This window comes from Inediibacterium massiliense (assembly GCF_001282725.1).
GTDB lineage: Bacteria > Bacillota > Clostridia > Peptostreptococcales > Thermotaleaceae > Anaerophilus > Anaerophilus massiliensis.
The window spans coordinates 1,268,775-1,326,445 of sequence record NZ_LN876587.1 but is presented as its reverse complement, the minus strand read 5'-3'; the positions used below and the strand labels follow the sequence as shown (position 1 = coordinate 1,326,445).

Annotated in this window: 57 protein-coding genes and 1 other annotated feature (2 of these 58 cut by a window edge); of the genes, 55 read left to right on the top strand and 2 right to left on the bottom strand. The window is 30.2% G+C overall.

Annotation, left to right across the window (positions count from 1 at the left end):
- From frr to BN2409_RS14685, 54 genes are all read left to right on the top strand, one after another.
- Positions 1-284, top strand: the 3' portion of a protein-coding gene (gene frr / locus BN2409_RS14950; RefSeq protein ID WP_053957404.1) for a ribosome recycling factor. The gene continues 274 nt to the left of window position 1, outside the view; 284 of the gene's 558 nt are visible here — the last part of the coding sequence; its start codon lies off the left edge, out of view; it ends in the stop codon at positions 282-284.
- Positions 285-287: 3 nt separating this feature from the next.
- The gene (locus BN2409_RS14945; RefSeq protein WP_053957403.1) at positions 288-473 is read left to right on the top strand and encodes a hypothetical protein; all 186 of its coding nucleotides are present in this window, start codon (positions 288-290) and stop codon (positions 471-473) included.
- Between the two features lie 65 nt (positions 474-538).
- Positions 539-1,303, top strand: coding sequence for an isoprenyl transferase (locus BN2409_RS14940; protein WP_330375482.1), 765 nt, complete (start codon positions 539-541; stop codon positions 1,301-1,303).
- A 17-nt stretch (positions 1,304-1,320) separates the two neighbouring features.
- Complete coding sequence (locus BN2409_RS14935; RefSeq protein ID WP_053957401.1) at positions 1,321-2,106, top strand: phosphatidate cytidylyltransferase; 786 nt, start codon at positions 1,321-1,323, stop codon at positions 2,104-2,106.
- 105 nt (positions 2,107-2,211) lie between these two features.
- Positions 2,212-3,357 (top strand): 1-deoxy-D-xylulose-5-phosphate reductoisomerase, encoded by a 1,146-nt coding sequence (locus BN2409_RS14930; RefSeq protein ID WP_053957400.1) that lies wholly within the window; start codon positions 2,212-2,214, stop codon positions 3,355-3,357.
- A gap of 29 nt (positions 3,358-3,386) precedes the next feature.
- Positions 3,387-4,421: an RIP metalloprotease RseP gene (gene rseP, locus BN2409_RS14925; protein WP_053957399.1), complete on the top strand. Its 1,035-nt coding sequence runs from the start codon at positions 3,387-3,389 to the stop codon at positions 4,419-4,421.
- 13 nt (positions 4,422-4,434) lie between these two features.
- Positions 4,435-5,490, top strand: a complete 1,056-nt coding sequence (gene ispG / locus BN2409_RS14920; RefSeq protein WP_053957398.1) for a flavodoxin-dependent (E)-4-hydroxy-3-methylbut-2-enyl-diphosphate synthase — start codon at positions 4,435-4,437, stop codon at positions 5,488-5,490.
- 48 nt (positions 5,491-5,538) lie between these two features.
- Positions 5,539-9,804 (top strand): PolC-type DNA polymerase III, encoded by a 4,266-nt coding sequence (locus BN2409_RS14915; RefSeq protein ID WP_330375481.1) that lies wholly within the window; start codon positions 5,539-5,541, stop codon positions 9,802-9,804.
- 272 nt (positions 9,805-10,076) lie between these two features.
- Positions 10,077-10,541, top strand: a complete 465-nt coding sequence (rimP, locus tag BN2409_RS14910; protein WP_053957396.1) for a ribosome maturation factor RimP — start codon at positions 10,077-10,079, stop codon at positions 10,539-10,541.
- 16 nt (positions 10,542-10,557) lie between these two features.
- The gene (nusA, locus tag BN2409_RS14905) at positions 10,558-11,616 is read left to right on the top strand and encodes a transcription termination factor NusA (RefSeq protein WP_053957395.1); all 1,059 of its coding nucleotides are present in this window, start codon (positions 10,558-10,560) and stop codon (positions 11,614-11,616) included.
- Between the two features lie 13 nt (positions 11,617-11,629).
- The gene (gene rnpM / locus BN2409_RS14900) at positions 11,630-11,902 is read left to right on the top strand and encodes an RNase P modulator RnpM (protein WP_053957394.1); all 273 of its coding nucleotides are present in this window, start codon (positions 11,630-11,632) and stop codon (positions 11,900-11,902) included.
- The gene (locus tag BN2409_RS14895) at positions 11,892-12,227 is read left to right on the top strand and encodes a L7Ae/L30e/S12e/Gadd45 family ribosomal protein (protein WP_053957393.1); all 336 of its coding nucleotides are present in this window, start codon (positions 11,892-11,894) and stop codon (positions 12,225-12,227) included. The genes rnpM and BN2409_RS14895 overlap by 11 nt, the downstream gene beginning before the upstream one ends.
- A 2-nt stretch (positions 12,228-12,229) precedes the next feature.
- Entirely contained in the window at positions 12,230-14,248 is a 2,019-nt protein-coding gene (infB, locus tag BN2409_RS14890) for a translation initiation factor IF-2 (RefSeq protein ID WP_110943166.1), read from the top strand.
- Positions 14,249-14,262: 14 nt separating this feature from the next.
- Positions 14,263-14,625, top strand: coding sequence for a 30S ribosome-binding factor RbfA (gene rbfA, locus BN2409_RS14885; protein WP_053957391.1), 363 nt, complete (start codon positions 14,263-14,265; stop codon positions 14,623-14,625).
- On the top strand, positions 14,618-15,583 hold the full coding sequence (locus BN2409_RS14880; RefSeq protein WP_053957390.1) for a DHH family phosphoesterase: 966 nt from the start codon (positions 14,618-14,620) through the stop codon (positions 15,581-15,583). Before rbfA ends, BN2409_RS14880 begins: the two co-directional genes overlap by 8 nt.
- Positions 15,538-16,485, top strand: coding sequence for a tRNA pseudouridine(55) synthase TruB (gene truB / locus BN2409_RS14875; RefSeq protein ID WP_242847974.1), 948 nt, complete (start codon positions 15,538-15,540; stop codon positions 16,483-16,485). Before BN2409_RS14880 ends, truB begins: the two co-directional genes overlap by 46 nt.
- 12 nt (positions 16,486-16,497) lie before the next feature.
- Positions 16,498-17,421: a bifunctional riboflavin kinase/FAD synthetase gene (locus BN2409_RS14870; protein WP_053957389.1), complete on the top strand. Its 924-nt coding sequence runs from the start codon at positions 16,498-16,500 to the stop codon at positions 17,419-17,421.
- Between the two features lie 140 nt (positions 17,422-17,561).
- The gene (gene rpsO, locus BN2409_RS14865; protein ID WP_110943216.1) at positions 17,562-17,825 is read left to right on the top strand and encodes a 30S ribosomal protein S15; all 264 of its coding nucleotides are present in this window, start codon (positions 17,562-17,564) and stop codon (positions 17,823-17,825) included.
- 267 nt (positions 17,826-18,092) lie between these two features.
- A complete protein-coding gene (locus tag BN2409_RS14860) occupies positions 18,093-20,213 on the top strand; it encodes a polyribonucleotide nucleotidyltransferase (RefSeq protein WP_053957387.1) in 2,121 nt (706 codons plus the stop codon).
- Between the two features lie 122 nt (positions 20,214-20,335).
- A complete protein-coding gene (locus BN2409_RS14855) occupies positions 20,336-21,055 on the top strand; it encodes a polysaccharide deacetylase family protein (RefSeq protein WP_053957386.1) in 720 nt (239 codons plus the stop codon).
- A gap of 79 nt (positions 21,056-21,134) precedes the next feature.
- Positions 21,135-22,391 (top strand): M16 family metallopeptidase, encoded by a 1,257-nt coding sequence (locus BN2409_RS14850; protein WP_053957385.1) that lies wholly within the window; start codon positions 21,135-21,137, stop codon positions 22,389-22,391.
- A 272-nt stretch (positions 22,392-22,663) separates the two neighbouring features.
- Positions 22,664-23,107, top strand: a complete 444-nt coding sequence (dut, locus tag BN2409_RS14845; RefSeq protein WP_053957384.1) for a dUTP diphosphatase — start codon at positions 22,664-22,666, stop codon at positions 23,105-23,107.
- A 63-nt stretch (positions 23,108-23,170) separates the two neighbouring features.
- On the top strand, positions 23,171-23,440 hold the full coding sequence (locus BN2409_RS14840) for a YlmC/YmxH family sporulation protein (protein WP_053957383.1): 270 nt from the start codon (positions 23,171-23,173) through the stop codon (positions 23,438-23,440).
- A gap of 140 nt (positions 23,441-23,580) precedes the next feature.
- Positions 23,581-24,801: an aspartate kinase gene (dapG, locus tag BN2409_RS14835; protein ID WP_053957771.1), complete on the top strand. Its 1,221-nt coding sequence runs from the start codon at positions 23,581-23,583 to the stop codon at positions 24,799-24,801.
- Positions 24,802-25,007: 206 nt separating this feature from the next.
- A complete protein-coding gene (locus tag BN2409_RS14830) occupies positions 25,008-25,778 on the top strand; it encodes a ClpP family protease (RefSeq protein ID WP_330375478.1) in 771 nt (256 codons plus the stop codon).
- A 169-nt stretch (positions 25,779-25,947) separates the two neighbouring features.
- Entirely contained in the window at positions 25,948-28,230 is a 2,283-nt protein-coding gene (locus tag BN2409_RS14825) for an FtsK/SpoIIIE family DNA translocase (RefSeq protein ID WP_053957382.1), read from the top strand.
- Between the two features lie 16 nt (positions 28,231-28,246).
- Positions 28,247-29,293, top strand: coding sequence for a tRNA 2-selenouridine(34) synthase MnmH (gene mnmH, locus BN2409_RS14820; RefSeq protein ID WP_053957381.1), 1,047 nt, complete (start codon positions 28,247-28,249; stop codon positions 29,291-29,293).
- A gap of 14 nt (positions 29,294-29,307) precedes the next feature.
- Positions 29,308-30,651 (top strand): 30S ribosomal protein S12 methylthiotransferase RimO, encoded by a 1,344-nt coding sequence (rimO, locus tag BN2409_RS14815; protein ID WP_053957380.1) that lies wholly within the window; start codon positions 29,308-29,310, stop codon positions 30,649-30,651.
- On the top strand, positions 30,635-31,171 hold the full coding sequence (gene pgsA, locus BN2409_RS14810; protein ID WP_053957379.1) for a CDP-diacylglycerol--glycerol-3-phosphate 3-phosphatidyltransferase: 537 nt from the start codon (positions 30,635-30,637) through the stop codon (positions 31,169-31,171). Before rimO ends, pgsA begins: the two co-directional genes overlap by 17 nt.
- Positions 31,172-31,218: 47 nt before the next feature.
- The gene (locus tag BN2409_RS14805) at positions 31,219-32,448 is read left to right on the top strand and encodes a competence/damage-inducible protein A (protein ID WP_053957378.1); all 1,230 of its coding nucleotides are present in this window, start codon (positions 31,219-31,221) and stop codon (positions 32,446-32,448) included.
- A 106-nt stretch (positions 32,449-32,554) separates the two neighbouring features.
- Positions 32,555-33,583, top strand: a complete 1,029-nt coding sequence (gene recA, locus BN2409_RS14800) for a recombinase RecA (RefSeq protein WP_053957769.1) — start codon at positions 32,555-32,557, stop codon at positions 33,581-33,583.
- Between the two features lie 248 nt (positions 33,584-33,831).
- Positions 33,832-35,400: a ribonuclease Y gene (gene rny, locus BN2409_RS14795; protein ID WP_110943215.1), complete on the top strand. Its 1,569-nt coding sequence runs from the start codon at positions 33,832-33,834 to the stop codon at positions 35,398-35,400.
- A 143-nt stretch (positions 35,401-35,543) separates the two neighbouring features.
- Positions 35,544-35,804 (top strand): stage V sporulation protein SpoVS, encoded by a 261-nt coding sequence (spoVS, locus tag BN2409_RS14790; protein WP_053957377.1) that lies wholly within the window; start codon positions 35,544-35,546, stop codon positions 35,802-35,804.
- A 143-nt stretch (positions 35,805-35,947) separates the two neighbouring features.
- On the top strand, positions 35,948-36,769 hold the full coding sequence (locus tag BN2409_RS14785; RefSeq protein WP_199873056.1) for a PHP domain-containing protein: 822 nt from the start codon (positions 35,948-35,950) through the stop codon (positions 36,767-36,769).
- Between the two features lie 51 nt (positions 36,770-36,820).
- Positions 36,821-38,251 carry an adenylosuccinate lyase gene (purB, locus tag BN2409_RS14780; RefSeq protein WP_110943164.1) on the top strand — a complete coding sequence of 477 codons (1,431 nt, stop codon included), beginning with the start codon at positions 36,821-36,823 and terminating at the stop codon, positions 38,249-38,251.
- Between the two features lie 52 nt (positions 38,252-38,303).
- Positions 38,304-38,499: a binding site (T-box leader), on the top strand.
- Positions 38,500-38,541: 42 nt separating this feature from the next.
- Positions 38,542-39,780: a glutamate-5-semialdehyde dehydrogenase gene (locus BN2409_RS14775; protein WP_053957375.1), complete on the top strand. Its 1,239-nt coding sequence runs from the start codon at positions 38,542-38,544 to the stop codon at positions 39,778-39,780.
- Entirely contained in the window at positions 39,761-40,582 is an 822-nt protein-coding gene (gene proB / locus BN2409_RS14770) for a glutamate 5-kinase (RefSeq protein ID WP_242847973.1), read from the top strand. The genes BN2409_RS14775 and proB overlap by 20 nt, the downstream gene beginning before the upstream one ends.
- A 179-nt stretch (positions 40,583-40,761) precedes the next feature.
- Positions 40,762-41,910, top strand: coding sequence for a putative cytokinetic ring protein SteA (gene steA / locus BN2409_RS14765; RefSeq protein ID WP_053957373.1), 1,149 nt, complete (start codon positions 40,762-40,764; stop codon positions 41,908-41,910).
- Positions 41,904-42,791: a copper transporter gene (locus BN2409_RS14760; protein ID WP_053957372.1), complete on the top strand. Its 888-nt coding sequence runs from the start codon at positions 41,904-41,906 to the stop codon at positions 42,789-42,791. The genes steA and BN2409_RS14760 overlap by 7 nt, the downstream gene beginning before the upstream one ends.
- Before the next feature lie 11 nt (positions 42,792-42,802).
- Positions 42,803-43,489: a glycosyltransferase family 2 protein gene (locus BN2409_RS14755; RefSeq protein ID WP_053957371.1), complete on the top strand. Its 687-nt coding sequence runs from the start codon at positions 42,803-42,805 to the stop codon at positions 43,487-43,489.
- A complete protein-coding gene (locus BN2409_RS14750; protein ID WP_053957370.1) occupies positions 43,489-44,298 on the top strand; it encodes an MraY family glycosyltransferase in 810 nt (269 codons plus the stop codon). Before BN2409_RS14755 ends, BN2409_RS14750 begins: the two co-directional genes overlap by 1 nt.
- Positions 44,295-45,437, top strand: coding sequence for a DUF3866 family protein (locus BN2409_RS14745; RefSeq protein ID WP_199873055.1), 1,143 nt, complete (start codon positions 44,295-44,297; stop codon positions 45,435-45,437). The genes BN2409_RS14750 and BN2409_RS14745 overlap by 4 nt, the downstream gene beginning before the upstream one ends.
- A 168-nt stretch (positions 45,438-45,605) precedes the next feature.
- Positions 45,606-46,145, top strand: a complete 540-nt coding sequence (locus BN2409_RS14740) for an NUDIX domain-containing protein (protein ID WP_053957369.1) — start codon at positions 45,606-45,608, stop codon at positions 46,143-46,145.
- An 82-nt stretch (positions 46,146-46,227) separates the two neighbouring features.
- Positions 46,228-46,866 carry a stage II sporulation protein M gene (spoIIM, locus tag BN2409_RS14735; protein WP_053957368.1) on the top strand — a complete coding sequence of 213 codons (639 nt, stop codon included), beginning with the start codon at positions 46,228-46,230 and terminating at the stop codon, positions 46,864-46,866.
- Positions 46,867-46,880: 14 nt separating this feature from the next.
- A complete protein-coding gene (locus BN2409_RS14730; RefSeq protein ID WP_053957367.1) occupies positions 46,881-47,099 on the top strand; it encodes a hypothetical protein in 219 nt (72 codons plus the stop codon).
- A gap of 50 nt (positions 47,100-47,149) precedes the next feature.
- Positions 47,150-48,031: a site-specific tyrosine recombinase XerD gene (gene xerD / locus BN2409_RS14725; protein ID WP_053957366.1), complete on the top strand. Its 882-nt coding sequence runs from the start codon at positions 47,150-47,152 to the stop codon at positions 48,029-48,031.
- A gap of 79 nt (positions 48,032-48,110) precedes the next feature.
- Positions 48,111-49,274 (top strand): D-alanyl-D-alanine carboxypeptidase family protein, encoded by a 1,164-nt coding sequence (locus tag BN2409_RS14720; protein WP_053957365.1) that lies wholly within the window; start codon positions 48,111-48,113, stop codon positions 49,272-49,274.
- 120 nt (positions 49,275-49,394) lie between these two features.
- Positions 49,395-50,147, top strand: coding sequence for a segregation/condensation protein A (locus BN2409_RS14715; RefSeq protein ID WP_053957364.1), 753 nt, complete (start codon positions 49,395-49,397; stop codon positions 50,145-50,147).
- A 1-nt stretch (position 50,148) separates the two neighbouring features.
- Positions 50,149-50,694 carry an SMC-Scp complex subunit ScpB gene (gene scpB / locus BN2409_RS14710; RefSeq protein WP_053957363.1) on the top strand — a complete coding sequence of 182 codons (546 nt, stop codon included), beginning with the start codon at positions 50,149-50,151 and terminating at the stop codon, positions 50,692-50,694.
- A gap of 214 nt (positions 50,695-50,908) precedes the next feature.
- Positions 50,909-51,424, top strand: coding sequence for a DUF2953 domain-containing protein (locus BN2409_RS14705; RefSeq protein ID WP_207642570.1), 516 nt, complete (start codon positions 50,909-50,911; stop codon positions 51,422-51,424).
- A 4-nt stretch (positions 51,425-51,428) separates the two neighbouring features.
- Entirely contained in the window at positions 51,429-51,878 is a 450-nt protein-coding gene (gene ytfJ, locus BN2409_RS14700) for a GerW family sporulation protein (RefSeq protein WP_053957361.1), read from the top strand.
- A gap of 290 nt (positions 51,879-52,168) precedes the next feature.
- Entirely contained in the window at positions 52,169-53,248 is a 1,080-nt protein-coding gene (locus tag BN2409_RS14695) for a D-alanyl-D-alanine carboxypeptidase family protein (protein ID WP_242847972.1), read from the top strand.
- 62 nt (positions 53,249-53,310) lie between these two features.
- Positions 53,311-54,261, top strand: coding sequence for a sulfide/dihydroorotate dehydrogenase-like FAD/NAD-binding protein (locus BN2409_RS14690; protein ID WP_199873053.1), 951 nt, complete (start codon positions 53,311-53,313; stop codon positions 54,259-54,261).
- Positions 54,262-55,542, top strand: coding sequence for an FAD-dependent oxidoreductase (locus tag BN2409_RS14685; RefSeq protein WP_053957359.1), 1,281 nt, complete (start codon positions 54,262-54,264; stop codon positions 55,540-55,542).
- A gap of 119 nt (positions 55,543-55,661) precedes the next feature.
- Here the strand turns inward: BN2409_RS14685 and BN2409_RS14680 are convergent, their stop codons facing one another.
- The gene (locus tag BN2409_RS14680) at positions 55,662-56,915 is read right to left on the bottom strand and encodes a hypothetical protein (protein ID WP_053957358.1); all 1,254 of its coding nucleotides are present in this window, start codon (positions 56,913-56,915) and stop codon (positions 55,662-55,664) included.
- A 308-nt stretch (positions 56,916-57,223) separates the two neighbouring features.
- On the bottom strand, positions 57,224-57,475 hold the full coding sequence (locus BN2409_RS14675) for a hypothetical protein (protein ID WP_053957357.1): 252 nt from the start codon (positions 57,473-57,475) through the stop codon (positions 57,224-57,226).
- A gap of 116 nt (positions 57,476-57,591) precedes the next feature.
- Between BN2409_RS14675 and BN2409_RS14670 the strand changes: the two genes are divergently transcribed.
- Positions 57,592-57,671 carry the 5' portion of a GNAT family N-acetyltransferase gene (locus tag BN2409_RS14670; protein ID WP_053957356.1) on the top strand. Its footprint extends 454 nt past the window's final position, so only the first 80 of its 534 coding nucleotides appear in the window; the start codon lies at positions 57,592-57,594; its stop codon lies off the right edge, out of view.

Below are 57,671 nucleotides of genomic sequence, written 5' to 3'. Positions count from 1 at the left end.
CTAATGACGGAAAGATTATTAGATTGCCCATTCCACAGTTAACAGAAGAAAGAAGAAAAGACATGATTAAGGTTGTCAAAAAAACTGGAGAAGCAGCAAAAGTTGCTATTAGAAATCAAAGAAGAGATGCAAATGATCATTTAAAGAAAATGGAGAAAAATGCTGAGATTTCAGAGGATGATTTAAAAAAAGCTGAAGCTGAAGTGCAAAAGATTACAGACAAAGCAATTAAATCAATAGATGAAATGGTAAATAATAAAGAAAAGGAATTAATGGAGGTATAAACTTTGGATAAGGTATCTGATGTAGTAGGATTTCCATTGCAAGAGGCTATTGATATCCTTGGATCGGAATTTGAAATATCCATCGTAAAAACCAATTCCCCTAAAGCAAAAGAAGAAATAGGAGAATGTAGAGTGATTAGACAAAAATACATTCATAAATATTTAGAATTAACCGTGAGTTATTTTTAAGCCCCCAGTCACTAGGGGGTTTAAAAATATTTTCTTGGGTTTAATTTAATTGGAGGAATTGCATGATGAAATGGATTAAAAAAGTTTTTTTAAAGGATAAACCACAAAATGAAGTAGTAAAAGTAGATATGGATCATTTGCCAAAGCATATTGCAATTATAATGGATGGGAATGGAAGATGGGCTAAAAAAAGAGGATTACCAAGAAGTGCTGGACATAAAGCAGGTGTAGAAGCATTAAGAGAAATTATTAAAACTTGTTCTAATTTGCACATTCAGCATCTTACTTTATATGCCTTTTCCACAGAAAATTGGAAAAGACCTAAAGAAGAAGTATCTGCCCTTATGCAATTATTAATTTATTATTTAAAGCAAGAAGTAAGTGAGTTACATAAAAACAATGTAAAAATTAGAACCATAGGAGATATCCAAAAACTTCCTAAAGCTGCTATAGAAGAAATAGAAGCTTCTGTAGAGCTTACGAAAAATAATACAGGATTAGTTGTAAATATTGCTCTAAATTATGGAGGCAGGGACGAAATTATTCATGCTGTGAAAAAGATTTGTAAAGAAGTAAAAGAAAATAGGATTAAAATTGAAGAGATTGATGAACATATGATAGAAGAATTCTTATATACAAAAGGCTTACCAGATCCAGATCTTTTAATTCGTCCTAGTGGAGAATTAAGAATAAGTAATTTTTTATTATGGCAAATTGCTTATAGTGAGTTTTGGTTTTCAAATATTTTTTGGCCTGATTTTAACAAAGATGCTTTGATGAAGGCTATTTTAGATTATCAAAAAAGAGATAGAAGATTTGGAGGAATTTAATAAGGATGGTGAGATAAATGGGTATAAGAATTATATCTGCATTAGTGGCAATCCCTTTATTCCTATTTATAGTGATAAACAAAGGAATGATTCTTGATTTTTCTGTACTCATATTAAGTTTGATTGCAATTCATGAATTTTTTAATGCTTTTGAAAAAATTCAGATTTTCCCGTATAAGAAAATTGGATTTTTCAGTATTATTTTCATGAGTATGATTACTTTTTATGGATTGAGTTTAAAATGGATTATGTTGTGGTTTTTTATATGTACTTTAATGATTTTAATGAAAATATTATTTAGCAAACCAATAGACATAACAGCTTCCTCTATTACGGCTATTGGAATGTTTTATATTGTTTTTTTTATGTATCATATTGTATTTGTAGCACATTTATCTCAGTATAATGATCTGATATGGCTAGTTTTTATTGTAGCATTTGCTACGGATACCTTTGCATATTTTAGCGGATATTTACTTGGATCTAAAAAGCTTTGTCCAACTATAAGTCCTAAAAAGACAATAGAAGGGGCAGTGGGAGGAGTGCTAGGAAGTGTAATGATCAGTGCTTTGTTTGGTTATTATGTTCTTCCTCAAATTTTTATTCATTGTATTATGATAGGGTTTGTAGGAAGTGTTTTAGGACAAATTGGAGATTTAACAGCTTCCATATTTAAAAGATATACAGGGATCAAAGATTATGGAAAACTCATGCCAGGACATGGAGGAGTGTTAGATAGATTTGATAGCATACTTTTTACTGCTCCAGTAGTATATTATTATATGATGTTTTTTCTTTTATAAGTGTAAGAGATTGACATATAAGTTTACTAAAATAAATTTCAAGAATACTTAACTTATCAATATAATCGTTTAGGATACAGTCATAGACGAAGAAAGGATGATTCAATGAAAAATATTAGTATACTAGGATCTACAGGTTCAATAGGAACACAAACCTTAGATGTAGTAAGAAATAACAAAGAAAAGTTTAATATTTTAGGATTAAGTGCAAATAATAACATTGATTTATTGGAAAAACAGATCGAAGAATTTCATCCTATAGCCGTAGCTGTTATGAATGAAGAAAAAGCAATAGAATTAAAAAAAAGACTTGGGGGTAAAAAAACTGAAGTTTTACATGGTATAAAAGGACTTATTTCCATAGCTACCTTAAGTCAGGTTCATTTAGTTGTGACTTCTGTGGTAGGAATGATAGGATTGATTCCTACCCTAGAGGCCATAAAAAATAAAAAAGATATTGCACTTGCTAATAAAGAAACATTAGTAACAGCAGGAAAGATCGTGATGGAAGAAGCGAAAAAAAATAATGTAGCAATCCTTCCAGTAGATAGTGAACATAGTGCAATCTTTCAATGTTTAAAAGGATACAATTTAAAAGATATAAAGAGAATTATTCTCACAGCATCAGGGGGGCCTTTTAGAGGACTTCATAGAAGTGATTTAGAAAATGTTTCAGTAAAAGAGGCACTAAAACATCCTAAATGGAATATGGGAAGAAAGATTAGTATTGATTCGGCCACACTTATGAATAAAGGCTTAGAAGTCATTGAAGCGAAATGGTTATTTGATGTGGATTTAGAACAAATTGATGTAGTGGTTCATCCACAAAGTATCATTCATTCTATGGTAGAATATAAAGATAGCTCTATATTGGCTCAAATGGGGCATCCTGATATGCGTGTACCTATTCAATTTGCACTAACCTATCCAGATCGAGTAAAACGAGATGAAAAAAAGCTTGATTTTTTTGAACTTGGAAGCTTGACTTTTGAAAAACCAGATTTAGATACATTTCCATGTTTAAATCTTGCTTATGAAGCCTTGAAAATAGGGGGAAGTCTTCCCACAGTTTTAAATGCAGCAAATGAGGTATTGGTAGAATTATTTTTACAAGAAAAAATAGGATTTTATCATATTCCTAAAGGAATACAAAAGGCCATGGAAAAGCATGATGTAATACATAATTTAGATGTTCATAAAATTATAGAGATCGATCATGCTACAAGAGAATTTGTAAAAAATCTTTTGTAAGGATTCAAATTTCGTAAGGTGGTGAGATGATGGAAACAATACTCAGTTTAATTACAGAAAAAATATTTATAGGATTTGTAGCCATTGTTGTATTTGGAGTGCTTGTAGTTTTTCATGAGTTTGGACATTTTTCTGTGGCAAAACTTGTAGGGATCAAGGTACATGAATTCTCTATTGGAATGGGACCTAGAATATTTAAAAAGAAAGGACAGGAAACAGAATATTCTATAAGAATTCTTCCTCTAGGAGGATATGTGAAAATGGAAGGGGAAGATGAAAAATCAAATGATGCAAGGAGTTTTAATAATAAACCTTTATGGGCAAGAATATCAGTAATTTTAGCAGGTCCGTTTATGAATTTTGTATTGGCAATTTTATTGTTTACAACTATATTTTATATGATAGGTTTTCCTACGACTACCATACAAAATGTAATGAATAATTCTCCTGCACAAAAGTCAGGAATACAAGCAGGAGACAAGATTTTATCTATTAATGAAGAAGAAATGAATAATTGGCAAGAAATACAAAAAACCATTCAAAATAATAAAAATCCTTCTATAGATATGAAAATCCTAAGACAAGGAAATGAAAAAAGTATTTCTATTATTCCTAGAATAGATGAAAAAACTAAAAAAGGAGCTATTGGGATTGCACCAAAGGCTCAAAAGTCTTTTTTACTATCTATAAAAGCAGGATGGAATACAATGTTTTTAGTGATTGATGAGATGATAGGATTCTTTGGTAATTTGTTTAAAGGAAAAGTTTCTTCTCAAGACGTAGTAGGACCAGTAGGAATCATTTATTTAGTAGGAGAAGCAGCAAAAACAAATATATATAATGTTCTACGTCTAGCAGCCCTGATTAGTGTCAATTTAGGAATTGTTAACTTATTGCCAATTCCTGCTTTAGATGGAGGAAGAATCGTATTTTTATTAGCAGAGGGAATTGTGGGAAGGCCTTTAGACCCTGAAAAAGAAGGTTTTATTCATTTTACAGCATTTGTTCTTTTAATGGGACTAATGGTATTTATGATTTATAAAGATATTATGAGATTTTATTAGGTTGGTGGGAAAAATGAATATAAATAGAAAAAAAACAAAAAAAGTGAATTGTGGGAATATAGAAATAGGAGGAGAGGCTCCTATTTCTATTCAATCTATGACAAATACAGATACAAGAGATATTAAAAAGACAATAGATCAAATCAAAAGATTAGAAGAAGCAGGCTGTGAAATTATAAGGGTTGCAATACTCGATTTAGAAGCTGCGGATGCAGTAGAGAAAATCAAAAAAAATATCCATATTCCTATTGTTGCAGATATTCACTTTGATTATCGATTAGCTCTTGAATGTATAAAAAATGGTGTAGACAAATTAAGAATTAATCCAGGGAATATTGGAGATATAGAAAGAGTCAAAAAAGTTACACAAGCTGCAAAAGAAAGGAACATTCCTATTCGAATTGGAGTCAATGCAGGATCTATTGATAAAAAGATTATTGAAAAATATGGGAAAATAACACCAAAGGCTATGGTAGAAAGTGCACTAGAACATATTCAGATATTGGAAAAATTGAAATTTTATGATACGGTAGTTTCTTTAAAAGCTTCTGATTTAAAATTAACACTAGAGGCGTATCGTTTAATATCACAAGAGATAGATTATCCTCTACATATAGGAGTAACAGAATCAGGAACAATAAAAAGTGGAACCATAAAATCATCTATTGGAGTAGGGGCATTGTTATTAGATGGAATTGGAGATACATTAAGAATTTCGCTAACAGGAGATCCTACAGAAGAAATAAAGGTAGGAAGAGAAATTCTAAAGACAATAGGATTAAGAGACTTCGGAGTTAAAATCATATCTTGTCCTACTTGTGGAAGATGTCAAATTGATTTAATTTCTTTAGCTAATCAAATAGAAAAAAGATTAGAAGGTATCAATAAAAATATAACAGTTGCTATTATGGGATGTGCTGTTAATGGACCAGGAGAAGCAAAAGATGCAGATATAGGAATTGCAGGAGGAAAGTCATCTGCTCTTTTATTTAAAAAAGGACAAATCATCAAAAAAATTGAAGAAAGTGAAATTGAAAAAGTGCTTATGGAAGAAATTATGAAAATGTAATTCCTCTTTTAGTTAAATGAAACATAGATTTAGGAAAGGGGGATGAAAGTGAATAAGCTTTTAAGTGAAGCAATTAGTCATATTGCTTCTCATGTTATATTAAAGGAGAATCCATATGTAGAGAAAATACTTTATCATAAAGAAGAGAAGATTCTTAGTTTTTCACTATATTCAGATCATTTAGTGGATCAATCTTTATTAGAAAATGTTATAAAAAACATCAAGCAAAATATTCCTTTTGTAAAAGATATTCAATTGAATATGTCCTATAGAAATATGAAAATAGATGAAAGCAATATAAATACTTATTGGAAAAATATTATTTATTATATTAAGAAAATCAATCCATGTGCACTAGGTTGGTTAAAAGAAGCAGTCTTTCATTGGAATCAAGAAGTATTGTCTATAGATATATATGATGAGATGGGAATAGAGACTTTAAAAGAAAAAAAGATAGATGATTTGATTGAGCATTTGATTGAATCAGAATTTCACCAAAAAATTCAGGTAATCTTTAAACAAAATAATAAATGCCAAAATGAAAATTTAGATGAGTATATAAAAGAAAAAGAAGAGGAAACTAAAGTTTTAATTGAAAATATTATGAATGAGGTAGAATTAGCTCCTACAAAAGAAACAAAAAAATCTATATCTAATGAATCTGTGATTTTAGGTAAAAAATTTAATGATTCTATTGTATACATACCTACTGTTAATGAAGAATCAGGTGTTGTTTCTATAGAAGGAGAAATATTTGATGTAGAGTGGAGAGAATTAAAGAATGGAAAAAGTTTAGGTGTAATTAGTATTACAGATTATAAAGGTTCTATTGCAGTAAAATTATTTGTTAAAAAAGAAGCATTAGAAGGACTTGTAACAGGACTAGGAAAAGGTAACTATGTAAAAGTAAGAGGAGAAGCTAGATATGACACTTTTTCAAGAGAAATTGTGATTATGGCAAAGGATATTTTAAAATCACAAGCCAAGATAAGAAAAGACTATGGAGAGCAAAAAAGAGTAGAACTTCATGTTCATACACAAATGAGTGCTATGGATGGAGTATCTTCTACTTCAAGCATTGTAAAGAGAGCAAAAGAATGGGGACACAAAGCTATTGCCATTACAGATCATGGTGTTGTACAAGCTTTTCCTGAAGCTATGGAAGCTGCAAAAAAGAATGATATAAAAGTCATTTATGGAGTAGAAGGCTATCTTGTAAATGATGGAGAACCTATAGTGATTGGAGGAAATCAAAAAACATTAGACCAATCTTATGTAGTATTTGATATTGAAACGACAGGGCTTTCTAGCAAAAATGATAAAATTACTGAAATAGGAGCTGTAAGAATAAAAAATGGAGAGATTATTGAAAAGTTTAATGCTCTTGTCAATCCACAAATTCCAATACCCCCTAAAATAGTAGAACTAACAGGAATTACAGATAATATGGTGAAAAATGAACCTACGATTGAGGGAATTTTACCAAAATTTTTAGATTTTATAAAAGATGACCCTGTAGTGGCTCACAATGCAGGTTTTGATACGGGTTTTATAAAAGAAAATTGTAGAAGAATGAATTTAGAATTTTATAATCCTATTATTGATACATTAAGACTTTCTAAAATTTTACTTCCTCATTTAAAAAGATATAAATTAAATATACTTGCAAAAGAATTAAATGTAAGTTTAGAGAATCATCATAGAGCAGTAGATGATGCACAAGCTACAGCAGAAATTTTTATAAAGTTTTTAGATTTATTAAAAGAAAAAGGAATAGAAAAATTAAATGAAGTAAATGAGTTGTATCAAAAATCAGTAGACGTAAAAAAATTAGATACTTTTCACATTATTATACTTGTGAAAGATTATATAGGACTGAAAAATCTATATAAGATTATTTCTTCATCTCATATTGATTATTTTTATAAAAGGCCGAGAATCCCAAAATCTCTTTTGTCGAAATATAGAGAGGGACTCATTATAGGAACAGCTTGTGAAGCAGGAGAGTTATACAAAAGCTTAGTTGGAAATAAATCACAAAAAGAAATAGATGATATTGCAAAATACTATGATTATTTAGAAATTCAACCTATAGAGAATAATCATTTTTTGATTGAAAAAGGACTTGTTAAAAATACAGATGAGTTAAAGGAAATGAATAAAAAGATTGTTTCTTTAGGGAAGAAATATAAAAAACCAGTTGTTGCAACGGGAGATGTTCATTTTCTAGATCCACATGATGAAGTTTACAGAAGAATTTTAATGGGAGGGCAAGGCTTTAGTGATGCAGACAATCAAGCTCCTCTATATTTTAAAACCACTGATGAAATGTTAGAAGAATTTAAATATTTAGGAGAGGAAGTAGCTAAAGAAGTAGTAATCAATGGACCAAATTATATTGCTGATTTAGTAGAAAATATTATTCCTATTCCAGATGATACGTATCCACCTATTATAGAAGGTTCGGAAGAAGATTTAAGAAATATGTGTTACGAAAAAGCCGTTCGTATTTATGGAGATCCAATTCCTGAAATTGTAAAAAAGAGACTAGATAGAGAATTAAATTCTATTATTAGTAATGGATATGCTGTGATGTATATAATTGCTCAAAAGCTTGTAACCAAATCTTTAAGTGATGGATATTTAGTAGGATCTAGAGGTTCTGTAGGATCTTCTTTTGTGGCTACTATGAGTGATATTACAGAAGTGAATCCCCTTCCCCCTCATTATATATGTAAAAAATGTAAGCATTCAGAATTTATTACAGATGGGTCAATTGGAAGTGGAGCAGATTTACCAGATAAAAAATGTCCAGTATGCGGTGAAGACTATTTAAAAGATGGACATGATATCCCCTTTGAAGTATTTTTAGGATTTGAAGGAGATAAAGAACCGGATATAGACTTAAACTTTGCAGGGGAGTATCAACCTAATGCTCATAAGTATACAGAAGAGTTATTTGGAAAAGGATATGTATTTCGTGCGGGAACCATTGGAACTATTGCAGAGAAAACAGCTTATGGATTTGTGAAAAAATATTTTGAAGAAAGAGAAATTTCTATCAATAACAGAGAAATAGAAAGACTGTCTAGTGGCTGTACAGGAGTAAAAAGGACTACAGGACAACATCCAGGAGGAGTTATGGTAGTTCCTAATTATAAGGAAATTTTCGATTTTACACCTATCCAATATCCTGCCAATGATGGGTCGTCAGGAGTGATTACCACTCATTTTGATTATCATTCTATTAGTGGTAGATTATTAAAGCTAGATATATTAGGTCATGATGTACCTACGATCATTAGAATGCTTCAAGATATTACAGGAGTAGACCCACAAGATATTCCTCTAGGTGATGCAGAGACCGTTAAAATATTTGTAAGTTCAGAGCCTTTAAAAATTATAGATGATACTTTTAAATGTGAGGTAGGAAGCTTGGGAATTCCTGAGTTTGGAACAAAGTTTGTAAGACAAATGCTTGTGGATACAAAGCCCACAACCTTTGCGGAGCTAGTACGCATCAGTGGATTATCCCATGGAACAGATGTATGGGTAAACAATGCACAAGATCTAGTAAGGCAAAATATTGCAACATTAAAAGATGTAATTTCAACTCGCGATGACATTATGAATTATTTGATTTTAAAGGGGTTACCTCCTAAAGCATCTTTTAAAATTATGGAAAAAGTAAGAAAAGGAAAAGGACTTACTCCTGAAGATGAGGCTTTGATGAAAGAAAATAATGTACCAAAGTGGTATATTGATTCTTGTAATAAAATAAAGTATATGTTTCCAAAGGCACATGCTGTAGCTTATGTAATGATGTCTTTTAGGATTGCTTATTTTAAAGTTCATTATCCTCTGGCATTTTATGCTACATACTTTACTACAAAAGCTGCAGATTTTGATGCAGAATTAGTAATAAAGGGAAAAGAAATTGTCAAAGATAAGATTAAGGAATTAGAAGATCCGAATAATCAATTAACACAAAAAGAAAAGGATCTACTCACAGTCCTTGAAGTAGTTTATGAAATGTATTGTAGAGGTTTTGAGTTTTTACCAGTAGATCTATACAAGTCTGATTCAGATCAATTCAAAATTATAGATGGCAAATTACTTCCTCCTCTTCGTGGACTTCAAGGAGTTGGAGAAAATGCAGCAAAAAGCATTTGTGAAGCCAGAAAAAATGGTGAATTTATTTCTATTGAGGACATAAGAGAAAGAACGAAAGTTACAAAAACAGTTATTGAGACTCTTAAAAATCATGGTTGCCTATTCAATCTACCTGATACCAACCAGCTTTCCCTATTTTAGAGTTGCATATTAATTAGGGTTATGCTATAATCTGAATGATAGATAAATAGGTGATTACCATAAAGAGTGGGAAGTTACCCCACTCTTTCGTGTTATTTCATTTATTTTTTATGCATTAGGAAATCTTGGATGAAATGAAAGATTTCCCTTAGACCATAAGCAGTTCCAAGAGGAATATGCGAGTTTTTTAATTAAAGAATAATATATATACATTTTCGAAAAAATATGTATATATAATAATATATAAAATTTTAGTCACGAGGAGGGATAAAATGGCTAAAAAACGTGTTGTGGAAATTGTAGAAGAATTAATTTTGCCTTTTACAAATGAAAAACAACTAGAGTTAGTAGATGTTGAGTTTGTAAAAGAAGGTCAAAATTGGTTTTTAAGAGTATACATAGATAAAGCAGATGGAGTAAATTTGGATGATTGTCAAATGGTGAGTGAGTTCTTAAGTGAAAAACTAGATGAAATAGATCCTATTGAACAAAATTATTATTTAGAAGTATCTTCTCCAGGGTTAGATCGACCACTTAAAAAAGATACAGATTTTGAAAAATATAAAGGAAGAATGATTGAAATTTATTTATATGAACCTATAGAGGGACAAAAACTTATAGAAGCCGAGTTAGTATCATTAGAGAATGAACATATTCATGTAAAAACAAGTAAAGATCAAATCATCTCTATACCAAAAGAGAAAACAGCTAAAGTAAAATTGTCTGTTATGATTTGATAAGGAGGTGTAAAAGATGAATGGAGATTTTATTGAAGCATTAGATCAAATTGAAAAAGAAAAAGGGGTTTCAAAGGATATATTAATTGAAGCCATTGAAGCGGCTCTTATTTCTGGATACAAAAGAAATTATGGAACATCCCAAAATGTAAAGGTGTATATTGACAGAGAAAGTGGAGACGTACGTGTATTTTCTCTTAAAGATGTAGTGGAAGAAGTGGAGGATGAATTACTTGAAATAAGTGTTGAAGAAGCAAAAGAAGTAGATAAAAATTATGAAGTCGGAGATGTACTAGAAAGAGAAGTTACTCCTAGAAACTTTGGAAGAATTGCTGCACAAACTGCAAAACAAGTAGTAGTGCAAAGAATTCGAGAGGCTGAGAGAGGTATTATCTACAATGAGTTTGTGAATAGAGAAAGTGAAATTGTAACAGGGACTGTCGAAAGAATTAGTAAAGGAAATACATTTATTAATCTAGGGAAGACAGAAGCAGTGCTTACACCTACAGAACAGATTCCAGGAGAAGTATACAATCAAAATGATAGAATCAAAGCGTATATTGTTGAGGTAAAAAAGACAACAAAAGGACCTCAAATTTTAGTGTCTAGAACTCATCCAGGTCTTGTAAAAAGACTTTTTGAATTAGAAGTACCTGAGATTCATGATGGAATAGTAGAAATTAAAAGTATTTCAAGAGAAGCAGGGTCTAGAACAAAAATTGCTGTGTACTCTGTAGATGAAAATGTGGATCCTGTAGGAGCTTGTGTTGGGCACAAGGGAGTAAGAGTTCAGACTATTGTAGATGAGCTAAAAGGAGAAAAAATAGATATTATCAAATGGAGCGATGATCCAGAAGAATTAATTGCAAGTGCTCTTAGTCCATCAAAAGTGTTAAAGGTTATACCTAGAGAAAACGAAAAAACTGCTTTAGTGGTAGTGCCTGATTATCAATTGTCATTGGCTATAGGAAAAGAAGGACAAAATGCAAGACTAGCGGCTAAATTAACTGGATGGAAAATTGATATTAAAAGCGAATCTCAGTATAAAGAAATGGGAAATACAATAGAAGAATAGGAGGTACTTTAAGATGAAAGTAAAGAAGATACCCCTAAGACAATGTATTGGTTGCATGATATCTAAGCCAAAAAAGGAGTTAATTCGTGTAGTAAAGTCTAAAGATGGAGAAATAAACTTAGATAAAACAGGGAAAGCTGCTGGAAGAGGTGCTTATGTCTGTAATGATATAGAGTGTCTAAAAAAAATGCATAAGAAAAAAGCATTAAACAAAGCCTTTGAGCAAGAAGTCGATAATGAAATCTATGAAAGATTATACGAGGAGTTATCTACGGATGGAAAATAAAATTTTTTCTTTTTTAGGTCTAGCTCAGCGTTCAGGCCAGCTAGTGACTGGGGAAGATACTTGTACATTGTATGCAAAAAAAAAAGCTATACAATTAATTATTATTCCACAAGATGCATCAGAGAATACAAAAAAGAAGTTTAAAGATATGGCAAACCATAGAAACATTCCATTTCTCATCTATGCAAATAGAGAAAGCCTATCAAAAGCTGTTGGAAAATCAAACAGGACCGTATATGGTATAAAAGATAAAGGATTTGCTACTAAGATTCTTTCCCTTGTTCAAGACGAAAAGGAATGTCCAAATCACTTGGGGGGTGAATAGATATGTCAAAAATGAGAGTATATCAATTGGCTAAAGAACTAGGAATTACAAGTAAAGAATTAATTCACAAATTGGAGGAACTCGATATTACAATTACAAATCATATGAGTACATTAGAGGAAGATATAGTAGATGTTATGAAAGAACTTTATGACAATTCAGAACAAGAAAGTGAAAAGGTAAAACCTACTGTGAAAAATAAAACAACTGAAAAACCAAAAAAAGAAAAAGAAGTGCAAAAAGAAGAAATAGAAAAAGTAGAAAAAGTAGAAGAAAAGAAGATTCAGATTCCAGAAACTATTATAGTAAAGGAATTTGCAGATCAAATAGGAAAAAATGTTTCAGAAGTTATTACGAAGTTAATTGGTATGGGAGTTTTTGCTTCTGCCAATCAACAAATTGATTTTGATGCTGCAGCTTCTATTGCGCTAGAATTTGGAATAGAAGTTCAAAAAGAAGAAAAAGAAGAGGTAGAATTTGAATTTGAAGAAACGCCAGATCGACCAGAAGATTTAAAAGAAAGACCACCAGTGATTACTGTAATGGGTCATGTCGACCATGGTAAAACTTCTCTTTTAGATGCTATTAGAAATACTCATGTGACAGATAGAGAAGCAGGTGGAATTACACAACATATAGGAGCTTCAGAGGTAGAGGTAAATGGCAAAAAAATAGTCTTTTTAGATACACCAGGACATGAGGCATTTACATCTATGAGAGCTAGAGGAGCGAGTATTACAGATATTGCAATTTTAGTAGTTGCAGCAGATGATGGAGTGATGCCTCAAACCATAGAAGCTATCAGCCATGCGAAAGCTGCTGACGTTCCGATTATTGTAGCCATTAATAAAATGGATAAGCCAGGAGCAAATCCAGATCGAGTGAAACAAGAATTATCTGAAAATGGTATTTTAATTGAAGAATGGGGTGGAGATGTAATCTCTGTACCTGTTTCTGCTAAAACTGGAGAAGGTATTGAAAATGTATTAGAAATGATTCTTCTTGTAGCAGAAATGTTAGAATTAAAGGCAAATCCAAAAAAATTAGCATTGGGTACAGTTATTGAAGCAAAACTAGATAAAAGTCGTGGTCCTGTAGCTACTATTCTTGTACAAAATGGAACATTGAAGGTTGGAGATTCCCTAGTTGCAGGAGCTTCTTATGGAAGAATTAGAGCCATGATTAATGATAAAGGAAAAAATATTAAAAAAGTAGGTCCTGCAACTGCTGTAGAGATTTTAGGACTTTCAGATGTACCACAAGCAGGAGATTTATTTCATGCAGTGAAAGAAGATAAAATCGCACGTCAAATTGTAGAAAAAAGACGCGCAAAGATAAGAGAAGAAAATTTAAATGCTACTGCAAAAGTTTCCTTAGAAGATTTATTCAAACAAATCCAAGAAGGAAATGTAAAAGAATTAAATGTTATTGTAAAAGCTGATGTACAAGGATCTGTTGAGGCTGTAAAGCAATCATTATTAAAATTAAGCAATGATGAAGTAAAAGTAAAAATGATTCATGGTGGAGTAGGAACTATTACAGAATCAGATATTATGCTTGCATCAGCTTCTAATGCTATTATTATTGGATTTAATGTAAGACCATCTTCAATGGTAGAGCATTTAGCAAAAAATGAGAATGTAGATCTAAGAACATATAGAATTATCTATGAAGCTATTGAAGATATAGAAGCAGCTATGAAAGGTATGCTTGATCCTGAATATAAAGAAGTAGTTTTAGGAAAAGTAGAAGTAAGAGCTACATTTAAAGTTCCTGGAGTAGGTACTATTGCAGGAGCATACGTACAAGAAGGAAAAATTGCAAGAAATGCAAAAGTAAGACTTTTAAGAGATGGTATTATTATCTTTGAAGGTGCAATTAGCTCCTTAAAACGTTTTAAAGACGATGCAAAAGAAGTAGCAACAGGATATGAATGTGGAGTAGGTCTTGAAAATTATAATGACCTTAAAGAAGGAGATATCATCGAACCATATATAATAGAAGAAGTAAAAAGAGGATAGAAGGTGGTTCATATATGGGATATAAAAGAGTGAGTAGAGTAAATGAAGAAGTAAAAAAAATAGTAAGCAGTATGTTACTTCATGAATTAAAAGATCCTCGTATATCAAAATTAACTAGTGTAGTAGAAGTAGATGTAACTAGAGATTTAAGATACGCAAATATTTTTATTAGTGTCTATGGTTCAGAGGAAGAAAAACAAGACACTATAACAGCCCTTAAAAGTGCTGCAGGCTTTGTACGCAAAGAGATTGGAAGAAGCTTAAAATTAAGATATACGCCAGAACCTGTATTTCAGTTAGATGAATCTATACAAAAAGGACTTTATATATCAGATTTAATTCATAAAATCAATAAAAAGGAAGAAGAAAATGAATAAAAATGATGCCCTTAATTGTATATTAGAGGTGATTGACAAATCTAATAAGATTATAATCCTTCCGCATATTCTTCCTGATGGAGATACAATAGGTGCTTCTATGGCTCTTTGCCTAGCGTTAAAAGAAATGAAAAAAGATCCATATATTTTATTAGATGAAGAAATCCCATCTAATATTCAATTTTTAAATTATGTAAAAATTTACAAAAATTTACCCGAGTATTTTGAATATGATCTTGTAATTAGTGTAGATTGTAGTGATGTAGATCGGCTAGGAGAACGAGTGAAGTGGATCAAAAATGATATAAACAGTTTAAATATAGATCATCATATCACCAACACCTATTTTGCTAGGTATAATATGGTATATTCAGATGCGGCAGCAACTGCAGAAGTAATTTATGATTTAATAAAAGATTTTAAAATTTCTATGACAAAAGAAATTGCCACATGTCTATATACTGGATTATCTACAGATACAGGAAGCTTTAAGTATGATAATACTTCTTCTCAAACCCATCGCATAGCAGCTTCATTGCTAGAGAATCATATTGATTTAAATTTTATCAATACACAACTTTATCAAAATAAACCTTTATATAAAGTAAAGCTTTTAGGAGATGTTTTAAATACTTTATCTTTTTATTTCAATGATCGAGTAGCTGTCTTGTCTATTACACAAGATATTCTTAAAAAGCATAACGCAAGAGTAGAGGATATAGACGGGTTTATTGAATATGCAAGGGATATTCAAGGAGTAGAAGTAGGCATTTTACTCAAAGAAATGAATGAATGTGAAATAAAAGTTGGATTTCGATCAAAATATAATGTGGATGTAAGTAAAATTGCACAAAACTTTCATGGGGGCGGCCATAAAAAAGCTTCAGGGTGTACTATTTATGATCACATAGATTGTGCAAAACAACAAGTGATAGAAGTAGTCAAAAACTATTTGTAGGTGATAAATTGAAGGGAATTATCAATGTTTTAAAACCACCTCATATGACATCTCATGATGTTGTATATTTTATAAAAAAAAGATTAAATGTGAAAAAAGTAGGTCATACGGGGACATTAGATCCTATGGCAGCAGGAGTTTTGCCTATTTGTATAGGAGAAGCTACTAAAATTAGTCAATATCTTTTAAATGATACGAAAAAATACAGATGTGAAATGACATTAGGAAAAAATACAGATACCCAAGATCGATGGGGAGAAGTCATTCATCAAAGACCAGTAGAAGTTTCAAAGGAAGAGATTATAAAAGCATTTTCATCTTTTAAAGGAGAGATCAATCAAATCCCTCCTATGTATTCTGCTCTAAAACATAAAGGTAAAAAATTATACGAACTTGCAAGAGAAGGAAAAGAAGTAGAAAGAAAAGCAAGAAAAGTAATGATTTATGAACTGGATATTTTGAATATAGGTGAAAATGTTATTTTATTTGATGTATTATGCTCTAAAGGAACATATGTAAGGTCTTTGTGTGAAGATATTGGAAATCTACTAGGATGTGGAGCATATATGTCTTTTCTTCTTAGAACACAAAGTGGAAAGTTTCATTTAAATCAGTCTATTTCATTAGAAGAGTTAGAGAATATGTCTTTAGAGGAAATAAAGTCTAAAGTTTTAATTCCCTTAGATGAACCCCTAAAATATCTCCCAAGGATTGATATTCGGGAAGAATCTAAAAAATATTTAATGAATGGAAATGATATGTATATGAAAAATATACTTTCGTATGATTCCCTAGCTAGTGATGAAATGGTAAGATTATATGTTGAAAATAAATTTGTAGGATTAGGAGAAATTAAAAACGAATCTAATTTTTATATTCGTGTTCATAGAGTTTTTAACTAAAGGGGAAATATTATGGAAATAATTGATTCACTAAAGAATTTTCATATAGATTTTCATACTGGAGTGGCACTAGGAAGTTTTGATGGGGTACACATAGGGCATCAAGCTTTGATTGTGAATTTGGTGGATATTTGCAAAAAAAATGGATTGAAAAGTGTTGTGTATACTTTTCAAAATCATCCACGAAATTTAACACAAGAAGCAGGTTCGCCCAAAAGAATTATGCCAGATGATAAAAAATTTATGATTTTATCGGAACTTGGTGTGGACTATACAGTTTGTGTAAAATTTGATGAATATCAAAGAAGTTTACTACCAGAGAGTTTTATTAAAGAGATATTAAAAGATGAACTTAAAATGTCTTATGCAGTTGTAGGATTTGATTATCATTTTGGATATAAAGCTCAAGGAGACGCAAAACTTCTTCAACAGTTAAAAGATCAATATGAGTATGATCTAATGGTTGTAAATGCTGTAGAAATACAAAATGAAGTACTAAGTAGTACAAAAATTAGAGAATATATAAAAGATGGAAATATAGGAAGAGCAAATTTATTTTTAGGAAGAAATTATTCTATTTTAGGAAAAGTGATTCATGGAAAGAATAATGGAAAGAAATTTGGTTTTCCAACAGCCAATATAGCTCCTGAGAAAGAATTTGTCATTCCTAGTCCTGGTGTTTATTTTACAAAGACTATTGTAGATGACAAAATTTATAATAGTATTACAAATGTAGGTTCTAAACCTACACTAGGAGAAAATCCTATTGGAGTAGAAACTCATATTATAAATTTTGAAGGAAATCTATATGAAAAGAAAATAGAAATTTTATTCTTTCAAAAGGCTAGAAACGAAGTGCGTCATACAAGTATTGATGATTTAATTATTCAGGTGAATAAAGATATAAAAGAAGCTAAAAACTTTTTTAATATATAGAAATACTTTGTTCTTTACAAGAAAGTAGTAGTGTGATACAATTTTAAGTTGTAAGAACCGTATGCTATGTAGTACGATTCTCCTACGTAGTACTTGGCTTATGGGGATGTAAAAATAATGGAGGTGTAAAACTTATGACAATGAACAAAGATCAAAAACAAACCATCATTGGGGAATACAAAGTACATGAATCTGATACAGGTTCTCCAGAGGTACAAATTGCTTTACTTACTAACAGAATTAATGAATTAAATGAGCACTTAAAAATTCACAAAAAAGATCACCATTCACGTCGTGGACTTTTAAAAATGGTAGGTAAAAGAAGAAATTTATTAAACTATCTTAAAGACAGAGATATTGAAAGATATAGAAGTATCATTCAAAAACTAGGTCTAAGAAAGTAATCATTATTGAGCGGGTTTTCCCGCTCTATTGTTTTATTATTTAAGAAATTATATAAATGAATAAATGTTGTATAATTTAAGAAAATTAGATTTTCATTAAATTTTAAGCAACGGAAATCTTAAATGAAATGAAAAGATTTCGTTGGCGCCATGAGCAGTTCCGATAGGAACATGCGAATTTTTATGTACCCATAAAAGAATTTTTCTTTAATGTGTAGGGAATAATATGAATGTGGAGAATTATAATAAATAAAGAGGAGGGATAATATGGAAAGAAAATTTCAAACTACCATAGGAAATCGTACTTTAACCGTAGAAGTTGGAAAAGTTGCACAACTAGCAAATGGTTCAGCACTACTTAGATATGGAGATACAGTATTGTTAGTAACAGCAGTTGCTTCATCTGAGCCAAAGACAGGGATAGACTTTTTCCCACTAAGTGTAGATTATGAAGAAAGATTATATTCTGTTGGAAAGATCCCAGGAGGATTTATTAAAAGAGAAGGAAGACCTACAGAAAAAGCTATTTTAACATCTAGACTAATAGATAGACCGATTCGTCCATTATTTCCTAAAGGATTTAGAAATGATGTACAGGTTGTAGCTACAGTCTTATCTGTAGACCAAGATTCTACTCCAGATGTTGTAGCAATGATTGGATCTTCTGTTGCTTTATCTATATCTGATATTCCTTTTGATGGACCTACAGGATCTGTAATAGTAGGATTAATAGATGGAGAATTTATCATCAATCCTACTTTAGAACAAAGAGAAAAAAGCCAAATGCATTTAGTAGTTTCAGGAACAAAAGATGCAATTATGATGGTAGAAGCAGGAGCAGATATTATTCCAGAAGAAACTATGCTAGAGGGAATTTTATTTGCCCATGAAGAGATTAAAAAGATTGTAGCGTTTATTGAAGATATTGTAAAAGAAGTTGGAAAAGAAAAAATAGAAGTTGAGTTATATAAAGTAAATGAAGAAATAGAAAAAGAAGTAAGAGAATTTGCTACACAAAAAATGCTTTCTGCTATTAAAACAGTAGATAAATTAGAGAGAAATGAAAATATGGATGCAGTAAAAGCAGAGACAATAGAATATTTTGCAGAAAAGTATCCAGATGATTTAAAGGATGTATCAGAAACTTTATATCAAATTACAAAAGAACAAGTAAGAGCAATGATTACGAAAGATGGAATCAGACCAGATAATCGTAGTGCAGAAGAAATAAGACCTATATCTTCTGAAGTTTCTATTCTTCCGAGAACTCATGGAACAGGACTTTTCACAAGAGGACAAACACAAGTTTTAACAGTGGCAACACTTGGTGCTATAGGAGATGCTCAAGTAATAGATGGTCTTGGAGTAGAAGAATCTAAAAGATATATGCATCATTATAATTTCCCACCTTATAGTGTAGGAGAAGCAAGATTCTTAAGAGGACCAGGAAGAAGAGAAATTGGTCATGGTGCATTAGCTGAAAGAGCGTTAGAACCTGTTATTCCATCAGAGGAAAAGTTCCCTTATACAATCAGACTAGTATCTGAAGTATTAAGTTCTAACGGAAGTACATCTCAAGCATCTGTATGCGGAAGTACGTTAGCTTTATTAGATGCAGGAGTACCTATTTCAGCACCTGTAGCAGGAATTGCAATGGGACTTATTAAAGAAGAGAATAATGTAGCTATTTTAAGTGATATTCAAGGAATGGAAGACTTTTTAGGAGATATGGATTTTAAAGTAGCAGGAACAAAAGATGGTGTAACTGCTATCCAAATGGATATAAAAATTCATGGAATCGATAAAGAAATCCTTCAAAGAGCACTAGAACAAGCTAGAAAAGGAAGATTACATATTTTAGATAAAATGAGTGAAGCAATTACTACACCAAGAGAAGAACTTTCTCCTTATGCTCCAAGAATTATTCATATTCATATTGATCCTGATAAAATAAGAGATGTCATTGGAGCAGGTGGAAAAGTAATTAGTAAAATTATAGAAGAAACAAATGTAAAAATTGATATTGAAGATGATGGAAGAGTATTTATTACAGCATCTAATATGGAAGATGGAAACAAAGCTGTACAAATTATTGAGGGAATTGTAAAAGAAGCACAAGTTGGAGAAATTTATCTAGGAAAAGTAATCAAAATTTTAAATTTTGGTGCTTTTGTAGAGATCCTTCCAGGAAAAGAAGGGTTATTACATATTTCTCAAATTGCTAAAGAAAAAATTCCTAAAGTTGAAGATGTTTTAAAAGTAGGAGATGAAGTACAAGTTAAAGTAATAGAAATTGATAAACAAGGAAGAATTAATTTATCTAGGAAAGTTCTATTACAAGATGAAGAAGCTAAAGAAGAAGAAAACCAAGAACAAAAACAAGACTAGAAAGCATAAACCAAATGGGTTTATGTTTTTTTAATTAGGAAAAATTTCATTTTAAATAGAAAATGGTTGAATAAATTTTGAAAAGCTGAATATGCTTCTATTGGAAAAGGGGGTAGTGGCATATGAAGATATACATATTGTCTAGAAAAAAATGTATGATTTTTCTTTTTAGTTTATTCATATTTATTATTTTTTCATTCTTTTATTTATATAATAATACAGATACATTTGTTATGAGTAATGTAGAAGAACCTATTCGAAGTGGACATGAAGACAGTACAAAGATGGCATTTACTTGTAATGTGGACTGGGGAACAGAAGAGATTGGTAAAATGCTAGAGATCTTTGAAAAAGAACAAATGCATATTACTTTTTTTGTATCTGGTAGATGGGCACATAATAATCCTCAAATGCTTAAATTGATTCATGAAAAAGGACACGAAATTGGCAGTCATGCGTATAGCCATAAAATGCATAGTAAGATAAGCAAAGAAGAAAATTATAGAGAAATAAAAAAGACAGAAGATGTGATCATGAATATATTAGGGAAAAAACCTATCTATTTTGCACCTCCATCAGGAGATTATAATGAAACTACTTTAAAAGTAGCAAAGGAACTTGGATATCAAACAATTTTATGGAGTGTAGATACAATTGACTGGAAAGAGGGATCTACAAAAGATGTAATTATTAATAGGGTTATGAAAAAACCTCATAAAGGAGCTATTTTACTCATGCATCCAAAACCAGCAACGGTAGAAGCACTGCCTTCTTTGATCGAACAGATTAAAAATGAAGGAATCAAAATAGGAACCATATCAGAACTCTTAAATGAAAAGTAAATTGGGTTATTCTTGATTATTCCTTCTTACTACATTATAATAACTATATGTCATTCACTAATGTAAACAGGAGGATAAGATGTATCAAAAATATAAATTAAGCAATGGCGTAAGGGTTGTTTTAGAAAAAATTTCCCATGTGCGTTCTGTATCTATAGGATTTTGGGTAAAGACAGGATCTATAGATGAAAATATTGAGAATAATGGCATTACTCATTTTATTGAGCATATGCTTTTTAAAGGAACAAAAAATAAAACAGCGAAAGATATTGCCAAGGCTATTGATGATATAGGAGGACAACTCAATGCATTTACAAGTAAAGAATGTACTTGTTATTATGCAAAAGTTTTAGATACACATATGGATATTGCTATAGATGTATTAACAGATATGTTGTTTCATTCTGTATTTGATCCTGAAGAAATTAAAAAGGAACAAAGTGTAGTTTTAGAGGAAATCAATATGTATGAAGATTCTCCAGAAGATGATGTACATGATTTATTAGCTAAAACAATATTTCAAGGACATTCTTTGGGGTTCCCAGTTTTAGGAACTAAAGAAACGGTTAATGGTTTTCATAGGGATCTGCTTATAAAATATATGAATGATCATTATATACCTGAAAACATAGTAATTTCTATTGTAGGAAACTTCAATGAAGAAGAAATTTTAAGTTTATTAGAAGAAAAATGCAAGAATTTTAAAAATACCAGTCGTTCATCTTGTATAACAAATCCTCCTAGGATTATAAAAACTAAATCCATCAAGCATAAAGATATTGAACAAATCCATATATGTATGGGTGTAGAGGGAGTACCTATAAATAATAGGGATCATTATCCTCTTCTTTTGGTTAATACAGTTTTTGGAGGAAGCATGAGTTCTAGACTTTTTCAAAATATTAGAGAAGATAAGGGACTGGCCTATTCTGTGTATTCTTATCTTTCATCTTATGAGGATGTAGGGCTATTTACTATTTATGCAGGAGTGAATCCATCTCAATTTAATGAAGTTTTAAGACTCATTCAAGAAGAAGGGAAAAATATGAAAAGAATGGGTTTAACAGAGGAAGAACTTCAAAAGTCTAAAGAGCAATTAAAAGGAAATTATATTTTAGGACTAGAAAGTACCAGTAGTAGAATGTTATCTATAGGAAAATCTGAATTGTTTTTAAATAAAATTTATTCTCCTAAAGAAATTATGAAAAAAATAGATGATGTGACTATTGAAGATGTAAAAAGGGTGATTGATCATATTTTTTCATTTGATGAAGTTGCAGTTTCGATGATTGGGAATACAGATAAAAATATAAATTTTGAAAATTTAAGATGTTAGTATGATGCTAATGTTGGATTTTACAGATAAAGTTATAAAAAATGTCACTAAATTTTCAAATTTGGAAAATATATAGAAATAATCGAAAATAGCATTATAAACTCGCTATGCTCAAACAGTATAATGCTAATAATTTTCTTCCTTATTCTATATTTTCACAAATTCTCAATAATTGTTCCTTATTTTTATAACTTTGCTGAAATGCAACTTATCAACATTTTAAGATGTTAGCATTATGCTAATGTCTTTTCATTTATAGAGGAGGAAAAAGAATGTATAAAGTTAAAATAAAACTTGAAGATAAAAATTTATTACCTAAATATGAAACGCAGGGGTCAGCTGGGATGGATTTACGTGCAGATCTAAAAGAGTCGATTACTATAAAACCAGGACAACGAATGCTTATTCCAACAGGTATAGCTATACAACTTCCTAAAGGATTAGAAGCTCAAGTTCGTGCAAGAAGTGGACTAGCTGTAAAATATGGAATTGGTTTAGTCAATGGAGTAGGAACTATAGATAGTGATTATAGAGGAGAAATTAAAGTTTTACTGATCAATTGGGGAGAGGAAGATTTTTATATTCATCCTAAGGATCGAATTGCTCAATTAGTGATTTGTAAATATGAACAAATTTCATGGGAAGAAGTAGATGTGCTAGAGAATACAAAAAGAGGAACAGGAGGATTTGGACATACAGGGGTTTCAGAGGAATAATATATGCTTTTATAAAATAATATAAACTAAGACTCACAAAACTAAAGGGAAAGGGGAATAAAAATGAGGCTTAGTAAATTAGGAGGAAAAGAGATTGTCAACTTAAATGATGGGGGAAGATTAGGGATTTTAGCAGAATCAGATTTGTTAATTGATGAAAGAAATGGAAAAATTAAAGCTGTATTGGTACCAGATTTTAAAAATCAATTCTCCATTTTTCATGATAAAAATTTTTTGGAAATTCCATGGGATTGTGTAAGAAAAATAGGAAGCGATATGGTTATTATTGAAATGGAGGAGGATCATTTATCAAAGAGAAGATTTCCTCTTTAGTATTTTTATAACTTTTGATAAAATCATTCCCAAAAGACCATTTATATCATAATATAAAATAGAATAGTTGATCAAAATGTGTAGAATATGTTATCAATTTGTGCTAATATATAGGTGGATATATGGTTGGAGGGAAAAATATGGACATTATTATACAAAAATTTGGAGGCACTTCTGTAGCAACAAAAGAATTAAGAGAAACTGTAGCAAAGAAAGTGATAGAAACAAAAAATAGAGGAAAATATCCGATTGTTGTGGTATCTGCTATAGGAAGGAATAAAGATCCTTATGCAACAGATACGTTACTTGAGTTTGCAAGGAATACCTATTATGAAGAAGAGAGCAGAGAGTTAGATCTTTTAATGGCTTGTGGAGAGATTATATCTTCTGTTATGATGGCAAATACTATCAAATCCATGGGATATAAAGGGATTGCCCTTACTGGATATCAAGCTGGTATTATTACAGACAACCATTATGGAGATGCACAGGTATTAAAAGTAGATACAAATCCTATCTATGAATTGTTAAAAAATGATTATATTCCTGTTGTAACAGGCTTTCAGGGGGCCACAGAGAAGGGAGATATTACTACCCTAGGAAGAGGGGGCAGTGATACAACAGCTGCTATTTTAGGCGAAGCTTTTCATGCTAAATTTGTAGAAATCTATACAGATGTAGATGGTGTTATGACGGCTGATCCAAGACTTGTAGCAGAAGCCAAAGTTATTGAAGAAATAGGATATGATGAAATTTATCAAATGGCTGAATATGGTGCAAAGGTAGTTCACCCCAAAGCTGTAATGATTGCAAAGAGAGGAAATATTCCACTTAAAATTAAAAGTACATTGTCTAATGAACCAGGAACTATGATTTTTCATAATGAAACCTATACCAATCCATACAATAAAAATATTTTAGAAGATAAGATTTTGACTGCTATCGCACATAAAAATAATATTGCACAAGTGAATGTATATGTAGAGGATTGTATGGAAAAAAATGAAATACTTATGAATGAATTGACAAGGAATCATATTAGTATAGATTTGATTAATTTTTTTATTGATAAAAAAGTATTTACCATTGAAGAAAAAAATCTTGTAAAAATAGAGAAAGTTCTTAGAGAAAATCATTTTGATTTTCATATTGAAAAAAATTGTAGCAAAATTACAGCTGTAGGTCATAAAATGAGAGGTGTACCAGGAGTGATGGCTAAAATTGTAAAAGCTTTATCTTCTCATCATATAAAAATTTTACAAACCTCAGACTCTCATACGACCATATCTTGTTTAGTAAAAGATATAGATACGCAACGAGCTGTAAATGCTTTGCATAAAGAGTTTCATCTTTTTAAATAAATAATTTTTAATATTCTAAACTACTATATCAAAGGTATAGTAGTTTTTTTGTTCACTAGAAAATTATGTTCTATTGATAAATTTTATTTTCATAATTTCCTAAATGTATTTTAGCAAAGTTTACTTAATAAATCTTTCGAATAAAGACTTTGTTATTGGAAAAAATAATATAAGAAAACAACTATCATTAAGAAAGGCGTGAAAAAATGAAAAATATATATAGTGGAACTGAAATGCCTTCTATTCAGACGGAGCCCAATATACTACCTGATATGAGTCCAAAACTTACTATGGATCCTAAACTTGAGAATATAAAAAATGTAGGGACTCATGAAATTCCTAGTATCCCAAATAATATTCATTATTTAACTATTATTGGTCAAATTGAAGGACATGCTGTAGCACCACCTCAAACCAAATCAACAAAATATGAGCACATTATTCCCCAACTCATAGCAGTAGAAGAAAATCCAAACATTGAAGGCATGATTACAGTTTTAAATACAGTAGGAGGAGATGTAGAAGCAGGGCTTGCTATTGCAGAGATGATTTCTACCATGTCAAAGCCTACAGTATCATTAGTATTAGGAGGTGGACATAGTATAGGAGTGCCATTAGCTACCGCAAGCAATTATTCATTTATTGCTCAAACTGCTACCATGACTATACATCCTATTCGAATGAATGGCCTTGTGATTGGAGTTCCTCAAACTTTTAAGTATTTTCAAAAGATGCAAGAAAGAATTATTCAATTTATTACTAGAACATCTAAAGTGCCTAGAGAAAAAGTTCTGGATTTAATGAATGAGACAGATGAGATTGCAAATGATGTAGGTACGATTCTCATTGGAAAAGAAGCAGTAGAGGTAGGATTGATTGATGAAATAGGGGGATTATATGATGCAATGGAAAAATTAAAAGAATTGATACAAATCAATAAAGCACAAAGAGAAGGGATCCAAAAGAAATTGCAATAGAATAATTTATAAGCATATGTTATAATAGCAATGTTAAAGTGTTAATCATAAGTATTAACACTTTTTATTTTCATTCTATTGGAAGAGTTGTCTTTATTACATGTATTGCTTTAAGGCACAGTTCATCTGTGCTTTTTCTAATCATATATGAATGGGGGAGGGAAAATAAATGGGAAGAAGGAAAAGAACAAGTAAGAAAACTGTTGAGAAGTCTATTTTAAAAAATGAAATTATATCCTTGTTTACTATTTCTATAGGAATACTCATGATGATTAGTTTACAGACAGAGTCAGCAGGAAAATTAGGCAAGTGGATACAATCTATTTTAAAGGGCTTATTATCTTTTCCTGCCTATATATTACCTTATTTTATTGTGTTTTTAGGTGTATTTTCTATGGTTGGAAAATCTATTCATTTTGATCAAAGATCAAAATGTTCTGCACTTGTTCTATACTTAAGCTATGTAATTCTTTATGGAATTTATGGACTCAATGAAGTACCCTCTCAAATGGGACTTGAAAGTATAAAGCTTTTTTATGAGAGGGGAGTTATAGGAAGTGGAGGAGGAGTGATTGGAAGCATATTTGCATCTATAGGGATTAAACTTTTAGGAGTGAATGGAAGTTATGTAGTGGTGGTTACAATCATGATGATTGCCTTTATGATTATGACAAAAATGTCTTTAGTACATTTGCTTAAGAATATAAAACAAATATTTGTGAAGGTGATTTCTTTCATAGGAAAAACTATTTTGGAATTTATTCAAGTGCCAAATGGAGAGAAAAAGCCATCTAAGAAAAAAGATAAATCTACAAAAAAAGTACAAGATGATATAAAATCCGTTGTGAAAGAAAATACAAATTTAGATGAAAAAATAAAAATATTAGATTTTACAAGAGAAGCACAAGATCACATAGATACAAAAAAAGAAGATTTACCTGTAATAGATTTACCTAAAAAAGAATGTGAAAATGAGGAACAAGAAATGGACATTCATATTCAAAATAGTGAAAAAACAGATATTGAATATGAAATACCTTCCTTTGACTTGTTAAAGGATCCTGTTATTACAAATAATAAAAATGATAAAAAAGATATTCTTCATAAAGCAAAAATACTAGAAGAAACTCTTGAAAACTTTGGAGTAGAAGCAAAGGTGGTGCAGGTTAGTAAAGGGCCTACTATTACTAGATATGAAATACAACCAAGTCCAGGTGTAAAGGTAAGTAGAATTGTAAATTTATCTGATGACATTGCCTTAAATCTTGCAGCATCTAATATTCGAATTGAAGCTCCTATTCCAGGAAAAGCTGCTGTAGGAATAGAAATTCCAAATGAAGAAGTATCACCTGTAACCATAAGAGAAGTATTAGAAAGTGAAAAATTTCAAAATAGTTCTTCTAAGTTAACTTTTGTTTTGGGTAAGGATATTGCAGGAAATCCTATTACAGCGGATTTGTCTAAAATGCCCCATATGCTTATAGCGGGAGCAACAGGTTCTGGAAAAAGTGTTTGTATTAATACTTTAATTACAAGTATACTTTATAAAGCTACTCCTGATGAAGTAAAACTTTTGTTAGTAGATCCGAAAGTAGTAGAATTAAATAATTACAATGGAATTCCTCATCTTCTAATTCCCGTTGTTACAGATCCTAAAAAGGCATCTAGTGCATTAAACTGGGCAGTTTCTGAGATGACAAATAGATACAAACAATTTGCAGAAAATAATGTACGAGATATTAATAGCTATAATGAGAAAATGAAAAATGAATGTAAAGATTTATTTCCTAAAGTAGTAATTATCATTGATGAATTAGCAGATCTTATGATGGTAGCCCCAGGTCAAGTAGAGGATTCTATCTGTAGGTTGGCTCAAATGGCTAGGGCTGCTGGAATTCATTTGATTGTCGCAACTCAAAGACCTTCTGTAGATGTAATTACAGGTGTCATTAAAGCAAATATTCCATCTCGTATTGCCTTTGCCGTTTCTTCACAAGCAGATTCTAGAACTATATTAGATATGGGAGGAGCAGAAAAGCTTTTAGGAAAAGGAGATATGCTCTTTTATCCAGTAGGAGAAGCTAAACCTGTAAGAGTACAAGGAGCCTTCATTTCAGACAATGAAGTAGAAAGAATAGTAGAATTTGTAAAAGGCCAGACAAAGGTTCCTGAATACGAAAATGATATTATTGAGAAACTAGAAAATAACATGGTGAGTGAAGAAGAGGTAGATGAATTATTAAAAGATGCAATAGAATTAATCATAGATACTCAACAAGCTTCCATATCCATGCTTCAAAGAAGATTTAGAATAGGATATAATCGAGCGGCAAGATTAATTGATGCTATGGAGGAGAGGGGTATTGTAGGAGAACACGTAGGAAGTAAGCCTAGAGATGTTTTAGTATCTAAAGAAGAATTTGAAGAAATAAAAAATCAATCCATATCATAGAAATAGAGGGATAAAATTGTTTACAGTAATAGACATAAAAGAAGCACTAGCATTAGAAAAAACACTATTTATCGATGTTCGTTCTCCATCTGAATATGAAGATGGAACCATTTTAGGAGCCATAAATATTCCTATATTAGATGACTCAGAAAGAGCTATTATAGGAACCATTTACAAAAAAGAAAGCAAAGACAAAGCAACAGTTACAGGGCTTAATTTAGTATCCCATAAGCTTCCTAACCTTTATGAAACCATAAGAGCATATAGTAAAGAATATGATTATATTATTATATTTTGCTGGAGAGGTGGAATGAGAAGCAGATCTGTATGTAATTTATTAAGTATGTTAGATATTCCTAATATTTATCAATTAAAAGATGGATATAAAGGGTATAGAAGACATGTAATCAATTATTTAGAAAATGATATTTTAAAATATCATTTTATTGTACTTCATGGAGTGACAGGTGTGGGAAAAACCCATATTCTTGAGGAATTAAAAAAAGAAGATATTCCTATATTAAATCTTGAGGAGATGGCTCAAAATAGTGGTTCTGTTTTTGGAGATCTAGTTTTTGAAAAAAAACCTCCATCACAAAAAAACTTTGAATCTTTATTGTTTCATAAGATGCATTCTTTCAAAGAATCTTATATTTTTATTGAAAGTGAAAGTAAGAGAATAGGGAATGTACAAATACCTGATCATTTATATCATCATATGATGCAAAAGTATCATATTCTTATTGAAACCAATCTAGAAAATAGAGTGAATGTGATTTTAAAAGATTATATCCATCATCTAGATCAAAATCATGAAAAAATAAAAAAATCTTTGGATCACTTAAGAAAGAGATTGGGAAATAAATGGGTAGACACGTTGATACAAAAAGTGGATGAAAAAAATTATTCTTATGTGATTGAATATTTAATGAAGCATTATTATGATCCACTTTATAAGTATTCTATTGAACAATATGAATATGATTTAGTTATAGAATATAAATATATAAAAGAAGCAGTAACGAAATTAAAAGAATTTATAAAAAATACATTGAACCATTAGAAGGGAGTACAAAAATGGATTTGAAGGTGTTTATAGAGTCATTAGGATGTTCTAAAAATTTAGTAGATTCAGAAGTAATGATGGGATTATTAAAAGAATATAATTTTATATTAACAAGTGATGCGTACGAGGCAGATGTGATTATTGTCAATACTTGTGGATTTATTGATGCAGCAAAGAAAGAATCTATTGATACAATTATAGAATTAGGAACTCTAAAAAAAGAAGGAAATTGCAAAGTATTAGTAGTTGCAGGATGTTTAGCAGAAAGATATGCAAAAGATTTATTAAAAGAAATTCCAGAAGCAGATGCTGTCATAGGAACAGGAAATTATCCAGAGATTATAAAAGTAATTCATGAAGCTTTACAAGGAGAAAGAATTTTAAAATCAGGAAATATAAATATTGCTATTTCAGAAGACCTTCCTAGGATTTTAAGTACGCCTCATTATACTGGGTATTTAAAAATAGCAGAAGGCTGTGACAATTTATGTACTTATTGTATTATTCCAAAATTAAGAGGGAAATATAGAAGTAGAAAAATTGAGGACATTGTAAATGAAGCAAAAAATATGGTTCAAAATGGTGTAAAAGAGATTATTTTAATTGCTCAAGATACATCTTATTATGGAATAGATTTATATAAAGAATGTAGATTGCCTCAATTATTAAAAGAATTGTGTAAAATAGAAAATTTAAAATGGGTTAGAGTACTATATTGTTATCCTGATAAAATTACAGATGAATTAATAGATGTAATTGCAAAAGAAGATAAAATATGCAAATACTTAGACATTCCTATACAACATTGTAATGATGATATTTTAAAGAAAATGAATAGAAAAACAAATAAAGAACATATTTTAAAAGTTATAAGAAATTTAAGAGAAAATATAAAAGATATCCATATACGTACTTCTTTAATTGTAGGTTTTCCAGGAGAAACAAAGGAACAATTTGAAGAATTAAAGGAATTTGTACAAAATATAGAGTTTGATAGATTAGGGGTATTTACTTATTCTCAAGAGGAGGATACATCAGCAGCAAAATTAAATGATCAAATAGATGAACGTATAAAAGAGCAAAGAAGAGATGAAATTATGAATATACAAAAAGATATTTCATTTCAGAAAAATAGTCATAAAACAGGAAATATTTATGATATACTTGTAGAAGAAAGGGTAGAAGATGAGAATGTATATATTGGAAGAACAGCATATGATGTACCAGAAGTAGATGGTGTTGTTTATTTTTCATCCAATAGAGAGTTAGAAATAGGAGATTTTGTGAAAGTAAGAATAACAGATATATTAGAATATGATTTATTAGGAGAGATCATCAATGAATCTTGCGAATAAATTAACGATTGCTAGAATTTTTCTAGTTCCTTTATTCATGCTTGTACTTTTGAATAAAATTCCTTATGGAATGTATATCGCTGCGGGGATTTTTACTATCGCTGCTCTTACAGATACATTAGATGGTTATATTGCTAGAAGCAGAAATCAAGTCACAAAGTTTGGAAAATTTATGGATCCTTTAGCAGATAAACTATTGGTTACAGCAGCCTTAGTATGTCTCGTACAAATGCATAAGTTACCTGCATGGATTGTGGTTGTGATTATTTCCAGAGAATATACTATTAGTATATTGAGAGCTGTAGCGGCATCAGAAGGAATTGTCATTGCAGCAAGCTGGTGGGGGAAAGCCAAGACTCTTACTCAAATTATTGCAATTGTTGCTATATTATTAAACAATTATCCTTTTAGCCTGATTCATTTTCCGTTTAGTACCATTATGCTATGGGTTGCAGTGATTCTTACTATTGTATCAGGAATAGACTATTTATATCTTAATAGACATGTATTAAAACAATAAAAGCAGCATAGCTGCTTTTATTGTTTATTTAAGAAGGGGGAGATTATATGAGAGCATCTATTATTAGTGTAGGGACAGAAATTTTATTTGGACAAATATTAAATACCAACACACAATATTTAACAAAAAAATTAAATGGGTTGGGAATAGATGTATATTATCATTTTACGGTTGGAGATAACGAAAAAAGATTGGGGGAAATATTAAATTATGCATTAGAGAAGTCCGATCTAATTATTGCTACTGGAGGTCTTGGACCTACTCAAGATGATTTAACAAAAGAAACCATTTCAAAAGTTATGAAAACAAACCTTGTGATCCATGAACCTTCTTATGAAAGACTCATAGATTATTTTAAAAAATCTAATAGATTCATGAATGAAAATAATTTAAAACAGGTATACTTACCAAATGAAAGCATTGTTTTAGAGAATGGTTGTGGAACAGCTCCAGGATTCATTTTATCTAAAGATGAAAAGATGATCACATGTCTACCGGGACCTCCTAAGGAAATGAAGTGTATGTTTGAGAATTATGTCATTCCTTATTTGAAAGAAAGATCTTCTCAAGTGATTCATTCTAGAATATTAAGATTTTTTGGAATTGGAGAATCAGCATTAGAAACTGAATTGTTAGATTTGATATCCAATCAAACCAATCCAACCTTAGCCACTTATGCAAAATCTGGAGAAGTAAGTCTTAGAGTGACAGCAAAAGCAAAGCATATTGAAGAAGCGATTGAAAAAATCAATCCTATTATTACTATGATTCAAAATAAATTAGGAGAATATTTATATAGTTGTAATGATGAAGAATTAGTAGAGGTAGTTGCAAAAAAATTGATGAAAGAAAATCTAACTATTTCTTTTGCGGAATCTTGTACAGGAGGTTTACTTGCAGCTAAACTTACAGATATTCCAGGAATTTCAAGTTCCCTAGAAAGAAGTGTAGTTACTTATAGCAATCAAGCAAAGATAGATGAGTTAGGAGTAAAAAAGGAAACACTAGAAAAATATGGAGCAGTTAGTGAACAGACAGCAAAAGAAATGGCCATAGGATTAAAACAAAGAACGGGTAGTGATTTATGCTTATCTGTAACAGGAATTGCAGGACCTAGTGGAGGAAGTGAAGACAAACCTGTAGGACTTGTATATATTGGACTTTGTTATAAAGATTTAGTTCTTTGTGAAAAACATAATATTTCTGGAGATAGAAATAGAGTAAGAAATTATACAAGTATGCTTGCTTTTAATAAAATTAGAAAAACTATTTCTTAAAAATATACTATTGACCATACAAGAATCATCGTATATAATGAACACAGAACATAAGTTCGACAAAGCGGAAAGGTAGGTGAAACCAGATTTTAAAATCTGGATATATATGGATGAGAAGAAAAAAGCATTAGAGATTGCTATGGGACAAATAGAAAAACAATTTGGTAAAGGATCTATCATGAAGCTAGGGGAAGATACAACTCATTTAAATATAGAATCTATTTCTACTGGATCACTAGATTTAGATATTGCAATAGGAATAGGAGGGATTCCTAGAGGTAGAATTATAGAAATATATGGACCGGAATCTTCAGGAAAAACTACTGTGGCCCTTCATATTATTGCAGAAGCTCAAAAAGCTGGAGGAGTGGCTGCTTTTATAGATGCAGAGCATGCTCTTGATCCTGTTTATGCAAAAAATTTAGGAGTGAATATAGATGAACTTGTTGTGTCTCAGCCAGATACAGGAGAACAAGCATTAGAAATTTGTGAGGCTTTAGTAAGAAGTGGTGCCATTGATGTTATTGTAGTAGATTCTGTTGCTGCATTAGTTCCTAAAGCTGAGATCCAAGGAGAAATGGGGGATTCTCATGTAGGGCTTCAGGCAAGACTTATGTCTCAAGCTTTAAGAAAATTAGCAGGAGTTATTAATAAATCTAATACTTCAGCTATATTTATCAATCAATTGAGAGAAAAAGTAGGAGTGATGTTTGGAAATCCAGAAACTACAACAGGAGGAAGAGCACTTAAGTTTTATGCATCTGTAAGATTAGATGTAAGAAGAATTGAAACCTTAAAACAAGGGGATGAAATGATTGGAAATAGAACAAGAGTAAAAGTGGTAAAAAATAAAGTAGCTCCTCCATTTAAAGTAGCAGAATTTGATATTATGTATGGAACAGGAATATCAAGAGAAGGTAGTGTGCTCGATTGTGCTGTAAAAATAGATATTGTTAAAAAGGCAGGTTCTTGGTATAGCTATGAAGAACACCGCCTCGGACAAGGAAGAGAAAATGCAAAGCAATTTTTGATAGATAACAAAGACATCTGTTTAGAAATTGAAAATCAAATTAGAGAAGCTAATAATTTACCCATTATAAAAAGTAAAGAAGTAGCAGTAGAAAGTGAAGAATAAAACTCCTCTTTGAGGAGTTTTATTCTTTTGTATAATTAGGTAAACTTGGTATGAACATGAAGTTAATTACAACATCAAGGACAAGAATCAGCTTGACAGTGCTTAAAAAAAGATATACAATTATAACAGATATTGGTGTATCTGTACATGAATAAAAAAGAGGCCTAACTAGTATTTTAAATTTTTTGCCCTATAATCACATAGTGGAAGATTTAAAAGCCGAGGTTTCTCGGTTTTGTTATTTGTTTATGTTTAAGCAGGGGAGGTGTTTCAATATTAATCCAATATATACGTTTATTTTTATTGTAGTAGCTTTAGCGGCAGGGATAGGAGCAGGATATTTCGTTCGTAAAAATATTGCAGAAGGTAAATTAAATAATGCAGAAGAAAAAGCAAAAGAAATTGTTGTAGAAGCAGAAAAACAAGCTGAAACTTCTAAAAAAGAGATTTTACTAGAAGCAAAAGAAGAAGTTCATAGATTAAGAAATGAGCTTGAAAGGGAAAGTAGAGAAAGAAGAAATGAAATTCAAAGGCTTGAAAGAAGATTATTGCAAAAAGAAGAAACATTAGATAGAAAATCTGATAATTTAGAGAAAAAAGATGAGACATTAAATAAAAAAATAAGAGAAGCAGCAGAAAAACAAGAGCAAATAGAACAAACCTATCAAAAGCAGCTTGAAGAATTAGAAAGAATCTCAGGGCTTACAAGAGAACAAGCTAGAGAATTGCTTTTAAGTGATACTCAAAAAGAAGTAAAGCATGAAGCTGCTATGATGATTAAAGATATTGAACAAAGAGCAAAAGAAGATGGAGAAAAGAAAGCAAAAGAAATTATAGCATATGCAATACAAAAATGTGCAGCAGACCATGTAGCAGAGACTACTGTTTCTGTAGTAAGTCTTCCAAACGATGAGATGAAAGGAAGAATTATTGGTCGAGAAGGAAGAAATATAAGAACTTTAGAGACACTAACAGGAATTGATCTTATCATTGATGATACACCAGAAGCAGTTATTTTATCAGGATTTGATCCTATTAGAAGAGAAGTAGCTAGAATTGCACTAGAAAAATTAATTGTAGATGGAAGAATCCATCCTGCTAGAATTGAAGAGATGGTTGAAAAAGCTAAAAAAGAAGTGAATAATATTATAAAAGAAGAGGGCGAACAAGCTACTTTTGAAACTGGTGTCCATAGCCTTCATCCAGAATTGGTTAAATTACTAGGCAGATTAAAATATAGGACTAGTTATGGCCAAAATGTATTAAAACATTCTATAGAGGTAGCTCATTTAGCAGGAGTAATGGCTTCTGAGCTAGGAGTAGATGTGAAATTAGCGAAAAGAGCAGGACTTCTTCATGATATTGGAAAGGCAGTAGATCATGAAATAGAAGGAACTCATGTAGATATAGGAATGGAATTACTTAAAAAATATAAAGAGTCTAATGAAGTGATTCATGCCATGTCTACTCATCATGGCGATTATGAACCAGAAACTATTGAAGCTGTTTTAGTAACAGCAGCAGATGCTGTTTCAGCAGCAAGACCAGGAGCAAGAAGAGAGACATTAGAGACATATATTAAACGTCTACAAAAACTTGAAGAAATTGCGAATAATTATGATGGAGTAGAAAAATCCTTTGCAATTCAAGCAGGTAGAGAAATTCGAATTATGGTAAAACCAGAAGAAATGATAGATGAGGATATTATTTATCTTGCAAGAGATATTACTAAAAAAATAGAAGATGAATTAGAGTATCCTGGTCAAATTAAAGTAAATGTAATTAGAGAAACAAGAGCTATTGAATATGCAAAATAAAAGAAGCGAAAGCTTCTTTTTATTTTGTATAAAATTTTTGAAAAAATTTAAAATTTATTGAATAAAAAAAAGGGTTTCATTAACAAATGTAGAATATATTAAGAGAAATATGTTAAATATAACCAAATAAGGGGGCTATAATCATGGAAGTATTAAAAGTGTCAGCAAAATCCAGTCCAAACTCTGTTGCAGGAGCATTAGCTGGGGTCTTAAGAGAACGTGGGGGAGCCGAAATTCAAGCTATTGGTGCAGGTGCTCTAAATCAAGCAGTGAAGGCAGTAGCTATCGCTAGAGGATTCGTTGCTCCTAGTGGTGTTGATTTAATTTGTGTTCCTGCTTTTACAGATATTTTAATTGATGGAGAAGAAAGGACAGCAATCAAGTTGATTGTAGAACCAAGATAGTATAAACAAAAAAAACCTGCTTACGAGCAGGTTTTTTGTAATATAAAAGATAATATGTTTTTGAAAATGATAGATATAATGATAAACTTTTATTCCTTGAGGTATACTATTTCATAGATAGGATAAAAAGGAGAATGTATTTTATGATAGATATGCATGTTCATACAAATGCTTCAGATGGAATTTTTTCGCCTACTCAGATTGTAGATTGGGCTTATAAAAAAGGATTAAGAGGAGTGGCTATTACGGACCATGATACAGTAGGTGGAATTTTAGAAGCGGTAGCTGCATCTAAAAAATATGATAATTTTTTACTTATTCCAGGAATAGAATTTAGTTGTATATATGATGAAAAAGAAGTACATGTTTTAGGTCATTTTATGGATTATACTCATAAAGATCTTGTAGAAATTACAAGTCAAATTAAAGAGTATCGCTTTACAAGAATAAAAAAAATGATTCAAAAATTAAAAGATATGAATATCTCTATTGAATTTGAAGAAGTAAAAAAAACAGTACAAGATGGTTCTTTTGGAAGACCTCATATTGCTAGAATACTCGTTCAAAAAGGATATGCAGATTCCATTTCAGATGCTTTTGAGAAGTTTTTAGTCAAGGGAAGACCAGCTTTTGTAGAAAGATTTAAATTATCTGTCAAAGAAGCTATTCATATTATAAAAAAATCAAGAGGAATTCCTACCTTGGCACATCCAGGTTTGTTAGATCCATCTATTTCGATAGATGATTTAATTCAAAAAGGGTTTTTAGGAATAGAAGTATATCATAGAGAACATGACAAACAAGATGAAAAAAGATTCTTAAAAAAAGCAAAAGAATATAATCTTTTTATAACAGGAGGTTCTGATTATCATGATGATCAAAATATGGGAATTCCTACTATAGGAAGTGTAGGTGTTTCTGATGAATTGGTCATGAATATGAAAAATAGTGTTGAATCATTGTAAAAAAAAATATAGAATAAAGATAGTCTAGGATATGAGAAAGGGGAAACAAAATTGACGCAAATTTACGAAAATCCATTAATTACAAGATATGCAAGTAAAGAAATGGCACAAATCTTTTCTTCAGATGAAAAATTTAGTACATGGAGAAAGCTATGGATCGCTCTTGCAGAATCAGAAAAAGAATTAGGAATTCAAATCTCAGATGAACAAATAGAAGAAATGAAAAAATATGAAAATCAAATCAATTATGATGTAGCCATCCAAAGGGAAAAGGAAACAAGACATGATGTAATGGCTCATGTATATGCTTTTGGAGAACAATGTCCCAAAGCAAAACCTATTATTCATTTAGGAGCAACCAGTGCTTTTGTTGGGGATAATACGGATATTATTAATATGAAAGAAGCAATGATTTTAATTCGAAAGAAACTCATCAATTTGATACATAAATTATCAAAATTTGCATTGAATCAAAAAGATATGCCTACTTTAGGCTTTACCCATTTCCAACCTGCCCAGCTCACTACAGTAGGGAAAAGAGCTACTCTATGGCTTATGGATTTATTGATGGACTATGAAGATATGGAACATATTATAGATGATATAAAATTAAGAGGTGTAAAAGGAACAACTGGAACACAAGCAAGCTTTTTAAAATTATTTGATGGAGATCATGAAAAAGTAAAAAAATTAGATAAATTAGTAGCAAAAAAACTTGGATTTTCAGATATGTTTCCTGTAACTGGACAAACTTATTCGAGAAAATTAGATTACAAAATATTATCTATTTTAAGTGGAATTGCTCAAAGTACACATAAAATGACAAATGATATCAGATTATTACAACATTTAAAGGAGATTGAAGAACCTTTTGAATCTACACAAATAGGATCTTCTGCTATGGCATACAAAAGAAATCCTATGAGAAGTGAAAGAGTTGCATCTTTATCTAGATATGTAATGGCAAATGTAATGAATCCAGCTATGACTGCATCAACTCAATGGTTTGAAAGAACATTAGATGATTCTGCAAACAGAAGAATTTCTATTCCAGAGAGCTTCTTAGCTGTAGATGCAATCCTTGAAATTTGTATCAATATTTGTTCAGGACTTGTCGTTTATGAAAAAGTGATTCATCAGCATATTATGAATGAACTTCCATTTATGGCTACAGAAAATATTTTAATGGAGGCTGTAAAAAAAGGCGGAGACAGACAAGAACTTCATGAAAAAATAAGAATGCATTCTATGGATGCAGGAAGAGAAGTAAAAGAAAAAGGAAAAGCAAATGATTTATTAGTCAGAATTGCAGAGGATCAAGCATTTAATTTATCTCATGAAGATATGAAAAAATTGATGGATCCCAAATTATTTATAGGAAGAGCGCCAGAACAAGTATGTGAGTTTATAGAAGAAAATATCAAACCTATTTTGGAAAAATACAAAGACTTGTTAGGAATAGAAGTAGATTTAAAAGTATAATCTATTGACATGAATTGTATTATTGTATATAATTATTTTTAAATATAAATACTTTGATGCATTGAAGGAGAATAGTAAAAGAAAGCAGTTTCACAGAGAGTAAGACGGTGGTGAGAGTCTTATAGCTAAATTCTTTGAACCCGCTCTGGAGCATATGGAAAAACCATTACGAGTAGGTCACGTTAAGACCTAAAAGATGAGCCATTGGCTAATTAGGGTGGTACCGCGGGTAAACTCTCGTCCCTTTTGGGATGAGGGTTTTTTTATATAGAAAAAAAGGAGTGTATGAAATGTCTTTTTTAGAAAAGTGTAAAATATTAAAAAAAGAATCAGAAAATTTAGGGATTGTAGATACAAAAGTGAAGAATGAAGCATTAAAAGAAGTAGCAAAGAGCTTAAAAGAATATCAAGATTACATTTTAAAAGAAAATGCAAAAGATGTAGAGAATGCTGTAAAAAAGAATACAAAAGAAAGCTTAATTGATAGACTTCGTTTGAATGAAGATAGAATAGATGGAATGATTGAAGGAATTCACCAAATTATAGAATTAAAAGATCCAGTATGGAGAAGTAATGAGGTATGGACATTAGAAAATGGGCTTACAATTAGCAAGATGTCTGTTCCATTAGGTGTAATAGGGATTATTTATGAGTCAAGGCCTAATGTAACAGTAGATGCTTTTTCTTTAGCACTTAAAAGTGGAAATTGCATTTTATTAAGAGGGAGCTCTACATCTCTACATTCTAATAAAGCTTTAGTTTATGCTATACAAGAAGGACTTAAGAAAAGTAAAATTTCTCCTAATGCAGTAGCTTTAGTAGATGATCCAGATCGCGCTTTAGTAAAGAAAATGTTAACTTTAAATGAATACATTGATTTGATTATTCCTAGAGGAGGAAAATCTCTTATTGACATGGTTGTAAAAAATGCTACTGTACCAACCATTGAAACAGGAGTTGGAAATTGTCATATTTTTGTAGATGAAAGTGCAAATTTAGAAAAAGCTCTAGATATTATTGAAAATGCAAAAGTACAAAGACCTGGAGTATGTAACGCTTGTGAGAGTATTTTAATCCATCAAAATATTGCACAAACTTTTTTACCAAAGCTTTATGATAGATTACATGAAAGAGTGGAATTAAGAGGATGTGAAAATACTCAAAGAATTATTTCTGTAAAGGCTGCAAGTGATGAAGATTGGGCAGAGGAGTATTTAGATTATATATTAGCAGTAAAGGTAGTAGAGGATATAAATGAAGCCATTGATCATATTAGAAAATATGGAACAAAGCATTCAGAATCTATTTTAACAGAAAAATTAAAAAATGCTAATGATTTCTTAAGAAAAGTAGATGCTGCAGCTGTATATGTAAATGCTTCTACAAGATTTACAGATGGAGGAGAATTTGGATTTGGAGCAGAAATGGGTATTAGTACTCAAAAAATGCATGCGCGCGGACCTATGGGACTGAATGAGTTGGTAACTGTAAAGTATACCATTTTAGGAAATGGACAAATTAGAGGATAGAGGGATAGTTATGATCAATGAAATTATGAAAGAAGCTAGAAAAATTGTTATTAAAATTGGAAGCAATACTATATCTAATGTAGATGGAACCATTAATAAGAATTTTTTAAAAAAATTATGTGAACAAATCCACTATTTAAGAAGTCTTGGAAAGCAAATTGTGATTGTATCATCAGGAGCAAGAATTGCAGGAGTTGCAACTATAGGCAAATGGAAAAGAAAAGGAGATATCCATTACAAACAAGCCCTATGTGCTATTGGGCAAGTAGAGCTTATGGATTCTTATCGAAAAGCTTTTGTAGAATATGATATTCATATTGGACAGATGCTTCTTACAAAAGGAGATTTAACAGATAAACATAGAACACTGAATATAAGAAATACCCTTTTTACATTAGTAGATGAGGGAGTTGTTCCAATTATTAATGAAAATGATACAGTGAGTGTAGATGAAATTAAAATAGGAGACAATGATACTTTATCTGCACTAACTGCAAATCTTTGGGATGCAGACTTACTCATTATGTTTAGTGATATAGATGGAGTATATGATAAAAATCCAAAGGAATATAAAAATGCAGTTCTTTTAGAGAAGGTCACAAATATTGATCACTTAGTAAAAAATATTCAAATGGGAGAGGTAAATTCCTTTGGAACAGGAGGAATTGCTACTAAAATTGAAGCGGCTCGAAAAGTGAATCAATATGGCATTCCTATGGTGTTGACAAATGGACAACATGAAGATGTACTTAAAAAATTATTAGAAGGAAAACAAAAGGCAACACTATTTATTACCAAATAGATAAGAATATATGCTGTCCCTCTATCTTAAAATTTAAATAGAGGAACGGCATTAATTTTGTAAAACTATATATTCTATGTGCTCATTATGATATAATATGCTTTGTGTAGAAAATATATTTATTGGTATTATTTATGATAATAGAGTAATACTAATGAAAAAGCAATCGGAGGAAATATATGTTAACTACATCCATTGCAAGGATAGATAAAAGAACAAAAGAACTTGTAAATAGATTAAATTCAGGTGAAATCGCAGTGATCAATCATAAAGATTTAGATGAAGTAGCAGCAAACTCTTTAGTTATGTGTAAGCCTCGTATGGTTATTAATGCGGCAGAATCTATTAGTGGAAGATATCCTAATTTAGGACCTGAAATTTTAGAAAAAGCGGGTATTCCTATACTAGATCATGTAGGAGAAGAGGCTTTTGACAAAATTAATGAGGGAGATCTTTTAGGTATTAAAGATAATGAAATTTATTTAAATGATCAATGGATTGGAAAGGGCACCTTACTTACAAGGGAGCTCATAAAAAAAAGATTAGAAGAAACAAATGAAAATTTTGAAAATGAATTAGATAAATTTATAGAAAATACATTAGAGTATGCAAAAAAAGAAAAAGATATTTTACTTGGAAATTTAAAAATTCCAAAAGTAAAGACAAAATTTAAAGAAAGACATACTTTAGTGGTAGTAAGAGGTCAAAACTATAAAGAGGATCTACATGCCATTCGTTCTTATATTGAAGAATTTAACCCTATTTTAATTGGAGTAGATGGGGGCGGAGATGCTTTATTAGAGTTTGGATATGTGCCAGATATGATTGTAGGAGATATGGATAGTGTATCGGATGAATGTCTAAAAGCATGTAAAGAAATTGTAGTACATGCTTATACCAATGGAAAAGCTCCAGGCCTTCAGAGAGTAACAGAGTTAGGTCTTGATGCGGTAGTTTTTCCAGCACCAGGAACTAGTGAAGATATTGCCATGCTTCTTGCATTTGAGAATCAAACAGAACTTATTGTAGCTGTAGGATCTCATTCCAATATGATAGATTTTTTAGACAAAGGTAGAAGAGGAATGGCCAGTACATTTTTAGTTCGATTAAAAGTAGGTTCTAAGCTTATTGATGCAAAAGGGGTCAATAAGTTATATAGAGAAAGTGTTAAAATAAAACATTTTGTTGGACTAGCTTTTGGAGCGATGATTCCTGTATTTATTGTAGCAGCTTTATCTCCAGCAGTACAGCAGCTCTTTAAGTTACTTATTATTAAGTTAAAATTTGTTTTTCCAATGGAATTTTTAGGGAGGTATCACATTTGGTAATCAATTTAAAATATTATGTCATTACGATTGTGGCAATATTTTTAGCCCTAGGAATAGGATTATTTATAGGAATTATGTTAGATGGTCAAGATTTAATTGTACAGCAGCAACAACAAATGGTGTCTCAGCTTGAGAAGAAGTTTGATGAATTCAAAGTGAAACAAGATGCCTTGCAAGAAAAGATTGATATTTTAAATAAAAATAAAGAAAACAATGAAAAATTTTTAAATAATATATATCCTGTCATTGTAAAAGATCAATTACAAGGATTAAATGTTGTGATTGTAGAGACAACAGAACATTATGATTATTCTACTTTGACAGATGCTTTTTATAAAGCAGGAGCAAATAATGTCACAAATGTTTTGATTAATGATTCTTTTATGTTAGGAGAAACAAAAGATTCATCTAATTTAATAAAAGAATTTAATCTTACAACAGATTCAGACGAATCTTTACAAGTTCAATTGACAAAAAGATTGTGCAGTGCTGTTACTTTAGGAAATGATATGGAATTTATAAACAAACTCAAAGAGAAAAAAATGATTGATTATACAGGAGAAATTATTCCTCATCCAGGATATGTTGTAATTGGGGGAGGAAGTGTAGATGAACAAAGAAATGTTTTAAAAGATATAGATACTCCAATGATCAATTTTTTAAAAAGTTCAGACATTCCTACCATAGCGGTAGAAAGACTTGATGTAGCATATTCAAATATTGCAGAATATAAAAAATTAAGAATTTCTACTGTAGATAATGTAGATACTTTGATTGGAAAGATTTCTATGCTTATGGTAGTGGGTGGACAAGAAGGCCATTTTGGGGAAAAAGAAACAGCAGAAGGTTTTATTCCGCAAGGATTTAAAACAAAGGAATAGGAGATGATTAAGTGTCTCAGTGGATTACTGCTTTAGTACCAACATACAACGAAGAAGATAAAATTAAAGAAACCATTGAAGGAATTCAAAAGTGTCAATATATAGATAAAATTGTAATTGTAGATGATGGATCGATAGATCAAACAGTGAATGTAGTAAAGGATACAAAAGCAGAAGTTTATAGTCTCCATAAAAACCAAGGAAAAGGAGCTGCCCTTACCTATGGAATACAAAAGGTAATAGATGAAAGTAAGATTATCATCTTCTTAGATGGAGATTTAGGAGCAAGTTCTATGGAAGCAGATAAATTGGTGCTACCTATTTTAGAAGGAACAGCAGATGTAACCATTGCAAGATTTCCATCGGCTAAGAAAAAAGGTGGATTTGGACTTGTGAAAAATCTTGCTAGATATGGAGTAAAACATTATACAGGCCATACGATCTATACTTCTTTATCTGGTCAGCGTGCATTTAAAAGTGAAGTTTTAAAAAAATTAGGACCTATTCCTTCCGATTATGGAGTAGAAGTAGGAATGACTATTGATATATTAAATATGGGTTATAAGATTAAAGAAGTAGATGTAACTATGACTCATAGAGAAACAGGTAGAGATTTAAAAGGATTTATTCATAGAGGAAAGCAATTTCACCAAATACTATCTACGTTACTCAAAAAAAATAAAGAGGTGAAGAAGTAATGTGGATGAATATTATTTTTATGATTTTAGGTTTTTTAATTACTCTATTTTTAACTCCTATGTGTCTACATTTACTTTGTGAAGGAGAATGTATTCGAAAAAACTATAAAGGAGAAGATATACCTGTAAGTGCAGGAATTGTATTTATACCTGTCATTGTAATTTTGATTATATTTTCTTTACTTTTTCAATCAAAAGAGATATTATTTTCATTTTTATTTTTATCAGGGGCTTTAGGAATGGGATTGGCAGGACTTATGGATGATCTTTTAGGAAATAGAAATGTTACAGGACTTAAAGGACATATCAAAATGATGTTTAAAGGGAAATTAACGACAGGAGGCTTTAAAGCAGCTTTTGGAGGTTTAATTGCCCTTACCATTAGTATGATTCTTTCAAAAGATTATACGAATATAATCATCAATACCATTCTTATTGCTTTATTTACAAATTTTATAAACCTATTAGATTTGCGCCCGGGAAGAGCAGCAAAAGGTTTTTTGCTAAGTGCAGTTGTATTACTTATACAACCTATGGCTCAAATTTTTAGAATGCTTTTGTTAGGAGTTATGGGAGCGTCTTGTGCATATATTCCTTATGATTTAAAAGCCAAAACTATGATGGGCGATGTAGGATCAAATATCCTAGGAATTTCTTTAGGAATTACATGTGCTACTTTAAGCTTTAAAATAAGAGTGATAGCATTGATATTTTTAATTGGTATTCATATTTATACAGAAAAATATTCCTTAACCAAAACCATTGAAAAAGTAAAAATATTAAAGTTTTTAGATGAATTAGGTAGATGATCCAGTCTGCCTTTTTTAATATAAGGAAAGAAGGGAAAAAATTGATTGGAATCAAAATAGGAAAGGTTATTCAAATTTTGAAAGAGAATGAAAATAAAACGGAAGTATTGGTAAAAATAAAAGATAAAGAATATAAAGCCATCAATTATAATCGATTAACAGGAAAAATTGATTTGGAAGATGAGCTTATTTTAAATACTACTGCACTAGATTTAAGTCTAGGAACAGGAGGATATCATTTTGTCATTGCTAATTTAAGTCATCCAACCAAAGATTTAAGTGAAGGAGGACATATTATGAAACTTAGATATTCTCCTTATCAGTTAAAGGTTTTTGCATCAGAAGAGCAAGATAGTGAAGATCATGATATTTTTAACCAATTTGAATCTTTAGAAGGTATGCCTGTTATTGTAGGTACATTACATAGTATGCTTCCAGCTATTGTGGAAGTTTTAAAAACATTAAAAGAAGACATAAAAATTACTTATATTATGACAGATGGCGCAGCATTACCTATTGACTTAAGCAATATGGTGACAAATTTAAAAGAAAATAAAATCATTCATAAAGCTATTACCATAGGCAATGCCTTTGGTGGAGATTTAGATTGTGTAAATATTTATAATGGTTTGATTGCTGCAAAGGAAATTACAAAATGTCATATAGCAGTAGTCACAATGGGTCCTGGAATTGTAGGTACAGGAACAAAATTCGGTTTTACTGGAGTTGAACAAGGCAATATTATTGATGCAGTCAATGATTTAGGAGGAATACCTATTGCAGTTCCTAGAATGAGCTTTGCAGATCAAAGAAAAAGACATCAAGGGATTAGTCATCATACTCTGACAGTTTTAAATACAATTGCTAAAACAAAAGCTATTGTAGGCCTTCCTAAGCTAGAAAAAGAAAAAAGTGAATACATAAAAGACCAATTAAAACATACAACTATTTTATCCAAGCATAAAATAGTTTATGAAGATTGTGAAGAAATATACAGTATTTTAAAGCATTCCAACTTAAACATGAGAACTATGGGAAGAAGTTTTGAAGAAGAAAAAGAATATTTTATCACTTGTGGACTTTGTGCAAAGATTGCTTTGAAAATTTTAGATGATCCTCAATCAAATTTTCTAGAGTAGTATATTGATTCGATAGATCTTCTAACAATTCTAGTAATTCGTAAACTTTACCTACACAAAAAAGATGATTATGAAAAACCATTTTATACATTTTATCAAATCCTTTACAATAAAGTTTAATTCAATATATGAAAAGTTGTCCTAAAATATTCCTAAAGGAGGATCAAAATGATACCAAAAGAGGAAACTATAAAGACAGACATGATTTATAAAGGAAAAATAATCAATTTAAGAGTAGATACTGTAAAATTACCAGATGAAAAGTCAGGAACAAGAGAGATCATAGAACATCCTGGAGCAAGCTGTATTGTGCCTATTACAGAGAACAAAAAAATTATTATGGTAAAACAATTTAGGAAACCTATAGAAGAGATTTTAATAGAGATTCCTGCTGGAAAATTAGATGAAGGAGAAGATCCTTATGATTGTGCCATAAGAGAATTAAAAGAAGAAACTGGATATACAGCTCAAAATGTAGAATATTTATTTAGCTTTTATACATCAGCAGGATTTTCTAATGAAATGATTTATTTATATGTGGCAAAAGATCTAATTTTAGGAGAAGCAAATCCTGATGAGGGAGAGTACATAGAAGTAGAGGAATATTCTATAGAAGAGCTTTTAGAAATGATTTATAATGGACAAATTAAAGATTCAAAAACAATTATGGGGATTTTGGCTGTAAAAGACAGTCTTTTAAAAAAATAGGACAAATTTAAATAGACAAGTCATATTCTCTCTTTCTTATGCATAATATTTTATATACATTGCTGAGGAAGGGGGTTTTTCTTTGTTTAAGAAATTTAATAATATTGCTTTAAAGCATATACAGGGAAATGCCATGATCTATTTTTTTGTATGTATGTTTTTTATTATAGGGATTTCATCTGGAGCTTTTACTGTGAAAGCATTAACAGATCCTCAAAAACAAGAATTGATTCAATACATGAAGGGATTTTTTCAAATTTTAAATAAAGATTCTATTGAATCACTTGCAATACTTAATCAATCTTTAAGTAACAATTTACAAACAGTCATTCTGATTTGGATTTTAGGAGTTACAGTAATTGGGATGCCTCTTATATTGATTTTGGTAGGAATAAGAGGTTTGATTATTGGGTTTACGGTAGGATTTTTTATAGAGCAACTTGGACTTAAGGGAATAGCTTTTGCACTGGCTTCTGTATTTCCTCAAAATTTATTTATTATTCCTAGCATCATTGCCATATCTGTGATCGCTATTAGTTTTTCAAAGATGCTACTTAGACTAAAATTCAATAAGTCTCATTCATTGCATAATAATACATTTAAGCAGTTTATTCTTTATAGTACTATTAATGGAGCTATATTTATAGTTGTCATTTTAGGGTGTGTGGTCGAAGCTTATATTACACCTGTATTTATGAAGGTAATTGCAGGATATATGTAATGAGGAGGAGGAATATGAATAAATCTATAGGGCTTTTTGTAAAAATATTATTGATTTTAATTATATTTTCATTATTACTACCCCAACTTATAGATCAATTGGCAAGACTATGGACTATAGAAAAAAGGGGAGGACCTCCTAGTGGAAACAGTACATTTGTATCAGGTTCATATATTGAAGAAAAAAATTTTAAAGAAAATCTATATTTTATGATAAAATATTTATTGAAGTAAAAATTTATTTACCATCAGATAAAAAGCATAGAACAAAGGAGATAAAGCTTATGGATACTTACTTAGATGGTTTTACTCGATATTTACAATATGAAAGAGAACTGTCTAACAACACTTTAGAATCCTATAAAAGGGATATTCATCAATTTGTAGATTTTTTAAAGGGAAAAGAAATTATAAAAATGGATCAAGTGAATAAAACAATGGTCATCACATATTTACTGTATTTGAAAAAAAAAGGAAAAGCTACTTCTACCATAGCTAGAAATTTAGCTTCTATTCGGTCTTTTTGTCAATATCTTGTGTATGAAAAATACATGGATAAAGATCCTACCTTTCAGCTTGAGTCTCCTAAAGCACAAAAAAGACTTCCAGAAGTACTCACACTAAAGGAGGTAGAGCTTTTATTATCTCAACCTGACCATACTGAGAAAGGAATAAGAGACAAAGCTATGTTAGAACTTTTATATGCAACAGGCATAAGAGTTTCTGAATTAGTAGCTTTAAATATTTTGGATATAAACATTGAAATGGATTATATAAAATGCTGTCATACACAAACTAAGGAAAGAATTATTCCTATAGGAACCATTGCAAAAAAAACTTTAGAAGAATATATAATGCATGTTCGGAACAATCTTATAAAAGAAAAAGAAGAGGCTTTATTTGTAAATTATCAAGGAAAGAGATTGACTAGACAAGGTTTTTGGAAGATCATAAAGAAATATACTCAAAAGGCTGAAATTAATAAAAAAATTACACCTCATACATTAAGACATTCTTTTGCTACACACTTGATTCAGAATGGAGCGGATTTAAAATCTGTTCAAGAGATGCTTGGACATTCAGATATATCTACTACACAAGTTTATACTCTTCTTACAAAAAATAAAATAAAAGAAGTTTATGAAAAAACACATCCTAGAGCCTAAATCGGCTCTTTTTTTTGTGCATAACAAAAGTTATAGATGGAAAAGATAAGATTAAATATAAAGTTAAGGAGGGCAATAGATGAAAGTGAAAAATAGAAGTATTATTTTTTTCATATGCTTTATTTTAATCTTAAATAACGGACTATTTATATCAAAGGCAGAGGAATTTCATGTAGATGCTAAATCGGCTATTCTAATAGATGCAGGAAGCGGAAAAGTCATTTATGAGAAAAACTCTCATGATAAACTTCCACCTGCTAGCGTAACAAAAATAATGACTATGTTACTTGCAATGGAAGCCATAGATCAAGGAAAAATTTCACTTAAAGATCAAGTGACAATTAGTGAAAGAGCTTCTTCAATGGGAGGAAGTCAGCTTTATTTAGAACCAGGAGAGTCAAAAAGTGTAGATCAGCTATTAAAAGGAATTGCAGTAGCTTCTGCAAATGATGCTTGTATAGGACTGGCTGAATATATCAGTGGAACAGAAGAGACTTTTGTTCAGAAAATGAATAAAAGAGCAAAAGAATTAGGAATGAATGATACACAATTTATGAATACAAATGGATTGCCTCAAGAAGGGCACTATACAAGTGCTTATGATATTTCTATTATGTCAAGGGAATTGTTAAAATATCCTAAAATACATGAGTATTTGACTATTTGGATGTCTACTATGAAAGTAGGTTTACCAAACAAAAAAGAAACAAATCTTCAACTCACAAATACTAATAAATTAATTAGAACATATCCAGGGGCTAATGGAATCAAAACAGGCTTTACATCTGATGCAAAATATTGTTTATCAGGTTCTGCTACTAAAAATGGATTAACCTTAATTGCTGTAGTGCTTGGATGTGAAACTTCATCTATACGATTTGAAGAAGCTAAGAAACTTTTAAACTATGGATTTGCTTCTTATAGTAGTGTATCCATAGCTAAAAAAAATCAGATTATGGATGAAGTAAAGGTCGAGAAAGGAAATAAAGAAAAAGTAATGGTTATGACAAAAGAGTCAGTCAATACGTTAGTGAAAAAAGGAGAAGAAAATAAGGTGCAAAAAGAAATTATAGTACCTAAAAGTATAAAAGCTCCTGTGAAAAAAAATCAGAAAATTGGAGAAATCATTCTTACGAAAGATGGAACTGAAATAGGTAGAGTAGATTTAGTTGCAAAAGAAGAAATCAAACCAGCTTCTTTTAGAAATATATTTAAAAAGATTCTATTAAAAACTGTACAATAATAAAAAATTGTTATATTCCTAAGAAAAAAGTAGTTACATAAATTTATGTAATTACTTTTTTCTTTTGTCCCTATACTTGTGATATAATAATGTAGAAATTCCCGTAAAGCAGGTGAAAGCATGTCTTATAATATAAAATTAAAAGAATTTGAAGGACCTTTTGATTTATTATTTCATTTAATTGAAAAGGCAAAAGTAGATATTTATAATATTCCTATTGCTAAGATTACAGAGCAATATATGGACTATATAGAAAATATGAAAAAATTTGATTTAGAAATTGCCAGTGAATTTTTAGTTATGGCTGCTACATTAATAGAAATAAAATCTAAGATGCTTCTTCCAAATGAAGAAGAAAGCCAGATTGCAATGGATATAGAGGAAGAAGATCCTCGTAAAGAATTAGTAAAAAGATTGATTGAATATAAAAAATATAAATATGTGGCTACAGAATTCAAAAATAGAGAGGAATTGCATACTAAAATTTTTTATAAAGATCCAGAACAATTTGATGAATATATTCAGACAGATTCAAAAGAAATAGAGAATATGGATATGAAAGACTTAATAGATGCTTTTGAAAAGTTATTGAAAAAAAGAAAAAAATTATCACAAGACAATATAAATTTTCATTCTATTCAAAGGGATGAATATAGCTTAGAAGATAAGATAGAGTCTATTAAAGAGATCATTACACTTGAACATAGTGTAGAATTTGAAGATCTATTTCATGCTCCTTGGAGTAAAAGTGAAATGGTAGTAACTTTTTTAGCGCTATTAGAACTTATAAAATTAAAATTTATTTTGGTACAACAAGATAGAGTATTTGGAAGGATTATGATTCAAAGAAAAGTGATAAATGAGGTGCATTAAAATGGAAGAAAAAGAAGTAAAATCAATTATAGAAGCTATGTTATTTGTATGGGGAGAGCCACTTCCTATTAAAAATATATCAGATACATTAGATTTATCCCAAGAATATGTAAGAAAATGTTTGATAGATTTGAAAAAAACATATGAAGAAGAAAATAGAGGGATTCAGATCATAGAAGTGAATAACAATTTTCAATTATGTACAAATAGTGAACATTTTGATTATATTCAAAAACTTTGTACTCCTTCGCAAAGTAAAGGACTCACTCAAGCTGCATTAGAGGTTTTAGCGATCATTGCATATAATCAACCTATCACAAGACCAGAAATAGAAGGAATTCGTGGAGTAAAAAGTGATAAAGCCATCAATACCCTATTAGAAAAAGACTTAATAGAAGAAGGTGGAAGATTAGAAAAAACAGGAAGACCTATTCTTTATAAAACTACAGATATATTTTTAAAAGCCTTTGGATTTAATCATTTAAATGATTTACCAAAACTTGAGGAATTTGAAGGGTTAAATATGACAGATTTATCTGATGAATAATACTTTGAATAGTGAACCTCCAATCATTTTTATGATTGGAGGTTTTTTATGTGTATTTTTTATAATTTATGGAAAAAATAGACGATAAGTGGAGAGGTGGTGCTTCAAAATTTATGTACTAATCATTATATTAATAATTTTATTTATAATTTCTTTTATTCCTATAGTTTTGGAAGCCAAAGTTTTAAAGGACAATGAAAATGATAAAATTATATTGAATTTTAAAACGTTTTTTGGATTGTTTAGATACAATATGGAGATTCCTTTTTTGGATGTGGATATGAAAAAGAATGTGAAACCTTTTTTAAAAGTAAGAAAAGAAACCAATGAAGATATGAGAGTATCACAAGAGGAAAAATCAATTTTAACCATAGAAGAGATGAAAAAAATTCACAGAAAAATAAAATATTTGAATCGTTTGTATAATCATGTCATTGAATATTTGCGTACAAAAATTGTAATGGATGATTTTTTTTTGAAAATTGAATTTGGAATAGGAGATGCAGCAGTCACTGGAATCATATCAGGATTTTTTTGGATGATAGAAGGGCAAATTTTTACATTTATAAAAGAGAATATAAATTGTAAAGAAATGAATATAAAAGTATGTCCTAATTTTAATCAACAAATTTTTAAAATGAACCTTAATTGCATAATAAGTATGAAAATAGGCTATATTATTATTGCGACTATAAAGATTTTATATACATTTTTGATAAAAAGGCGGTGAAAAGATGGGTAGTCATCCTATAGAAGCATTAATGAAAACTACAATGGAAAGTTTAAAAGACATGGTAGATGTCAATACCATTGTAGGAGATCCAGTGGAGTCTCCAGATGGTACAGTGATTATTCCCATATCTAGAGTATCTTTTGGTTTTGCATCTGGAGGTGGGGAATATACTAAAAATAATTCTTCACAAGGAAATAATTCGGATGAGGAAGATAATAAAAAATTACCTTTTGCTGGAGGAACTGGAGCAGGAGTTTCTGTTCAACCAGTAGCTTTTATGGTAGTAGGAAATGGAGAAATGAAATTATTACCAGTTGATCAAAATGCAAATATGGTAGATAATGTGATCAATTTTATTCCTAAATTATTAGATAAAGTCCAAGGAATGTCTAGCAAAAAAAGTAAAAGTAAAATACAAAAAAATACACAAGAAGAGGATACAGAAGAATAAGGAGTGGAAATTTCAACTCCTTATTTTATTCTATAGGAATTTATATAAATGAATAAATTGTAGATAATTTCAGAAAGTTAAAATTTCTAGTAATTTTAAGCAACGGAAATTCCGAATGAAATGAAAGAATTTCGTTGGCGCTATGAGCAATTTCGAAAGGAATATGCAAATTTTTTTATCATAAAAATGAATGATTTTTTTATGATCTGAAAATAATAGACATAGGCAAGAAAATAAATGGAGTGATGAGTTTGAGAAAAAAGATATCAATATACTTCCTAGTAGTAATAATGATATTCCAATTTACTACTTTAACCTTTGCAAAAGAGATGTTTCCAAATTCTGCAAGTAGTGCTATAGTAATGGATGTAAAAAGTGGTAGAGTTCTTTATCAGAAAAACATATATGCAAAAAAACCTATGGCAAGCACTACTAAAATTATGACTGCTCTTTTAGGAATAGAAAAAGTAAAGCTAGATCAAAAAGTAAAAATTTCTAAGAAAGCAGTAGGGGTGGAAGGCTCATCTATTTATTTAGGTTATGATGAAAGAGTAAAAATGAAAGATTTACTTTATGGCTTAATGCTTCGCTCTGGAAATGATGCAGCTACTGCAATTGCCATAGAGGTAGCAGGTTCTGTAGAGAAATTTGCAGAGTTGATGAATCAAAAGGCTAAAGAAATTGGTGCAAAGAATACAAATTTTGTGAATCCTCATGGGTTACATGATGAGAATCATTATACTACAGCTTATGATTTAGCTTTAATTAGTAGAGAAGCTTTAAGAAATAAACATTTTAAAGAAATTGTAAAAACAAAACTTTGGATAGCAGATCGAGAAGGATATAAACATTTTTATAATAAAAACAAAACCCTTAGCCAATACAAAGGTGGAGATGGAGTAAAAACTGGATATACGAGGGCAGCAGGAAGATGTCTTGTGACTTCAGCCACAAGAGGTGGTATGCAGCTTGTATGTGTAGTTTTAAATGATTACAATTGGTTTGAAGATTCATATAGTTTATTAGACGAGGCATTTGATCATTATGAACCATTTCGTATGATCAAAAAAGATGGTGTGGTTAAAACCATATCTATAGAAAATGGGAAAAAGAAAAATACAAAAATTGTAGGAAAAGAAGAGGTTATATTACCCCTGACAAAAGAAGAACAAAATCAAACTATGATGATTTTAAAAGTAAATGAAAAAGTAAAAGCTCCAATAAAAAGAGGGCAAAAAATAGGAAAAGCAAAAATTTATCTAAAACATCAACTTATTTATACTACAGATTTAGTATGTAGAGAAGATATAGAATGTAAAACTATAAAAGATAAAATCATAGATTATTTTTCAAATAGTAACCAATTTTAAAGAAAAAAAATACCCTATTATATAGGGCGTTTTTTTTATCCTTAAAATTGGGGGGAGTAAATTTGAGCGATAAAGATCACATATGTGTAGATATGGGAAGTGAATATTGCCCATGTTACCTAGCGGAAATGAAAGAGTGTATCATGTGTAATCATTTACAAGGAAAAGAGCTATGCGATTGCAATTGGCAGGGGATATGTATCTATCAAGAATTTTATTGGAATGGTCAAAAAAGAAAAGATATTAGAAAAACGGTAGAAGGAAAGATTATTGAGAAAAAAGTAATAAAAGATGAATATATTCTTTTTAAAGTAAAAGTGGATGTAGAGTTAGCCTTAAAATTAAAGCATCCGGGGTCCTATATTTTTATTAGACATATAGAAAAACCATATTTTTTTGATACACCTATGTCTATTATGGATGTAGATGAGAAGAATGGAGAAATACAATTTGTAGTACAAATTTTAGGACCTAAGACGAAGGATATTTTGTCTTGCGAAGAAAAAATATTGGTAAGAGGCCCTTATTGGAATGGCGTAATAGGGATGAAAAAATTAAAAGAAACAAAGGAGAAAAAAGTTTTATTCATTGGAAAAGGAGTAGGATTAGCACCTTCTATTCTTGCTATCAAACATCTTCTTAAAAATAAAAATCATATTACCTTTGTCATGGATCCTGGAAAAATAGGAGTGGATTTTATAAAAGAGTATATGAAAGAATTTAAAATAGACCCTATAGAAATTTCTCTAAGAAATCAAAAAGGAGTGGATCTATTAACATCTTTATTAAAAGAAAATTATGATTTAATTTATAGTTCGGGATCTGATAAACTTCATAATATAGTGAAAGATGAAATTGAAGATACGTCAAAGCTTGTTTTTACAAACAATTCATCTATGTGTTGTGGAGAAGGAATTTGTGGTGCTTGTACTTGTAAAACAAAGAGCGGACAATTGGTGAGAATGTGTAAAATGCAAGTAAAAGCTGAAGAAATTTTAGAGGAGGGAAAATAAATGGCAAAGGTAGTAATCATTGGGGGAGGATGGGCAGGTGTAGCAGCAGCTATAACTGCAAAGAAAGCAGGAGCAGATGTAACAATACTTGAGAGAATGGATATTTTGCTAGGACTTGGAAATGTAGGGGGAATCATGAGAAACAATGGTAGATATACGGCAGCAGAAGAAAATATATTATTAGGGGCCAAAGAATTATTTGAAGTGACTGATCAAGCTTCAAGACATGTAAATATTGAATTTCCTGGTCATAAACATGCAAATCTTTATGATGTTTGTAAAGTTGAACCTATGGTAAGAAAGTTGCTTCAAGAAATGGGTATTGATCTACAATTTAAGTCAAGAGTTGTAGATGTAGAAGTAAAAGATCAAAGAATTGCATCCATTGTTTTGCAAGATGAAAGGAAAATAAAAGCAGATGTATATATTGAAACAACAGGTTCTACAGGACCTATGGGAAATTGCCTGAAATATGGAAATGGATGTTCTATGTGTATATTAAGATGTCCTTCCTTTGGTCCTAGAGTAAGTATTACGAGTAAAGCAGGAATCAAAGATGACATAGGAAAAAGAAAAGATGGAACTTATGGAGCATTTAGTGGATCATGTAAATTAAATAAAGATTCTTTAAGTGAAGAAATAGTGCAAAAGCTAAATGATACAGGGGTAGTACTTCTTCCTGTTCCAAAAGAAGAAATCAACATGAAAAAATTAGATATGAAGGTTTGTCAGCAATATGCACTCAAAGAGTTTGCAGAAAATATTGTTTTATTAGATACGGGTCATGCAAAGCTTATGGCACCTTTTTATCCACTAGAAAAGCTAAGAAAATTTAAAGGGTTAGAAAATGCAAGATATGAAGATCCTTATTCAGGAGGAGTAGGAAATTCTATAAGATATTTATCTATTGCACCAAGAAATAATAAAATGCAAGTAAATGGACTTAAAAACCTATTTTGTGCAGGAGAAAAATCAGGATTATTTGTAGGTCATACAGAAGCTATTGTTACAGGAAGTTTAGCAGGACACAATAGTGTAAGACTGATAAAAGGTATATCACTTTTAGAACTGCCTCGTAGCATTGCCATAGGAGATTTGATTTCTTATGAAAGCGAACAAAGAAAGACAGAAGAAGGATTAAGAACAAGATATACCTTTGCAGGAGCAGATTATTTTCAAAGAATGAAAGAATTAGATCTTTATACGACAGACATAGAAAAAATTAAAAAGAGAATTGAAAAAATGAATTTACTCAATATTTATGAAGAAAATCTTATATAAACTATATATAATTTTATAAAAAGTTGCTATTAAGCAACTTTTTATTTATGAAATACATATAGATTTTTTTATTTTTTAAGCAATAATATCTTTTATAAGTTTATACTTGACATAAATTTTTAGCGGAATATAGTTACTTTTTCATCTTCATCAGATATAGATATTCTTTCAATATATGAATCATCTTCATCTCTATCCTTATAATAATTAATGAAAAGATAAATACTTTTTCCATTGAATAAGTCATATTTTAGTTTTTTATACAGATTCATTATTTCCTCTTTTTCTTTTAAAAGTTCTTTATCTGAGTAATTTTTTATGTTCTTATATTTTTTTATGGTTATAGTTATAACTTTAAACACATCATCACCATTGTCTAGAGCACTCATAAAATCTGGAATATCTTCTCTTTTAAAATCATAGTCCAAATAAATATGAAATTTATCTTCAAGTAAAGCTCTTTCTTCATAATAGGAATTTGTAAAATTACACCCATTTGTCACTAAAATATTCTCTGTACATTCTTCTAAGTTATTTTCTATGAACTTAGTTACAGATTTTTTTATATCATCCTCCCAATATTGAACGATTTTAGGATATATGATTTCTTTATAAAATATTTTTTCATACTTTCCTTCTCTTAATTGCATGATTTCATCAGTATAAATATCTGATGTTGATTTGATTTTACTTATCTTATCTTCATATTCTATACAAAAGTTTAGAGTTGTATTATTATGATTATATATATTTAATGTTTTATCAATATCATTATATAATTGTATAATATCATCTTCTTCATCCACCATATGATCTAAATCTATTTTTTTTTCACCATATATAGTTATATCAAGTGTAGATAAACTATTTTTTTTACAACTTTCATGTTTATTCAGATATTCACTAAATTTAGGTAAATGATATATATCTATTCCTTTTTTTATATTTATATTATGATACTTTTTTAAATCTGAAGCAAAATGCTTAAAGGCAAATGGTTTAATGGTAAAGTGATATGTGTCAAAATATTGTTTTAATTGATCATTAAGCAAGCATTTTAATTCTGCTTTCCAACTTTGTTCTATGATCTCGAATAAGGTCTCTTCATCAAAATTACTAGATACCATGCCTTGAGTTACAATGAATGTCATACTTTTATTATCTTTAGGGCTTATATTAAAAGCCCATTCATTAACTGTCCACCAAGCACCTGTAGGAGTATATCCAGTATTTTCTATTGAATTCACAATAAACTCTTGACCAGTTTTCTTTTTTAAAAATACCAATAATTCATCTGTCTTAGGTTCATTATTGCATGCGGTACAAATAAATACTATGATAAAACAGATAATTATTAAACATATTTTTTTCAACAAATCACCCTCTATCATTCAAATATTTTATGTAGATTTTAGCATCTTAGCATATAATATATAGACTAAAGAAAAATTTATCTCATAGGACTTTAAAAAATCTTCCCAATTTGTAGATTTAAATTTTATATAGAATAATCTAATATGCTACTTCTTTAAAAATCATACCATATGATAAAAGAGTATCAAGAAAATAACTTGTATTTTAGTTCTAAATTCCTATATTTTACAAATTAATTTTAGTCAAATTTAACTATTCGTGAACTGTTAAAATAGAAAAAGTATTTTTGCAATGCTGTTGTGAAATTTTAACTCATATAAGCAATAATGGTAGCAATAAGTAAAATTATTCCAAATACAATATATATAATTCGCCATGTCTCTATTTTAACAAAAAATAAAGTATGTTTTCGTTTTAATATAACTTGTTCTCCAGTTTCTTGATCAATATATGTTTTTTGTGGCTTATTATTCAAAGATTTACCTAATTTGATACATATAAGTCCTGCTGATCCAAAACAAATTATTATACCAAAAAGATCTAATAATAAATTACTCAAAACATTAGTTGAAAAAAATAAAGATGCCATCCTTTCATTTTTTAATTTTTACGTATTGCCATTTCAAAATATTTTCTGAATCAAATTTTAGTTTAGAATAAAAGGGGGAGGATATTATGAAGATCCTTATAAATACAAAGAGATTAAATATTTGCTTGGCACAAAAGGAGAATATTCCTACAATTATTGAACTAGA

What these genes read in the sequence shown, in the direction of transcription:
- BN2409_RS14730 (WP_053957367.1), top strand. Translation starts at nt 46,881, where the DNA reads ATGAATAAATCTATAGGGCTTTTTGTAAAAATATTATTGATTTTAATT.
- dapG (WP_053957771.1), top strand. Translation starts at nt 23,581, where the DNA reads ATGGACATTATTATACAAAAATTTGGAGGCACTTCTGTAGCAACAAAA.
- scpB (WP_053957363.1), top strand. Translation starts at nt 50,149, where the DNA reads ATGGAAGAAAAAGAAGTAAAATCAATTATAGAAGCTATGTTATTTGTA.
- nusA (WP_053957395.1), top strand. Translation starts at nt 10,558, where the DNA reads ATGAATGGAGATTTTATTGAAGCATTAGATCAAATTGAAAAAGAAAAA.
- pgsA (WP_053957379.1), top strand. Translation starts at nt 30,635, where the DNA reads ATGAATCTTGCGAATAAATTAACGATTGCTAGAATTTTTCTAGTTCCT.
- rseP (WP_053957399.1), top strand. Translation starts at nt 3,387, where the DNA reads ATGGAAACAATACTCAGTTTAATTACAGAAAAAATATTTATAGGATTT.
- BN2409_RS14785 (WP_199873056.1), top strand. Translation starts at nt 35,948, where the DNA reads ATGATAGATATGCATGTTCATACAAATGCTTCAGATGGAATTTTTTCG.
- BN2409_RS14935 (WP_053957401.1), top strand. Translation starts at nt 1,321, where the DNA reads ATGGGTATAAGAATTATATCTGCATTAGTGGCAATCCCTTTATTCCTA.
- recA (WP_053957769.1), top strand. Translation starts at nt 32,555, where the DNA reads ATGGATGAGAAGAAAAAAGCATTAGAGATTGCTATGGGACAAATAGAA.
- rimO (WP_053957380.1), top strand. Translation starts at nt 29,308, where the DNA reads ATGGATTTGAAGGTGTTTATAGAGTCATTAGGATGTTCTAAAAATTTA.
- BN2409_RS14870 (WP_053957389.1), top strand. Translation starts at nt 16,498, where the DNA reads ATGGAAATAATTGATTCACTAAAGAATTTTCATATAGATTTTCATACT.
- BN2409_RS14850 (WP_053957385.1), top strand. Translation starts at nt 21,135, where the DNA reads ATGTATCAAAAATATAAATTAAGCAATGGCGTAAGGGTTGTTTTAGAA.
- BN2409_RS14745 (WP_199873055.1), top strand. Translation starts at nt 44,295, where the DNA reads ATGATCCAGTCTGCCTTTTTTAATATAAGGAAAGAAGGGAAAAAATTG.
- spoVS (WP_053957377.1), top strand. Translation starts at nt 35,544, where the DNA reads ATGGAAGTATTAAAAGTGTCAGCAAAATCCAGTCCAAACTCTGTTGCA.
- BN2409_RS14695 (WP_242847972.1), top strand. Translation starts at nt 52,169, where the DNA reads ATGATATTCCAATTTACTACTTTAACCTTTGCAAAAGAGATGTTTCCA.
- ispG (WP_053957398.1), top strand. Translation starts at nt 4,435, where the DNA reads ATGAATATAAATAGAAAAAAAACAAAAAAAGTGAATTGTGGGAATATA.
- rnpM (WP_053957394.1), top strand. Translation starts at nt 11,630, where the DNA reads ATGAAAGTAAAGAAGATACCCCTAAGACAATGTATTGGTTGCATGATA.
- BN2409_RS14715 (WP_053957364.1), top strand. Translation starts at nt 49,395, where the DNA reads ATGTCTTATAATATAAAATTAAAAGAATTTGAAGGACCTTTTGATTTA.
- dut (WP_053957384.1), top strand. Translation starts at nt 22,664, where the DNA reads ATGTATAAAGTTAAAATAAAACTTGAAGATAAAAATTTATTACCTAAA.
- BN2409_RS14805 (WP_053957378.1), top strand. Translation starts at nt 31,219, where the DNA reads ATGAGAGCATCTATTATTAGTGTAGGGACAGAAATTTTATTTGGACAA.
- BN2409_RS14855 (WP_053957386.1), top strand. Translation starts at nt 20,336, where the DNA reads ATGAAGATATACATATTGTCTAGAAAAAAATGTATGATTTTTCTTTTT.
- BN2409_RS14740 (WP_053957369.1), top strand. Translation starts at nt 45,606, where the DNA reads ATGATACCAAAAGAGGAAACTATAAAGACAGACATGATTTATAAAGGA.
- BN2409_RS14720 (WP_053957365.1), top strand. Translation starts at nt 48,111, where the DNA reads ATGAAAGTGAAAAATAGAAGTATTATTTTTTTCATATGCTTTATTTTA.
- BN2409_RS14895 (WP_053957393.1), top strand. Translation starts at nt 11,892, where the DNA reads ATGGAAAATAAAATTTTTTCTTTTTTAGGTCTAGCTCAGCGTTCAGGC.
- BN2409_RS14930 (WP_053957400.1), top strand. Translation starts at nt 2,212, where the DNA reads ATGAAAAATATTAGTATACTAGGATCTACAGGTTCAATAGGAACACAA.
- BN2409_RS14860 (WP_053957387.1), top strand. Translation starts at nt 18,093, where the DNA reads ATGGAAAGAAAATTTCAAACTACCATAGGAAATCGTACTTTAACCGTA.
- xerD (WP_053957366.1), top strand. Translation starts at nt 47,150, where the DNA reads ATGGATACTTACTTAGATGGTTTTACTCGATATTTACAATATGAAAGA.
- BN2409_RS14750 (WP_053957370.1), top strand. Translation starts at nt 43,489, where the DNA reads ATGTGGATGAATATTATTTTTATGATTTTAGGTTTTTTAATTACTCTA.
- BN2409_RS14685 (WP_053957359.1), top strand. Translation starts at nt 54,262, where the DNA reads ATGGCAAAGGTAGTAATCATTGGGGGAGGATGGGCAGGTGTAGCAGCA.
- rpsO (WP_110943216.1), top strand. Translation starts at nt 17,562, where the DNA reads ATGAACAAAGATCAAAAACAAACCATCATTGGGGAATACAAAGTACAT.
- BN2409_RS14840 (WP_053957383.1), top strand. Translation starts at nt 23,171, where the DNA reads ATGAGGCTTAGTAAATTAGGAGGAAAAGAGATTGTCAACTTAAATGAT.
- rbfA (WP_053957391.1), top strand. Translation starts at nt 14,263, where the DNA reads ATGGGATATAAAAGAGTGAGTAGAGTAAATGAAGAAGTAAAAAAAATA.
- rny (WP_110943215.1), top strand. Translation starts at nt 33,832, where the DNA reads ATGTTTAAGCAGGGGAGGTGTTTCAATATTAATCCAATATATACGTTT.
- ytfJ (WP_053957361.1), top strand. Translation starts at nt 51,429, where the DNA reads ATGGGTAGTCATCCTATAGAAGCATTAATGAAAACTACAATGGAAAGT.
- steA (WP_053957373.1), top strand. Translation starts at nt 40,762, where the DNA reads ATGTTAACTACATCCATTGCAAGGATAGATAAAAGAACAAAAGAACTT.
- BN2409_RS14830 (WP_330375478.1), top strand. Translation starts at nt 25,008, where the DNA reads ATGAAAAATATATATAGTGGAACTGAAATGCCTTCTATTCAGACGGAG.
- proB (WP_242847973.1), top strand. Translation starts at nt 39,761, where the DNA reads ATGGACAAATTAGAGGATAGAGGGATAGTTATGATCAATGAAATTATG.
- BN2409_RS14940 (WP_330375482.1), top strand. Translation starts at nt 539, where the DNA reads ATGAAATGGATTAAAAAAGTTTTTTTAAAGGATAAACCACAAAATGAA.
- BN2409_RS14825 (WP_053957382.1), top strand. Translation starts at nt 25,948, where the DNA reads ATGGGAAGAAGGAAAAGAACAAGTAAGAAAACTGTTGAGAAGTCTATT.
- infB (WP_110943166.1), top strand. Translation starts at nt 12,230, where the DNA reads ATGTCAAAAATGAGAGTATATCAATTGGCTAAAGAACTAGGAATTACA.
- rimP (WP_053957396.1), top strand. Translation starts at nt 10,077, where the DNA reads ATGGCTAAAAAACGTGTTGTGGAAATTGTAGAAGAATTAATTTTGCCT.
- BN2409_RS14775 (WP_053957375.1), top strand. Translation starts at nt 38,542, where the DNA reads ATGTCTTTTTTAGAAAAGTGTAAAATATTAAAAAAAGAATCAGAAAAT.
- BN2409_RS14880 (WP_053957390.1), top strand. Translation starts at nt 14,618, where the DNA reads ATGAATAAAAATGATGCCCTTAATTGTATATTAGAGGTGATTGACAAA.